General features: G+C 67.9%; 55 protein-coding genes and 4 tRNA genes (1 of these 59 cut by a window edge). 27 read left to right on the forward strand and 32 right to left on the reverse strand.

The genetic code is table 11. The annotated features are described in order from the left end of the window. Positions 1 to 38, reverse strand: the start of a protein-coding gene (efp, locus tag C1933_RS13205; protein ID WP_108750146.1) for an elongation factor P. Its footprint begins 529 nt before the window's first position; 38 of the gene's 567 nt are visible here — the first part of the coding sequence; the start codon lies at positions 36 to 38; the stop codon falls past the left edge of the window. A gap of 98 nt (positions 39 to 136) precedes the next feature. Here efp and epmB point away from each other — a divergent pair, with 98 nt between their 5' ends. Further along, entirely contained in the window at positions 137 to 1,177 is a 1,041-nt protein-coding gene (epmB, locus tag C1933_RS13210) for an EF-P beta-lysylation protein EpmB (protein ID WP_108753638.1), read from the forward strand. A 64-nt stretch (positions 1,178 to 1,241) separates the two neighbouring features. Here epmB and C1933_RS13215 read toward each other — a convergent pair whose 3' ends face one another. The 3 genes from C1933_RS13215 to C1933_RS13225 form a co-directional block, all read right to left on the reverse strand. Next, complete coding sequence (locus C1933_RS13215) at positions 1,242 to 3,368, reverse strand: EAL domain-containing protein (protein ID WP_108753639.1); 2,127 nt, start codon at positions 3,366 to 3,368, stop codon at positions 1,242 to 1,244. Beyond that, on the reverse strand, positions 3,365 to 4,273 hold the full coding sequence (locus C1933_RS13220; RefSeq protein ID WP_108753640.1) for a phosphate/phosphite/phosphonate ABC transporter substrate-binding protein: 909 nt from the start codon (positions 4,271 to 4,273) through the stop codon (positions 3,365 to 3,367). Before C1933_RS13220 ends, C1933_RS13215 begins: the two co-directional genes overlap by 4 nt. A 76-nt stretch (positions 4,274 to 4,349) precedes the next feature. After that, a complete protein-coding gene (locus tag C1933_RS13225) occupies positions 4,350 to 5,120 on the reverse strand; it encodes an RNA methyltransferase (protein WP_108753641.1) in 771 nt (256 codons plus the stop codon). A gap of 120 nt (positions 5,121 to 5,240) precedes the next feature. Between C1933_RS13225 and C1933_RS13230 the strand changes: the two genes are divergently transcribed. After that, a complete protein-coding gene (locus C1933_RS13230) occupies positions 5,241 to 6,068 on the forward strand; it encodes an inositol monophosphatase family protein (RefSeq protein WP_108753642.1) in 828 nt (275 codons plus the stop codon). 428 nt (positions 6,069 to 6,496) lie between these two features. Here C1933_RS13230 and htpX read toward each other — a convergent pair whose 3' ends face one another. Beyond that, entirely contained in the window at positions 6,497 to 7,363 is an 867-nt protein-coding gene (htpX, locus tag C1933_RS13235) for a protease HtpX (RefSeq protein ID WP_108750152.1), read from the reverse strand. Between the two features lie 93 nt (positions 7,364 to 7,456). Here htpX and gluQRS point away from each other — a divergent pair, with 93 nt between their 5' ends. The 3 genes from gluQRS to phaR all read left to right on the forward strand — a co-directional run bounded on the left by gluQRS (position 7,457) and on the right by phaR (position 9,858). Further along, entirely contained in the window at positions 7,457 to 8,377 is a 921-nt protein-coding gene (gene gluQRS / locus C1933_RS13240; RefSeq protein WP_108753643.1) for a tRNA glutamyl-Q(34) synthetase GluQRS, read from the forward strand. Positions 8,378 to 8,394: 17 nt separating this feature from the next. Next, positions 8,395 to 9,135 (forward strand): beta-ketoacyl-ACP reductase, encoded by a 741-nt coding sequence (locus C1933_RS13245; RefSeq protein WP_108753644.1) that lies wholly within the window; start codon positions 8,395 to 8,397, stop codon positions 9,133 to 9,135. Positions 9,136 to 9,318: 183 nt separating this feature from the next. Further along, a complete protein-coding gene (gene phaR / locus C1933_RS13250; protein WP_108754841.1) occupies positions 9,319 to 9,858 on the forward strand; it encodes a polyhydroxyalkanoate synthesis repressor PhaR in 540 nt (179 codons plus the stop codon). 96 nt (positions 9,859 to 9,954) lie between these two features. Here phaR and C1933_RS13255 read toward each other — a convergent pair whose 3' ends face one another. From C1933_RS13255 to C1933_RS13280, 6 genes are all read right to left on the reverse strand, one after another. Then, a complete protein-coding gene (locus C1933_RS13255) occupies positions 9,955 to 10,893 on the reverse strand; it encodes a TraB/GumN family protein (RefSeq protein WP_108753645.1) in 939 nt (312 codons plus the stop codon). 2 nt (positions 10,894 to 10,895) lie between these two features. Next, a complete protein-coding gene (locus C1933_RS13260) occupies positions 10,896 to 11,825 on the reverse strand; it encodes a DUF1684 domain-containing protein (RefSeq protein WP_108753646.1) in 930 nt (309 codons plus the stop codon). A 26-nt stretch (positions 11,826 to 11,851) separates the two neighbouring features. Further along, positions 11,852 to 13,753 (reverse strand): DNA mismatch repair endonuclease MutL, encoded by a 1,902-nt coding sequence (gene mutL / locus C1933_RS13265; RefSeq protein ID WP_108753647.1) that lies wholly within the window; start codon positions 13,751 to 13,753, stop codon positions 11,852 to 11,854. Positions 13,754 to 13,874: 121 nt separating this feature from the next. Further along, positions 13,875 to 15,428, reverse strand: a complete 1,554-nt coding sequence (locus tag C1933_RS13270; RefSeq protein ID WP_108753648.1) for an N-acetylmuramoyl-L-alanine amidase — start codon at positions 15,426 to 15,428, stop codon at positions 13,875 to 13,877. Between the two features lie 82 nt (positions 15,429 to 15,510). Beyond that, the gene (tsaE, locus tag C1933_RS13275; RefSeq protein ID WP_108753649.1) at positions 15,511 to 15,993 is read right to left on the reverse strand and encodes a tRNA (adenosine(37)-N6)-threonylcarbamoyltransferase complex ATPase subunit type 1 TsaE; all 483 of its coding nucleotides are present in this window, start codon (positions 15,991 to 15,993) and stop codon (positions 15,511 to 15,513) included. Next, positions 15,990 to 17,474 carry an NAD(P)H-hydrate dehydratase gene (locus C1933_RS13280; RefSeq protein ID WP_108753650.1) on the reverse strand — a complete coding sequence of 495 codons (1,485 nt, stop codon included), beginning with the start codon at positions 17,472 to 17,474 and terminating at the stop codon, positions 15,990 to 15,992. Before C1933_RS13280 ends, tsaE begins: the two co-directional genes overlap by 4 nt. 23 nt (positions 17,475 to 17,497) lie before the next feature. Here C1933_RS13280 and queG point away from each other — a divergent pair, with 23 nt between their 5' ends. Then, positions 17,498 to 18,574 (forward strand): tRNA epoxyqueuosine(34) reductase QueG, encoded by a 1,077-nt coding sequence (gene queG / locus C1933_RS13285; protein ID WP_108753651.1) that lies wholly within the window; start codon positions 17,498 to 17,500, stop codon positions 18,572 to 18,574. A gap of 44 nt (positions 18,575 to 18,618) precedes the next feature. Continuing rightward, on the forward strand, positions 18,619 to 19,950 hold the full coding sequence (gene xseA, locus C1933_RS13290; protein WP_108753652.1) for an exodeoxyribonuclease VII large subunit: 1,332 nt from the start codon (positions 18,619 to 18,621) through the stop codon (positions 19,948 to 19,950). A 943-nt stretch (positions 19,951 to 20,893) separates the two neighbouring features. On the opposite strand, the gene C1933_RS13295 is transcribed toward xseA, so the two are convergent. Beyond that, positions 20,894 to 21,793 (reverse strand): M48 family metallopeptidase, encoded by a 900-nt coding sequence (locus tag C1933_RS13295; protein ID WP_108753653.1) that lies wholly within the window; start codon positions 21,791 to 21,793, stop codon positions 20,894 to 20,896. A gap of 86 nt (positions 21,794 to 21,879) precedes the next feature. Then, positions 21,880 to 23,763, reverse strand: a complete 1,884-nt coding sequence (locus C1933_RS13300) for a formylglycine-generating enzyme family protein (RefSeq protein ID WP_108753654.1) — start codon at positions 23,761 to 23,763, stop codon at positions 21,880 to 21,882. 84 nt (positions 23,764 to 23,847) lie between these two features. Between C1933_RS13300 and rnd the strand changes: the two genes are divergently transcribed. After that, positions 23,848 to 24,924: a ribonuclease D gene (rnd, locus tag C1933_RS13305; protein ID WP_108753655.1), complete on the forward strand. Its 1,077-nt coding sequence runs from the start codon at positions 23,848 to 23,850 to the stop codon at positions 24,922 to 24,924. A gap of 36 nt (positions 24,925 to 24,960) precedes the next feature. Here the strand turns inward: rnd and C1933_RS13310 are convergent, their stop codons facing one another. Further along, positions 24,961 to 26,097 (reverse strand): hypothetical protein, encoded by a 1,137-nt coding sequence (locus tag C1933_RS13310; protein ID WP_199911371.1) that lies wholly within the window; start codon positions 26,095 to 26,097, stop codon positions 24,961 to 24,963. A gap of 109 nt (positions 26,098 to 26,206) precedes the next feature. On the opposite strand from C1933_RS13310, the gene C1933_RS13315 reads away from it, so the two are divergent. Then, a complete protein-coding gene (locus tag C1933_RS13315; RefSeq protein WP_159094000.1) occupies positions 26,207 to 27,274 on the forward strand; it encodes a hypothetical protein in 1,068 nt (355 codons plus the stop codon). 71 nt (positions 27,275 to 27,345) lie between these two features. Here C1933_RS13315 and C1933_RS13320 read toward each other — a convergent pair whose 3' ends face one another. The 3 genes from C1933_RS13320 to C1933_RS13330 all read right to left on the reverse strand — a co-directional run bounded on the left by C1933_RS13320 (position 27,346) and on the right by C1933_RS13330 (position 32,850). Then, entirely contained in the window at positions 27,346 to 29,640 is a 2,295-nt protein-coding gene (locus C1933_RS13320; RefSeq protein WP_312253308.1) for a TonB-dependent receptor, read from the reverse strand. A gap of 234 nt (positions 29,641 to 29,874) precedes the next feature. Then, positions 29,875 to 32,433 carry a Cache 3/Cache 2 fusion domain-containing protein gene (locus C1933_RS13325; protein ID WP_108753657.1) on the reverse strand — a complete coding sequence of 853 codons (2,559 nt, stop codon included), beginning with the start codon at positions 32,431 to 32,433 and terminating at the stop codon, positions 29,875 to 29,877. 120 nt (positions 32,434 to 32,553) lie between these two features. After that, positions 32,554 to 32,850, reverse strand: a complete 297-nt coding sequence (locus tag C1933_RS13330; protein ID WP_108753658.1) for a Rho-binding antiterminator — start codon at positions 32,848 to 32,850, stop codon at positions 32,554 to 32,556. 97 nt (positions 32,851 to 32,947) lie between these two features. Between C1933_RS13330 and C1933_RS13335 the strand changes: the two genes are divergently transcribed. Both C1933_RS13335 and C1933_RS13340 read left to right on the forward strand, forming a co-directional pair. Continuing rightward, positions 32,948 to 33,023, forward strand: a tRNA-Ala gene (locus C1933_RS13335). Positions 33,024 to 33,142: 119 nt separating this feature from the next. Beyond that, positions 33,143 to 33,703: a hypothetical protein gene (locus C1933_RS13340; RefSeq protein ID WP_108753659.1), complete on the forward strand. Its 561-nt coding sequence runs from the start codon at positions 33,143 to 33,145 to the stop codon at positions 33,701 to 33,703. Between the two features lie 37 nt (positions 33,704 to 33,740). Here C1933_RS13340 and C1933_RS20260 read toward each other — a convergent pair whose 3' ends face one another. Further along, positions 33,741 to 33,917, reverse strand: coding sequence for a hypothetical protein (locus C1933_RS20260; protein ID WP_199911372.1), 177 nt, complete (start codon positions 33,915 to 33,917; stop codon positions 33,741 to 33,743). Between the two features lie 213 nt (positions 33,918 to 34,130). On the opposite strand from C1933_RS20260, the gene C1933_RS13345 reads away from it, so the two are divergent. Together C1933_RS13345 and C1933_RS13350 are read left to right on the forward strand one after the other, a co-directional pair. Further along, positions 34,131 to 34,649: a peroxiredoxin gene (locus tag C1933_RS13345; RefSeq protein ID WP_108751595.1), complete on the forward strand. Its 519-nt coding sequence runs from the start codon at positions 34,131 to 34,133 to the stop codon at positions 34,647 to 34,649. Further along, the gene (locus C1933_RS13350) at positions 34,646 to 35,164 is read left to right on the forward strand and encodes a thioredoxin domain-containing protein (RefSeq protein WP_108753660.1); all 519 of its coding nucleotides are present in this window, start codon (positions 34,646 to 34,648) and stop codon (positions 35,162 to 35,164) included. The genes C1933_RS13345 and C1933_RS13350 overlap by 4 nt, the downstream gene beginning before the upstream one ends. Positions 35,165 to 35,207: 43 nt before the next feature. On the opposite strand, the gene C1933_RS13355 is transcribed toward C1933_RS13350, so the two are convergent. Continuing rightward, positions 35,208 to 35,969 (reverse strand): hypothetical protein, encoded by a 762-nt coding sequence (locus C1933_RS13355; protein ID WP_108753661.1) that lies wholly within the window; start codon positions 35,967 to 35,969, stop codon positions 35,208 to 35,210. A gap of 128 nt (positions 35,970 to 36,097) precedes the next feature. Here C1933_RS13355 and C1933_RS13360 point away from each other — a divergent pair, with 128 nt between their 5' ends. The 9 genes from C1933_RS13360 (at position 36,098) to dxs (ending at position 43,504) form a co-directional block, all read left to right on the forward strand. Beyond that, positions 36,098 to 36,562, forward strand: a complete 465-nt coding sequence (locus tag C1933_RS13360) for a hypothetical protein (RefSeq protein ID WP_108753662.1) — start codon at positions 36,098 to 36,100, stop codon at positions 36,560 to 36,562. After that, the gene (locus C1933_RS13365) at positions 36,559 to 37,026 is read left to right on the forward strand and encodes a hypothetical protein (protein WP_108753663.1); all 468 of its coding nucleotides are present in this window, start codon (positions 36,559 to 36,561) and stop codon (positions 37,024 to 37,026) included. The genes C1933_RS13360 and C1933_RS13365 overlap by 4 nt, the downstream gene beginning before the upstream one ends. 261 nt (positions 37,027 to 37,287) lie before the next feature. Next, positions 37,288 to 37,363, forward strand: a tRNA-Phe gene (locus tag C1933_RS13370). Between the two features lie 46 nt (positions 37,364 to 37,409). Continuing rightward, positions 37,410 to 37,485 (forward strand) — tRNA-Phe (locus tag C1933_RS13375). Positions 37,486 to 37,601: 116 nt separating this feature from the next. Further along, positions 37,602 to 38,156 carry a lipocalin family protein gene (locus C1933_RS13380; RefSeq protein WP_159094001.1) on the forward strand — a complete coding sequence of 185 codons (555 nt, stop codon included), beginning with the start codon at positions 37,602 to 37,604 and terminating at the stop codon, positions 38,154 to 38,156. A gap of 126 nt (positions 38,157 to 38,282) precedes the next feature. Beyond that, the gene (locus C1933_RS13385; protein WP_108753665.1) at positions 38,283 to 38,759 is read left to right on the forward strand and encodes an LEA type 2 family protein; all 477 of its coding nucleotides are present in this window, start codon (positions 38,283 to 38,285) and stop codon (positions 38,757 to 38,759) included. 58 nt (positions 38,760 to 38,817) lie between these two features. Beyond that, the gene (locus C1933_RS13390) at positions 38,818 to 40,608 is read left to right on the forward strand and encodes an acyl-CoA dehydrogenase C-terminal domain-containing protein (protein WP_108753666.1); all 1,791 of its coding nucleotides are present in this window, start codon (positions 38,818 to 38,820) and stop codon (positions 40,606 to 40,608) included. A gap of 217 nt (positions 40,609 to 40,825) precedes the next feature. After that, a complete protein-coding gene (locus C1933_RS13395; protein WP_108750181.1) occupies positions 40,826 to 41,491 on the forward strand; it encodes an HNH endonuclease in 666 nt (221 codons plus the stop codon). Between the two features lie 105 nt (positions 41,492 to 41,596). Continuing rightward, on the forward strand, positions 41,597 to 43,504 hold the full coding sequence (gene dxs / locus C1933_RS13400; protein ID WP_108753667.1) for a 1-deoxy-D-xylulose-5-phosphate synthase: 1,908 nt from the start codon (positions 41,597 to 41,599) through the stop codon (positions 43,502 to 43,504). A gap of 110 nt (positions 43,505 to 43,614) precedes the next feature. Here dxs and C1933_RS13405 read toward each other — a convergent pair whose 3' ends face one another. The 3 genes from C1933_RS13405 to C1933_RS13415 all read right to left on the reverse strand — a co-directional run bounded on the left by C1933_RS13405 (position 43,615) and on the right by C1933_RS13415 (position 44,859). After that, positions 43,615 to 43,818 (reverse strand): hypothetical protein, encoded by a 204-nt coding sequence (locus C1933_RS13405; RefSeq protein ID WP_108750183.1) that lies wholly within the window; start codon positions 43,816 to 43,818, stop codon positions 43,615 to 43,617. 172 nt (positions 43,819 to 43,990) lie between these two features. After that, on the reverse strand, positions 43,991 to 44,521 hold the full coding sequence (locus C1933_RS13410) for a DUF3011 domain-containing protein (RefSeq protein WP_108753668.1): 531 nt from the start codon (positions 44,519 to 44,521) through the stop codon (positions 43,991 to 43,993). A 131-nt stretch (positions 44,522 to 44,652) separates the two neighbouring features. Then, positions 44,653 to 44,859: a hypothetical protein gene (locus C1933_RS13415; protein ID WP_108753669.1), complete on the reverse strand. Its 207-nt coding sequence runs from the start codon at positions 44,857 to 44,859 to the stop codon at positions 44,653 to 44,655. Between the two features lie 401 nt (positions 44,860 to 45,260). Between C1933_RS13415 and C1933_RS13420 the strand changes: the two genes are divergently transcribed. From C1933_RS13420 to C1933_RS13435, 4 genes are all read left to right on the forward strand, one after another. Further along, the gene (locus tag C1933_RS13420) at positions 45,261 to 45,542 is read left to right on the forward strand and encodes a hypothetical protein (protein ID WP_108753670.1); all 282 of its coding nucleotides are present in this window, start codon (positions 45,261 to 45,263) and stop codon (positions 45,540 to 45,542) included. 24 nt (positions 45,543 to 45,566) lie between these two features. Next, positions 45,567 to 45,800 carry a DUF1653 domain-containing protein gene (locus C1933_RS13425; protein ID WP_108753671.1) on the forward strand — a complete coding sequence of 78 codons (234 nt, stop codon included), beginning with the start codon at positions 45,567 to 45,569 and terminating at the stop codon, positions 45,798 to 45,800. Positions 45,801 to 45,875: 75 nt separating this feature from the next. Next, a complete protein-coding gene (locus C1933_RS13430) occupies positions 45,876 to 46,631 on the forward strand; it encodes a transporter (protein ID WP_108753672.1) in 756 nt (251 codons plus the stop codon). Between the two features lie 63 nt (positions 46,632 to 46,694). Continuing rightward, a complete protein-coding gene (locus C1933_RS13435; protein WP_108753673.1) occupies positions 46,695 to 47,291 on the forward strand; it encodes a TetR/AcrR family transcriptional regulator in 597 nt (198 codons plus the stop codon). Here C1933_RS13435 and C1933_RS13440 read toward each other — a convergent pair. Together C1933_RS13440 and C1933_RS13445 are read right to left on the reverse strand one after the other, a co-directional pair. Further along, complete coding sequence (locus C1933_RS13440) at positions 47,288 to 47,461, reverse strand: DUF1328 domain-containing protein (RefSeq protein WP_108750190.1); 174 nt, start codon at positions 47,459 to 47,461, stop codon at positions 47,288 to 47,290. The genes C1933_RS13435 and C1933_RS13440 overlap by 4 nt on opposite strands. 105 nt (positions 47,462 to 47,566) lie before the next feature. Beyond that, on the reverse strand, positions 47,567 to 48,205 hold the full coding sequence (locus C1933_RS13445; protein ID WP_108753674.1) for a LysE family translocator: 639 nt from the start codon (positions 48,203 to 48,205) through the stop codon (positions 47,567 to 47,569). 150 nt (positions 48,206 to 48,355) lie between these two features. Between C1933_RS13445 and C1933_RS13450 the strand changes: the two genes are divergently transcribed. Beyond that, positions 48,356 to 49,057, forward strand: a complete 702-nt coding sequence (locus tag C1933_RS13450) for an aspartate/glutamate racemase family protein (RefSeq protein WP_108753675.1) — start codon at positions 48,356 to 48,358, stop codon at positions 49,055 to 49,057. A gap of 18 nt (positions 49,058 to 49,075) precedes the next feature. On the opposite strand, the gene C1933_RS13455 is transcribed toward C1933_RS13450, so the two are convergent. From C1933_RS13455 to pheS, 8 genes are all read right to left on the reverse strand, one after another. Continuing rightward, positions 49,076 to 49,435 (reverse strand): hypothetical protein, encoded by a 360-nt coding sequence (locus C1933_RS13455; RefSeq protein ID WP_199911373.1) that lies wholly within the window; start codon positions 49,433 to 49,435, stop codon positions 49,076 to 49,078. 185 nt (positions 49,436 to 49,620) lie between these two features. Then, positions 49,621 to 49,965 carry a phosphotyrosine protein phosphatase gene (locus C1933_RS13460; RefSeq protein WP_108753676.1) on the reverse strand — a complete coding sequence of 115 codons (345 nt, stop codon included), beginning with the start codon at positions 49,963 to 49,965 and terminating at the stop codon, positions 49,621 to 49,623. Beyond that, positions 49,962 to 50,162: a hypothetical protein gene (locus tag C1933_RS13465; RefSeq protein ID WP_108753677.1), complete on the reverse strand. Its 201-nt coding sequence runs from the start codon at positions 50,160 to 50,162 to the stop codon at positions 49,962 to 49,964. Before C1933_RS13465 ends, C1933_RS13460 begins: the two co-directional genes overlap by 4 nt. 120 nt (positions 50,163 to 50,282) lie before the next feature. Next, positions 50,283 to 50,359, reverse strand: a tRNA-Pro gene (locus C1933_RS13470). A 68-nt stretch (positions 50,360 to 50,427) separates the two neighbouring features. Further along, on the reverse strand, positions 50,428 to 50,784 hold the full coding sequence (locus C1933_RS13475; protein ID WP_005410431.1) for a MerR family transcriptional regulator: 357 nt from the start codon (positions 50,782 to 50,784) through the stop codon (positions 50,428 to 50,430). After that, positions 50,765 to 51,064 (reverse strand): integration host factor subunit alpha, encoded by a 300-nt coding sequence (locus tag C1933_RS13480; RefSeq protein ID WP_108750195.1) that lies wholly within the window; start codon positions 51,062 to 51,064, stop codon positions 50,765 to 50,767. Before C1933_RS13480 ends, C1933_RS13475 begins: the two co-directional genes overlap by 20 nt. Before the next feature lie 27 nt (positions 51,065 to 51,091). Then, a complete protein-coding gene (gene pheT, locus C1933_RS13485) occupies positions 51,092 to 53,473 on the reverse strand; it encodes a phenylalanine--tRNA ligase subunit beta (RefSeq protein ID WP_108754844.1) in 2,382 nt (793 codons plus the stop codon). Positions 53,474 to 53,573: 100 nt separating this feature from the next. Beyond that, positions 53,574 to 54,569 (reverse strand): phenylalanine--tRNA ligase subunit alpha, encoded by a 996-nt coding sequence (pheS, locus tag C1933_RS13490; RefSeq protein WP_108753678.1) that lies wholly within the window; start codon positions 54,567 to 54,569, stop codon positions 53,574 to 53,576. Between the last annotated feature and the right edge of the window lie 100 nt (positions 54,570 to 54,669).

Here is a 54,669-nt window from a genome sequence, read left to right on the forward strand (position 1 = left end):
ATCCCGTTCTTGACGTCATTCATGCCCACAGTGGCCATGCTCAAGCTCCTCAAATGGCAAAACCGCCGCGGGTGCGGCGAGCCGGATAGAATGGAAAGCCCACCGGAACCCCGGTGGGCAACTGATTTATGCCCCCATGATAACCGCAGGCCCCCTCTCCATGCAGCTTTCCGCCTTCCCCCGGCCCCAGTCTCCGGGCGCGCCCGCACGCTGGCAGCAGCTCTGGCGGCAGGCACTGCGTGACCCGCAGCAGCTGCTGGCCCAGCTGGGCCTGGACCCGGCCGCGCTGGGGGTTTCCGAAGCGGCCATGGCGCAGTTCGCGCTGCGCGTGCCGCAGGGGTTCGTCGCCCGCATGCGCCACGGCGATGCCAGCGACCCGCTGCTGCGCCAGGTGCTGCCGATCGATGCGGAAATGCAGGTGGTCCCCGGGTTCAGCTTCGATGCGGTGGGCGATGGCGCGGCCAAGAAGGCCACCGGGGTCATCCAGAAGTACCGTGGCCGCGCCCTGCTGGTAGCCACCGGCAGCTGCGCGATCAACTGCCGCTACTGCTTCCGCCGGCACTTCGACTACGGCGCGGAAAACGCAGCCAAGGGCGGCTGGCAGGAGGCGGTGCAGGCCATTGCCGACGATGCGGACATCGACGAGGTGATCCTGTCCGGCGGCGACCCGCTGTCGCTGGCCACCCACAAGCTGGTGGAACTGACCGACGCGCTGCGGCAGATTCCCCACGTGCGCCGCCTGCGCATCCACACCCGCCTGCCCATCGTGCTGCCCGAACGCGTGGACGATGAACTGCTGGCCTGGCTGGGCAGCCTGCCCTGGCCGCTGGCGATTGTGGTTCACGCCAACCATGCCAACGAGTTCGATGCCAACGTCGACGGCGCCATGGCGCGCCTGCGCGGCACCGGTGCGCAGCTGCTGAACCAGGCGGTGCTGCTGCGCGGGGTGAACGACAGCGTGCAGGCCCTGCAGGACCTGAGCGAACGCAGCTTCGCCGCCGGCGTGCTGCCGTACTACCTGCACCAGCTGGACCGGGTGGAAGGCGTGGCCCACTTTGAAGTGGACGATGTACAGGCCAAGGCACTGGTGGCCGGCCTGACCGCGCGGCTGTCCGGTTACCTGGTGCCGAAGCTGGTGCGGGAACTGCCGGGCGACCCGAGCAAGCGCCCGGTGTAAGGCGGGGGCCGGGGTCAGAGCCCTTTTCGTGCGAAAAGGGATCTGACCCTTGGACAACGGGTTGTCAAAGCCCCGATTCGATCATCCGCACCACTTCGGTGGCGGTCACCGGGTGGCTCAAGCGGTAGCCCTGGCCCAGGTCGCAGCCGCGCTGGGCCAGCAGCTCGAACTGCGCTTCCTGCTCGATGCCTTCGGCCACCACGGTGATGCCCAGTGCATGGGCCATGGCGATGATGGCCGTGGTCAGGGCCAGGTCATCCGGGTCGCGCTGCATGTCGGCCACGAAGCTCTTGTCGATCTTCACGCCATCCACCGGCACCTGGCGCAGGTGGCTGAGGCCGGAGAAGCCGGTGCCGAAGTCGTCCAGCCACACCTTCACGCCGGTGCGGTGCAGCTTGTCCAGCAGCTGTGCGGCAACCATTTCATCGCCGATCACCGCCGTTTCGGTCAGCTCCAGGTGCAGGCGTGAAGCGGGCAGGCCGGATTCGTGCAGGCACTGCGCCACCAGGGCGGGCAGTTCACCACCGCGCAGCTGCCGCGGCGACACGTTCACCGACACGAACAGCTCATCGCCGGCCGCGCCACGCGGCCACTGCGAGGCCTCCATGCACGCGGCGCGCAGCACCTTCGGCCCGATGATCTCGATCAGCCCGCTCTGCTCGGCCACTTCAATGAACACCGACGGTGGAATGGTGCCCAGCGTGGGGTGCTGCCAGCGCAGCAGCACTTCCACGCCCACCAGGCGGCGGTCGCGCATGCGGAAGATCGGCTGGTAGGCCAGGCGCAGTTCGCCGCGCTCCCAGGCGCCGCGCAGTTCCTGTTCCATGTGCACGCGGCGTTCGACCGCGTGGTCCATGGCCCGGCTGTAGTACCGGAAGCAGTTCTTGCCGGCCATCTTGGCCTGGTACATGGCGATGTCGCCGTTCTTCAGCAGCGTGGTGGCATCGGCGGCATCGTCGGGGAACAGGGTCACGCCGATGGAGGTGCCCAGGAACAGCTCGCGGCCCTGCACCACCAACGGCTTGCCCAGCTCGCGCACCAGTACTTCGGCCAGCAGGCGGGCATTGGCTGCCACATCACCGTCGCCGACCAGGATCACGAACTCGTCGCCACCGAACCGCGCCAGCAAGGCTTCGTCACCGCCGGCTTCGGCCACCGCGCTGGAAATGCGCTGGGCGAACTGCAGCAGCGCCTCGTCACCGGCCTCATGGCCCAGGGTGTCGTTCACCCGCTTGAAGTCATCGATGTCGGCAAACAGCAGCCCCAGGCGATGCCCGGACGCGCGCGCCGCCATCAGGCGGTGGTCCAGCGCTTCGCGGAAGGCCAGGCGGTTGGTCAGCCCGGTCAGCGCATCGGTATAGGCCATGTGCCGCACTTCGCGGTCATGGCGGGCAATGGCATCGCGCATGCGGGCGAAGCCGCGCACCAGCTCACCCACCTCGTCGTCGCGGGTGTTTTCGGCCAGCGGCGCCTGGTAATCACCGGCTTCGATACGGCGCGCGGCCGCCGCCAGCTCGCGGATGGGCGTGACCAGCGTGCGCTGCACGTACATGATCACCACCACCCCGATCACCACCAGCAGGCCCAGCATCAGCAGCAGCCAGCCCAGGTGGCGGCTGCCGACCTGCTGCAGGCGTTGGCCCAGGGTCGCGTTGGCGGCCACTTCGCGCTCATGCACCTCGTCCAGCGCCATGCCCACGCGCACGCCACCGATACGCTGCTTGCCCACGGTGATCGGCATGGCGTTGTCCAGCACGGTGGGCGACTGCTGCACCACCAGGGTCTGTGCCTTCACCGCACCACGGGCCAGCGGGTCGTCCATTTCGCGGCCGAAGCCGGCCACGTCCAGCGAGCCGTCGTGCACCAGGCGCCCGCGCTCGTCGAACACCAGCACATAGCGCACCACCGGCTGCCGCGCCGTACCGCGCACCAGCGCACCGACCTGGTCCAGGTCGTTGTAGTACAGCGGGTTGGCCAGCGAATCAGACAGTTCACGCGCCAGCGCCTCGCCGCGGCTGCGCACGCTGCGATCGAACAGCTCGTGGATCACCCCGCCGCTGAGGCTCTTCACCTCGCTCTGCATCGATGCCTGGCGCCCCAGCAGCACGGCCAGGATCGCGATCACCACCAGCATTGCCCCGCCCATGGCGAGCAGGAATCGGGCCTGCATCCCGGAGCCGAGCCACTTCATTCAACTTCCATCCGCACGCGCGTCAACCCTTGTTTCAATTCGTCCAGCCGCTGCTGCGCATGCGCATCGACGCGGTGGAACCCGGATGTACCAAAAAAACGCTGCAATGCCACCTGCGCACGCGGATCGGACGCCGCCTGCAGCAGCACCTGCTGCAGCCGCTCGCGCACCCGCGGGTCCAGGTCGCCACGCACCACTTCCACCGCGCGCGGGTAAGGCTCGGTGCGCAGCAGCACGCGGAAATCGCGGCGGAACGCTGCCGGCACCCGCGCCTCATCATCCCAGTCCACGCTGCTGACCGCACCGCCGTCGGCCAGCCCCTTGTGCACGAAGGTGGCCACGTTCAGTTCGCTGCGGGCAAACACATAGCCCACCGCGTCCGGGCCGGGCACATCCCAGTTACCGGCCAGGATCTGCGGCGTCACGCCACGCTCAAGCAGGGTCATCACCGGCACCAGGTAGGCGCTGGTGGACGCGGTGTTCTGCAGGGCCAGGCGATGCCCGCGCAGGTCTTCCACACGCTGCAGCGCACTGTCGCGGCGCACGAAGAACACCGTGTGGTACTCGCGCACGCCGCTGCGCTCGGTCAGCAGCAGCGGTTGCGCACCGCTGCGCAGGCCCAGCGCCACCGCGGTCCCGGCCGTTTCCGTGACCCAGTCGACCCGACCGCGGCGCAGATAGCTGGCCATCTGCTGCGGATCGCGCGCCATCAAGATGCGCCCTTCGCGGATGCCCACGTCGTGCATGCGGGCCACCACGTAGTCCAGCAACGGTTGCAGCTGTTCGTAATGCGCCTTCGGGTTGTCGCTGATCCGCCCCAGCACCAGCACCGGGTCGGGCGCCGGCGCAGCATGCGCCATCCCGGCCAGCAGCACCCAGGCCAGGCTCAGCAGTCCCCCCTGCATTGCCTTCCGCAGACCCGACACCACGATTCATCCCCCAGGTAATCGCGACAGACTACCTGAAAAAATGAGAACTTCGTCAGCCCTGCGGATCCTTCGGCTGCGCCAGCCGGGCCATGCGCTGGGCGTCGGCCAGGATGCCGCGCAGCAGGCGCACTTCCTGCTCGCTGGGCTCGGCACGCAGGAACAGGCGGCGCAGCTTGCGCATGGCCGATTCGGGCGCCCGCCCCTTGTGGAAATCGATCTCGTCCAGGGTCTGCCCCAGCTGGCCGAAGAAGCTCTCCAGCTGTTCATGGCTGGCCGCCTGTTCGCGCAGGCCTTCTTCAGGCTGCGCCGCCGGCTGTTCGCCCAGCAGGCGCATGCGCGTTTCATAGGCCAGCACCTGCACCGCCGCGGCCAGGTTGAGCGAACTGAACGCCGGGTCGGACGGAATATGCACGGCGGCGTGGCACAGCTGCAGCTCTTCGTTGGTCAGGCCGGTGCGCTCGCGGCCGAACACCAGCGCCACCTCGGCGCCCTGCCCGGCCTTGTCCACCGCACGGGCGGCGGCATCGACCGGCAGGAACTCTTCCAGCTGCACCCGGCGCGCGCGGGCCGTGCAGCCCAGCACCAGGGTGCAGTCGGCAACGGCCTCGGCCAGGGTGGACACCACGGGCGCGTCACCCAGCACGTCTTCGGCACCGGCCGAGCGGCGGAAGGCCTCCTCGTCCAGCGGCTTTTCGGGGGCGACCAGCACCAGCCGGGCCAGGCCCATGGTCTTCAGGGCGCGCGCGGCGGCCCCCATGTTGCCGGGGTGCTGGGTGCCAACAAGGACGAAACGGATGCGGGTGGCGGCGGGAAACTGGGACATGAACAGGGAAAAGGTCGAGCTGGACGAAGACCAATGGTAAACTGTGCGGCCGGCCACTGCGCCGGACCCGCTCTTTTCCCCCGCCAGCCCTTCTCTTCTGCCTTTCCGGGAGCCCACGCCATGCAGAAACCCGCCGTCACCGTCATGGTCAAGGCCGCCCGCCTCGCCGGCAACGTCCTGTTGCGCAACATCAACAAGCTCGAGGCGCTGAATGTGGTGCAGAAGGGCCGCATGGACTACGCCAGCGAAGTCGATGCCGATGCGGAAAAGGTGATCGTCAAGGAACTCAAGCGCGCCTACCCCGACTACGGCATCTTCGGTGAAGAAGGTGGCGTGCAGGGCGAGCGTCGCCAGATGTGGGTCATCGACCCGCTCGATGGCACCAGCAACTACCTGCGCGGCGTGCCGCACTACTGCGTTTCCATCGCCCTGGTGGAAAACGGCGAACCGACCGACGCGGTGATCTTCGACCCGCTGCGCAATGAACTGTTCACCGCCAGCCGTGGTGCCGGTGCCGTGCTCAACGACCGTCGCATCCGCGTGGCCGACCGCAAGGACCTGGAAGGCACCATGATCCACACCGGCTTCGCGCCGCGTGAGCGCAGCCGCGCCAGCGCACAGCTGAAGGCGCTGGACGCACTGCTGGTGCATGCCGAAGACGTGCGCCGCACCGGTTCGGCCGCGCTGGACCTGGCCTACGTGGCCTGCGGCCGCGCCGATGCCTACTTCGAAGCCGGCGTGAAGGCCTGGGACGTGGCCGCTGGCCTGCTGCTGGTGCGCGAAGCCGGCGGCAAGGTGTGCGACTTCAAGGGCGCCACCCTGGGCCGCATGGACAACCGCGGCCCGGACACCCACCAGATCGTGGCCGGCAACCTGAAGGTAGCCGAAGCCCTGCAGAAGGTGCTGGTGAACACCGCCTACGCCGCCGAGTTCGACGCGAAGTTCTGAGCGTCCACGTAACGCAATTCACTGAAACGGCACCTGCGAGGGTGCCGTTTTCGTTTGTGCACCCGGAGATTGGTTTCCGCGACCGCGGAGGGGTGTCACTTTCTTTGCGCGCAAAGAAAGTAACCAAAGAAACGCTCCGCCGACCGCGAGCCGACGTGCTGCGCACGCCGGTGCCCTGCGCTTCTCGGCGAACCAGGGGACGGCGCCGAACTCGCTGCGCTCAAACATCGGCGCCTCTTCGCCCCTGCTTCACCTGCGATGCTCGGCTCGCTCAAGGCGGACTGGAAGGTCAAGATCAACAGCAACAGCATCCACGCGTGGCGTGGATCTACCGGGTGTAGTTGTGGCATTACCGACGCATGCATCACCGCAAACAAGAACGCCCGGCGCGAGGCCAGGCGTTCCTGCACTACCTTGAAAGCCGAGGCTTACGCCACCGTCGAAGCCCGCAGCGCGGCAATGCGCTCTTCCAGCGGCGGGTGGCTCATGAACAGCTTCTTGGCGGTCGAGCCGGCAATACCGAAGGCGGCGATCTGGCTGGGCAGCGTGCTCTGGCCATGGTTCAGCTGCAGGCGCTCCAGCGCGGCAATCATCTTCTGGCGACCGGCCAGCGATGCACCACCGGCGTCGGCACGAAATTCGCGATGGCGCGAGAACCACATCGAGATCATGGTGGCGAACAGGCCGAACACCATCTCCAGCACGAACACGATGATGTAGTACGCAAAGCCACGGCCGCCGCCTTCGCGGTTACCCGACAGCGCACTGTCGATCACACCACCGACCACGCGGGCCAGCACGATCACGAAGGTGTTCAGCACGCCCTGCAGCAGCGCCATGGTGATCATGTCACCGTTGGCCACGTGGGCGATCTCGTGGCCCAGCACGGCCTCGGCCTCGTCTTCGCTCATGTTGTGCAGCAGGCCGGTGGACACGGCCACCAGCGCGTTGTTGCGGTTGGCGCCGGTGGCGAACGCATTGATTTCCGGGCCGTCATACACGGCCACTTCCGGCATGCCGATGCCGGCGGCCTTGGCCTGGCGTTCAACGGTGGCCAGCAGCCAGCGCTCGGTCGGGTTGCGCGGCTCGGTGATCACCACCGCGCCGGTGGAACGCTTGGCCATCCACTTGGACAGCAGCAGCGAAATGAAGGAGCCGCCGAAGCCGAAGATCGCGGCCATCACCAGCAGGCCGCTCATCTGGCTGGGATTGACCCCCAGCAGCGACATCACGATGCTGGCCAGGATAAGCACGGCAAAGTTCGTGGCTAGAAAGAGTGCGATGCGGGTGAACATGGGAAATTCCGGCTCGGAAGGGGTCGATATCTGCCAATTTGCGGTGCAGTCAGCTTGAATTCAAGCGCCAACCTGACCGACGATTCAGCCAGCATGACCTCCTCCATTCCCTGCGGCCGCTTTGCGCCCTCGCCCACCGGCCTGCTGCACCCCGGTTCCCTGCTTGCCGCCTTCGGCAGTTGGCTGCTCGCGCGCCACGCCGGCGGCCTCTGGCGGCTGCGCATTGAAGACGTGGATCCGCCGCGCACCGTGCCAGGTGCCGCGCAGGCGCAGCTACGCACCCTGGCCGATTTCGGCCTGGCCCACGATGGCCCGGTGCTCTGGCAGAGCGAGCGCAACGCCGTCTACCAGGCCGCGCTGGATGTGCTGCTGGCCAGCGATCTGGCCTTCGTCTGCCACTGCAGCCGCAGCGATCTGACAGCCAGCGGCGGCATCCACCACCGCTGCGTGGCCCGCACGCCGCGACCGGACCCGGCCGTCCGCTTCCGGGTGCCGCCGGGCAGCGTGGTCCGCTTCATCGACGGCCTGCGCGGCCCGCAGCAGCAGGACGTACACGCAGAGGTTGGCGATTTCGTGCTGCGCCGCGCCGACGGCTGCTGGGCCTACCAGCTGGCGGTGGTGGTGGACGATGCCGCACAGGGCGTGACCGAGGTGGTGCGCGGCGCCGACCTGCTCGATTCCACCGCCCGCCAGATCCTGTTGCAGCAGGCCCTGGGCCTGGCCGTGCCGCGCTACTGGCACCTGCCGCTGCTGCTGGATTCACCGGGCCACAAGCTGTCCAAATCGCTGGCGGCCCTGCCGGTGGACAGCGCGCGGCCGCTGCCAGTCCTGCGCCAGCTGTGGGCACTGCTGGGGCAGCCGCCGGCGGCCCTGGACGACTGCGCAGACCTGCACACGCTGCTGCAGGCCGCCCGGCGCGCCTTCGATCCGGCGCGCCTGCCACGGCAGGACATCCTGCTGGCCGACGGCGCACTTTCCGCGCCGATGTTGCAGAATCCCCTTTCCCCCACCTGAAACCCGGACAGCATTCCATGACATCTCGCGTCGCACTGGTCACCGGCGGAACCGGCGGCATCGGTACCGCCATCTGCCAACGCCTGGCCGACCAGGGCCACCGGGTCGCCACCAACTACCGCGACGAAGCCAAGGCCCGCGCCTGGCAGCAGGCCATGACTGCGCGCGGCTACAACGTGTCGATCTTCCCCGGCGATGTCTCCGACCCGGCCAGCGCCGAGGCCATGGTGCGCGCGGTGGAAGCCGAACTGGGCCCGGTCGAGATCCTGGTCAACAACGCCGGCATCACCCGCGATACCACTTTCCATCGCATGCGCGCCGAGCAGTGGCACGATGTGATCAACACCAACCTCAATTCGGTGTTCAACGTCACCCGCCCGGTGATCGAAGGCATGCGCCGCCGCGGCTGGGGCCGGGTCATCCAGATCAGCTCGATCAACGGCCTGAAGGGCCAGTACGGCCAGGCCAACTACGCCGCGGCCAAGGCCGGCATGCACGGCTTCACCATCTCGCTGGCACGCGAGAACGCCGGCTTCGGCATTACCGTCAACACCATTTCGCCGGGCTACGTGGCCACCGACATGGTGATGGCCGTGCCCGAAGAGGTGCGCGCCAAGATCATTGCCGACATTCCCACCGGGCGCCTGGGCAAGCCGGAGGAAATCGCCTATGGCGTGTCGTTCCTGGTGGCCGACGAGGCGGCCTGGATCACCGGCAGCAACCTGGACATCAACGGCGGCCACCACATGGGCTGGTAAGCCGCGCAACCCGGGCGGCCGCGCCGCTCCGGGGCGGTCGCGGCGCGCCCATGCTGCGCAGCACGCAAACCCTTGCTGCGCAACATGATCGGCGTGCAAAGCCAAGCCCGGCGGGGGCTGGGGCGGTTGCCAAGGCTTGTGCACTGCGCCATGCTGCACATCTACTGTGACGAGTACCGCTTCATGGCTGCGACCCGCATCATCAAGAAGTATCCGAATCGTCGTCTGTACGACACCGAGATTTCCAGCTACATCACCATCGAAGACGTGCGCCAGCTGATCCTGGATGGCGAGGATTTCGAGGTCCGCGACGCCAAGAGCGGCGACGACCTGACCCGCTCGGTGCTGCTGCAGATCATTGCCGACCAGGAACAGGACGGCGAACCGATGCTGTCCACCCAGCTGCTGAGCCAGCTGATCCGCTTCTATGGCGATTCGCTGCAGGGCTTCATGGGCAACTACCTGGAACGCAGCATGCAGGTCTTCCTGGACCAGCAGCAGCAGTTCCGCCAGCAGATGGGCAATCTGCTGGGGCAGACCCCGTGGGCGATGATGAACCAGCTGACCGAACGCAACCTGGAGCTGTGGCAGGAATTCCAGCGCAACATGGGCGCCGGCTTCGGCGGCCCGCGCCCGGGCGGCACCGGTACCGGCACTGGCAGCAAGCCGAACGAGGGCGGTGCCAGCACCGGCACCGGCACCGGCGGCAAGACCCGCCGCTGAGCCCGGCCATCGGCTGCAACGAAAACGGCGCGCCCCTGGCGCGCCGTTTTTTTTGTTGCAGCCGTCGTTGCCGCGTCATCCACGCGTGGCGTGGATCTACCGCTTGCACCCCGTGCACACGCGCTCGACCTTGTAGCCCTTGGCCTTCAGCTTTTCCACCACGCCATCGCTGCCCAGCAGGTGCAGCCCGCCCACCACCACCAGGGTGCCACCCTGCCCGGCCTGCAGGTACGGCACCAGCTTGGGCACCCAGGCGTCGTTGCGGCCGGTGTTGATGCGCTGGTAGAGCTGCGGGTACTGCTGGCGCATTTCCATGGCCATCTTGTTCCACAGCAGGCGCTCATCGCCGCGGCGCCAGGCATCGTGCAGCTGGCGTGCCTGCGCATCGCCCTTGGCCACCTCGTCCAGCGACTCGGCCAGCATCTGCCGCTGTTCGGTGGCGCTCATGCCGTCCAGCATGCTGATCTGGGTATCGATGTCTTCCAGGCCCGCGGTCCTGCGCCCGGTCTTCTGCGCGCGCTCCATGAAATGGCGGTCCAGGCCCAGCGCCGGGTCCAGGCCCATCTTCTGCATCTGCCCGACCGAAATGGTCAGGCCCACGAACCAGGCCTTCATGCCCTGCAACTGCGCCAGCGGCAGGTTGTTGCTGGCCGCAAACGCCTGCAGCTTCTGCCAGGTCGCCTCGTCCAGGTCGCGCTTGAGCTCGCTGCCGTCGGTGCGGGTGGCAGCCTGCACCATGCGGCTGGCCAGCTGCGGCGACTGCATGTCTTCCGGTGACAGTTCAAACACCACGCGCTGCGAGGCGTCGAAGGCCTTTTCGACATCGGCCGACAACGGATAGTCCTGCGCGGTGAGCAGGTGGAACGAGCCGAGCAGGTACAGGCGCGCATCACCGGCGCCGGTCACCTTCCACAGCAGCGGTACCGGCGGCTTGCTGGCGCCGCTCTCGGCAGGCGCACCGCGCGCGGCCGCCAGGGGCGCAACGGCACAGGCCAGCAACAGTGCAGCACTTCGCACCAGGGTTCTGATCGACATGGTCAGCCCTCTCCCGGGGGCAGGTGGTAGGCCTTCTCGCCCGCATCCACGCGCAGGTCCATCCGGTTTTCCGGCGGCGACAGCGGACAGGTCGCGAAGGCGGTGAAGGCACAGGGCGGGTTATAAGCGTGGTTGAAGTCCAGGGTCAGGCTGCCGTTCGCGGCCGGCGCGGCGGTGTCCAGGTAGCGGCCGGCCGGATAGCTGCCATGGCCGCTGGTGCGGTCGGCGAAGATCAGGAACAGGGGCTGGCCCGGTTCACCGATGGCTTCAAGGCGCCATTGCCGTCCATCACGCTCGAACTCCACCGCCCCTGCATTGGGCATGTCGGTGGTCAGGCCGGTGATGTCGACGATGGGCAGGGTCTTGCCCGCCGGGTGGGCGATGAACCGCGCCGGCACCTGCCACTGGGTACCGCCCGGCCAGTACTGCAGGCCGGCGAAATCGCGCCGGGCCGCCGCATCGGCGTGCTTCACCCGCAGCGCGTCACGCGGGCCACGGCGGATCAGGCTCAACTGGCCCTTGCCGCCATCGAAGGCCAGCAGCGTGGGCTGCGCGTCCTTGTCGGTGTCCATGCGGATCCGGCCCCGCACCGGCTGCCCCTCGTGGGTCACGTCGGTGCCGGCTTCGGGGGTGAACCACCATTGACTGCCTTCACGACGCAGCAGGCCCAGCTTGGCCGGGCCCACCGCCAGGCGGATGCCACTGGTGGCACCGCTACCGATGAAGTGCGATTTGTTCTGCAGCCAGTGCAGGCCCACCAGCGCGGTCCAGCCATCGGGCCGCACCAGATCCTGGTAGCGCTGCACACGCCACTGCTGCTGTTGCGCGGCGAAGGCCGGATCTTCGGTCTGTGCCGGCACCGGCGCAGGGGCCGGACTGCAGGCTGCCAGCGCCAGGGCGACCAGCAGGCCGCCCGCTCCCCAGTAACGCATGGATGCTCCCCTCCAGGTAGCGCGGCTCAGCGGCCGCGCAGGAACCAGCGGTCGATCTCCGCCAGCGAAAAACGGGCCCAGGTCGGCCGACCGTGGTTGCACTGGCCGGACCGCTCGGTGATCTCCATGTCGCGCAGCAAGGCGTTCATTTCCGGCACGGTCAGGCGACGGTTGGCGCGCACCGCGCCGTGGCAGGCCATGGTCGACAGCAGTTCGTCACGCGCACTGGCAATGCGCCGGCTCTGGCCGTGCTCACGCAGATCGGTCAGCACGTCGCGCAGCAGGCCCTCCGGCTCGGCATTGGCCAGCAGTGCCGGAATGCTGCGCACATGCAGCGCACCCGGGCCGGCACGGGTCACTTCAAACCCCAGCGCGGCCAGCGTTTCCGCTTCGGTCTCAGCGGTATCGGCCTCGCGCTCGCCCACGGCCAGGGTAATCGGCACCAGCAACGGCTGCGACTGCAGGCCGATGCCATCGTGCGCATTCTTCAGCCGTTCGTAGCCGATGCGCTCGTGGGCGGCATGCATGTCCACCACGATCAGGCCTTCGGCGTTCTCGGCCAGGATGTAGATGCCGTGCAGCTGGGCGATGGCGTAACCCAGCGGCGGCACGCCAGCATCGGCGCTGGTTGCCGGCAGGCCGTTCTCGCTGGGCATGGGCGGCAGCGCGCCGCTGCGTTCACCGGCACCGGCGCTGGCATACAGCGCCGCGTAGGCGGCTGGCGCATCGGCCACCTGCAGGCCCAGCGGCTGCTGCGGGCGCCAGCCGGAGAAACCACCACCGCCGCCGCCCGAACCGGGCGCGGGGCCGCGCACCAGGCCAAAGCCCGACGCCCCGGCAGGGGACGGCACCGGCGCACCCGCGGGGTCTACGGGGTGGGCCGCACCGGCACCGATCTCCTGCGCGGACACGCCGGCGCGGGTATCGGCCAGCGCGTCCTTCAGCGTGCGGTAGACGAAATCGTGCACCAGCCGCGAATCACGGAAGCGCACTTCGTGCTTGGCCGGATGCACGTTCACGTCCACCCGGGTCGGGTCCAGTTCCAGGAACAGCACATACGCCGGCTGGCGGCCGTGATACAGCACATCGCCGTAGGCCATCTTCACCGCGTGCGCCACGCTGCGGTCACGCACCGAACGGCCGTTCACGTACAGATACTGCTGGTCGGCGCTGGCCCGCGAATAATGCGGCTGGGCGATCCAGCCGTGCAGGCGCAGGCCGGCACCGCTGTGGTCCACGCGCACCGCCTGGGTGGCGAAATCCTCGCCCAGCGTTTCCGCCAACCGCGTATCGGAGTACAGATCACCCGGTTTGTAGCGCCGCGATGCCTTGCCGTTGTGCGACACGCGCAGCTCGACATCGGGCCGTGCCAGCGCCAGCGAACGCAGCCACTCTTCGATATGACCCAGTTCGGTGCGCTCGGCGCGCAGGAACTTGCGCCGTGCCGGCACGTTGTAGAACAGCTCGCGCACTTCCACCGTGGTGCCCGGCGCATGCGCGCGCGGGGTCACTTCACCGATCTTGCCGCCTTCGATCTGCAGCGCCGAACCGTGTTCGTCATGCGCGCGGCGCGAGGCCAGGGTGAAGCGGCTGACCGAGGCGATGGACGGCAGTGCTTCGCCGCGGAAGCCCAGCGTGGCCACCGATTCCAGATCGTCCAGATCGGCGATCTTGCTGGTGGCGTGCCGCGATACCGCCAGCGGCAACTGTTCCGGCGCGATGCCGCTGCCGTTGTCGCGGATGCGGATCAGGCGCACGCCGCCCTCTTCCAGATCGATGTCGACGCGGCTGGCGCCGGCATCGATGGCGTTCTCGACAAGTTCCTTCACGACCGACGCAGGGCGTTCGACCACTTCGCCGGCGGCGATCTGGTTGATCAGGATTTCCGGCAACGGCCGGATCGGGCGCGGATGAGCATCAGACTTCATCCAGCGATGATAACGGAGCCGCCATGGGTAGAGTCGAGCCATGCTCGACTGACGGGTTGCCGGTAAGGTCCAGTCGAGCGCGGCTCGACTCTACAGAAAGCAGAAACCCGCCTTCGGCGGGTTACTTGCTGCCGCCGGCCATGGTGGCGGCGGCGTCGATCTCGGCCTGGGCGCGGGCGGCGTACAGCGTGCCCGGCGGCGGCTGGCGGCTGAAGAAGGTGTGCACGCCATCCAGCACAGCGCCGGCAACCTTGCGCTGGTACGCCGGGTCGGTCAGGCGGCGCTCTTCGTCCGGGTTGGAGATGAACGCCGTTTCCACCAGCATGGCCGGCATGTCCGAGGTGCGCAGCACCGCGAAGTTGGCCCGCTCGATGTTCGGCTTGTGGTTGTTGCCGATCCGCTTAAGGCCGCCCAGCACGTGCCCGGCCGCGTCTTCGGATGCCTTCATGTAGCCACTCTGGGCCAGGTCCAGCAGCACGTTGGCCAGGGTGCCTTCGGTCTGCTGCAGGCGCACGCCGCCGACCAGGTCGGCCGCGTTTTCCTTGTCCGCCAGCCAGCGCGCACGTTGCGAGGACGCGCCCTTGGTGGACAGCACGTAGACCGACGAACCGGTGGCCGAGCGGTTCTCCGCCGCGTCGGCGTGGATCGAGATGAAAATGTCGGCCTTGTTCGCACGCGCCTTCTGCGCACGCATCGGCAGCGGGATGAAGACGTCGCTGTCGCGGGTCAGGAAGGCCTTCAGGCCCGGCGTTGCGTTGACCTGGCGCGCCAGTTCACGCGCAACCGCCAGGGTCACGTCCTTTTCGCGCTTGCCGGTCGGGCCGATCGCGCCCGGATCCTGGCCACCGTGCCCCGGGTCGATCGCCACCACCAGATGGCGCATACCGGGCTGCATGCGGATACGCGAGGCATCGCTGGGCATGGCCGGGCGCGGCGCCTCGGTGGGGGCTGCGGGCGTCGGCGCCGGTGCGGCCGGCGTACTGACCACGGCGCGGGTCGGCTGCCCGGCCAGAATGGCGGCCGGGGAACCGGCAGGCGGTGTACTGGCGGCCACGGTGCCCGCTGCAGCTACCTGTGCCGGAGTGGTCGTGGGTGCGGGCGCCGGTGCCACCGGAGCCGCCGCGCTGGCGCTGGCCTGCTGCTGCACCTGCGCGGTCAGCAGCGCGGTAGCGCGGGCGGCATCACCGCGGGTCTGCGCGCTCTGCGCCGCCGGCGTGGGCGCGGGCGCCGGGCTGGCAACGGGGGGCTGCGCGGCCGGCGCACTGGCAAGCGGTGCCGCGCCGTCACCGGGCCACTCGATCACCAGCTTGGATTCATTGCCTTCGCGCTGCATCTGCGGGCGGAACGGCGCGACCGATTCGGCCAGGTCGAAGACGACGCGGAAGGTGCCGGGCACCGGCTGGCCGGTACGCACAGCCGTAACCACGCCCTGCGCCGCCGGCATCTTCAGGTTGCGCACCGCGCTGGAGTCGGGGAAATCGACCACCAGCCGGTTCGGCGAGGACAGCGACAGGGTCTTGTAGCCGCCACTGCCAACCAGCGCGATCTCGGCGCGGGTGCCGGTCGAACCGGTGTTCAGCACCACCTGGCGAACCTCGCCCGCCCACGCAGCCGCGCTCGTCAGACCCAGTCCGACGGCGGCACAGATGGCGATGAGACGGTTCCCCAGGCGCATGGCTCAGGATTCAATCACCGCGCTGAACGGAATGCAACACCTTTTTCCTTAATAATCCGTAACCTGCCGATGTTTGTTCTCGTCAGGCGACAGAAATGGCCTGCAAGTCGCCCCCATCGGGAAGCCGATCCAGCCATTCCCGGCCTGCGTCGCTGGCGCCAGTGAGACGGACGCGCCGGCCATGGCCTTCGATGTCCAGCGCCACCACCAGGTCGGTGGGCGGCAGCGCACCAGCGCCGCGCTCGGGCCATTCCACCAGCCACAGCACCGCACTGCCCTCGTCCAATCCCAGGAAATCCAGCTCGCCGGCCTGGCCGATGCGATACAGGTCCAGGTGCCAGGCCTCGCCACCGCTGGCCAGCGGATAGCGCTCGACCAGGGTGTAGGTCGGGCTGCGGATGGCCCCCTGCACGCCCAGTGCACGCAGCAGCGCGCGCGCGGTGGTGGATTTGCCCGCCCCCAGGTCGCCACGCAGTTCAACCACCGCCTGCGGCGGACGGGTCGCGGCCAGCCACTGGCCCAGCAGGTCGGTGGCCTCGGGATCGGCCAGGAAGAATTCAGTCATCGGGGGTGTTCCGGGTTGGCCAGCCGCCGCAGGGGCGCCAGCAGATCAGTAGGAAGCAGGCCGCGCGCACCATCGGCCGCCGCGGCATCGCCGGCCAGGGCGTGCAGGAGCGCGCCAGCGGCCGCCGCGTCGAAGGCGGACAGGCCCTGCGCGCGCAGGCTGGCAATGATGCCGGTCAGCAGGTCGCCCATGCCACCCACGGCCATGCCGGGGTTGCCCGCGGCGATCAGGCGCGGCGTCTGCCCCGGCGCAGCAACAATGCTGCCGGCGCCCTTCAGCACCACCACGGCGTGATAACGCTGCGCCAGTGCCTGCGCACTGCCGGCACGGTCGGCCTGGATGGCCGCGGTAGTGGTTTCCAGCAGGCGGGCTGCTTCGCCGGGGTGCGGGGTCAGGATGGCGTCGGCAATGCCGTGCGGGTCCTGGGCCAGCAGGTTCAGGGCATCAGCGTCGATCACCAGCGGCTTGCCGCAGACCGTTACCCGCGCAAACAGCGCGCGCGCCCAATCGTCCTGGCCCAGGCCCGGACCGATCGCCACCACGCCGGCCCGGCCCAGCAGCGCCGGCAGCGCGTCACCGTCTTCCAGCGCATGGGCCATGGCTTCGGGCAGACGGGCCAGCAACGGGCCCACGTGATCACGACGCGTGCCGATGCTCAACAAGCCCGCACCCGCGCGCAGGGCGGCTTCGGCGGCCAGGGCGATGGCGCCGCCACTGCCGTGATTACCGCCCACGCACAGGACGTGGCCCGATTCCCCCTTGTGCGTGTTGGCCCGTCGGGGCGGCAGCAGTGCCGCCAGGCGATCACCCGTCCAACATTCAGCGGCCGCTTCCACGCCCTGCCATGCCGCCTTGGGCAACTGCAGCGCCGCCAGGGCGTGTTCGCCCACATGCTCCAGTGCGCTGCCGGTATACAGACCGCGATGCGGCACGATGAACTGCAGCGTCAACGTGGCATGTACCGCGACACCGGGCACGCTGCCGCGTTCGGCGTCCACGCCGCTGGGCACATCCAGCGCCAGCACCGGTGAGCCCTGCGCGTTCAGTGCATCGATCAGCGCCTTGGCCACGCCTTCCGGCGCGCGGTCGAAGCCCAGGCCGAACAGGGCATCCACCCAGACATCGGCGTCGGGCAGCGTTCCGTCGAACTCGGTCAGCGCGCCCCCGACGGACTTGAAATCCGACGCGGCGCGGCGGGCCAGCGGGGTGCCCGGCGGTCTGCCCGGCTGGGTCAGCACGCTCACCCGGCGCCCGGCCAGCTGCGCGTGGCGGGCCAGCACCAGGCCATCGCCGCCATTGTTGCCACTGCCCACCACCACGCCCACGTGCAGCGCCTGCGGCCAGTGCCGCAACAGGCGCTGCCACGCGGCCAGCCCGGCCTGGGCCATCAGCTCCCAGCCGCCATCGCCGGCGAGCGCCGACGCCTGCGCATCGAGCGCACGCGCGGCAGCGGAATCGAACAGATCGGCAAGGTTGGCCATGCGGAGATTTTATACTGGTGCGCATGTCCCCTGCCCCTGCCCCTGCCCCCCTCGATCCGGCCCTGGCCGTGCAGCGCATCCGCGATCTGGCGCGCGCGCACGGCTTCCAGCGCTGCGGCATCGCCGGCATCGAGCTGGGCGAGGATGAAGCGCACCTGGCCGATTGGCTGGGCCAGGGCCTGTACGGCACCATGGACTGGATGGCCCGCCACGGCACGCTGCGCGCCCGCCCCGCTGAACTGCTGCCCGGCACCGTGCGGGTGATTTCGGTGGGCATGGATTACAGCCACAAGGACGACACCGAAGCCTGGGCGACCCTGGCCGATCCCGGCCGCGCCTACGTGGCGCGCTACGCGCTGGGCCGCGATTACCACAAGCTGATGCGCAACCGGCTGCAGAAGCTGGCCACACAGATCAACGACGAAGTCGCCCCGCTGGGCTACCGCGTCTTCGTCGATTCCGCACCGGTGCTGGAACGTGCGCTGGCACGCAACGCCGGGCTGGGCTGGATCGGCAAGCACACCTGTCTGATCGATCGCCATGGCGGCTCGTGGTTCTTCATCGGCGAAATCTACATCGACATTCCGCTGCCGATCGATGCAGCGGCCACCGCGCACTGCGGCACCTGCACGCGCTGTATCGATGTGTGCCCCACCCAGGCCATCACCGCGCCGCATCGACTGGATGCACGCCGCTGCATTTCCTACCTGACCATCGAGCACGACGGCGCGATTCCCGAAGACATGCGGCCGCTGATCGGCAACCGCATCTATGGTTGCGATGACTGCCAGCTGGTCTGCCCCTGGAACAAGTTCGCCAAGCGCACCGACGAGGCCGATTTCCGCGCGCGCAACAACCTGGATACCGCGCGCCTGGACCAGCTGTTCGCGTGGGACGAAGCGGAGTTCCTGCGCCGTACCGAGGGCAGCCCGATCCGCCGCAGCGGCCATGAACGCTGGCTGCGCAATATTGCCGTGGCGCTGGGCAATGCGCCGGCATCGGCCGAGGCACTGGCCGCGCTGCATACCCGCGCCAACGATCCCTCGCCCGTGGTGCGCGAGCACGTGCAGTGGGCCCTGGCCCAGCACGGCGCAGCCTGACGTGCGATCCTGAGCCCCCGTTCCACCCGCCACGCGCCGCATCCATGCAATCTCGCAACAACGACATCCTCACCCCCAGCCAGCTCAACACGCTGGCCCGCGACCTGCTGGAAGGCAGTTTCCCGGCCATCTGGGTGGAAGCAGAACTGGGCAGCGTGGCCCGCCCCGCCTCCGGGCACCTGTACTTCACCCTGAGGGATGCACGCGCGCAGCTGCGTGCCGCCATGTTCCGGATGAAGGCGCAGTACCTGAAGTTCGTGCCACGCGAGGGCATGCGCGTGCTGGTGCGCGGCAAGGTGACACTGTATGACGCGCGTGGTGAGTACCAGATGGTGCTCGACCATATGGAAGAGGCGGGAGAAGGCGCCCTGCGCCGCGCGTTCGAGGAACTGAAGGCACGGCTGCAGGCCGAGGGGCTGTTCAACCCCGCGCGCAAGCGGCCCATGCCTGCGCACGTGCAACGCCTGGCGGTGATCACCTCACCCACCGGTGCCGCCGTGCGCGACGTGCTGAGTGTGCTGGCGCGGCGCTTCCCGCTGCTGGAAGTGGATCTGCTGCCGACCCTGGTACAGGGCAGCAGTGCTGCCGCGCAGATCACCCGATTGCTGCAGGCCGCCGATGCCAGCGGCCGCTACGACGTGATCCTGCTCACCCGTGGTGGTGGTTCACTGGAAGACCTGTGGGCCTTCAACGACGAGGCGCTGGCCCGCGCGATCGCTGCCAGCGGCACGCCAGTGGTCTCGGCCGTCGGCCACGAAACCGACTTCAGCCTCAGCGATTTCGCTGCCGACCTGCGCGCACCCACACCGTCGGTGGCCGCCGAACTGCTGGTGCCGGACCAGCGCGAACTGGCCCTGCGCCTGCGCCGCAGCGCGGCGCGCATGGTGCAGCTGCAGCGGCATACGATGCAGCAGGCGATGCAGCGCGCCGACCGTGCGTTGCTGCGCCTGAACGCGCAGAGCCCGCAGGCGCGACTGGACCTGCTGCGCCGCCGCCAGGCGGATCTGGGCCGACGCCTGCATGCCGCGTTCAACCAACAGCAGGAGCGTCGTGCGGCGCGCCTGCGCCATGCCGCGGCCGTGCTGCGCGCGCACCACCCGCAGCGCCAGCTCGACGAGATTCGACGGCGCCTGCTCGTGTTGCGCGGGCGTCCGCAGGCCGCATTGCAGCGGCTGCTGGAACGCGATGCCCTGCGCCTGCGCGGGCTGGCGCGATCACTGGAGGCGGTCAGTCCGCTGGCCACCGTGGCGCGCGGCTACAGCATCCTGACCCGTGCCGACGATGGCGCACTGGTGCGGCACATCGACCAGGTGCAGCCGGGCGATACCCTGCAGGCCCGCGTGGGTGACGGCGTGATCGACGTACAGGTCAAGTGAGGGGTTGTTCGGCAGGGCTGCGCCCTGCACCCCTGTAGAGTCGAGCCATGCTCGACTGAAGCAACGTCAACGTCAACGTCAACGTCAACGTCAAGAGCCTGCATTCCGTGGGATGGCGGGGCGGGGTCGGATCCCGTTGCATAGCAACGGGCTCTGACCCCGCATTCTTTTCGGTGTCTGACAACTTCATCCACGCATGGCGTAGCTCTACTGTGTCGACCAAGGTCGACACCTACCAGAGCAGAACGCCGTGTCGAAGGCGGCTGTGGGTAGGTGTCGACCTTGGTCGACACGTCTGTCAGATGTCGAATGAATCATCCACGCATCGTGTGGATCTACTGTGTCGACCAAGGTCGACACCTACCAGAGCAGAACACCGTGTCGAAGGCGGCTGTGGGTAGGTGTCGACCTTGGTCGACACGCCTGTCAGATGTCGAATGAATCATCCACGCATCGTGTGGATCTATTGTGTCGACCAAGGTCGACACCTACCAGAGCAGAACGCCGTGTCGAAGACGGCTGTGGGTAGGTGTCGACCTTGGTCGACACGTCTGTCAGATGTCGAATGAATCATCCACGCATCGCGTGGATCTACTGTGTCGACCAAGGTCGACACCTACCAGAGCAGAATGCCGTTCCGACAGACCGCGGCGATCTGTCAGAGGTGGGGCGGTGTCGGAGTGCGGGGTGTCAGCCGCATGGATGCGGCTGCCAAGCCTACAGGGGTGAGGGCGCTTTGTTTGCGAAGCACTGCTTCGCAAGCGCCCGAACGCACAGCCGCCAGCGGCTGGGCCGGGCCCCGGAGGGGGACTTGCGGCGCCCCCGCAATCCGACACCGCCCCGCCATCCCCGGGAAACCCGCCTTTGACGTTGCCTTTGACGTTGCCGTTGCCGTTGCCGTTGATCCAAGCAGGTGCAGGCTGCAAGCCCTGCCGACCACCCCCTACCGCGCCTGCTCGCAGAATTTCTGCCGGTACTCGAGGGCCTTGGGCATCAGCGCCTGCAGGTTCTGGATGCGGGTGCCGGGATTGGGATGGGTCGACGAAAACTCCGGCGGCGACTGGCCACCACTGGCCTGCCCCATGCGCTGCCACAGGGGAATCGCCTCGCGCGGGTCGAAACACGCCGCCGCCGCCAACATCAGACCCACTTCATCGGCCTGCGTCTCGTGGCTGCGCGCGTACGGCAACAGATAGCCGTAACCCATCGCCGACATCATCATCTGTTGCTGCTGCGCATCCATGCCGCTGGCCGCACCAGCCATCTGCCCGATCTGGGTCAGCTTCTGCTGGGCCATGCGCTGCGCACCATGGCGCAGCAGCGCATGGGCGATCTCGTGCCCCATCACCACCGCCATGGCATCGGTCGTGCGCGCCACCGGCACCAGCCCGGTGTACACGGCCATCTTGCCGCCGGGCAGACAGAAGGCGTTGGCCTGGTCACTGGGAATCACGTTCACTTCCCACTCGAAATCGCGCGAGAAGTGCCCCGGCTGCAGCCCATGTTCCTGCGCCAGCGCGGTTTCCACCACATCCACCTTGGCGATCAGGCGCTGGGCGATGGCGCGCACATCGCGTGAGATCTGCGCGTTGGGGTCCAGTGGCCGTTCCTGCGCCAGGATCTGCTGGTAGGCCTGCAAGCCCAACGCACGTTCTTCGCTGGCATCCAGGCTGCTGTCGATCAGCACCTTCTCGCCGGTGTACGGGTCCACCGTTCGGTTGGAAAACCAGTAGTACGCTGCATAGCCGGCGGCCAGCAGCAGTACCCACCAGCGGATGTTGCCGAACAGACCGCGCCGTGGCGAACCCTGTTGCGGCGAGCGGGAAAAGGGATCGTTGCGCATCGGCAGGTCTTCCGGCGGACCCCGCCGGCCGGCGGGCACGCTGCAATCTTAGTGCGACGCCGCCTGCGCGGGGTGAAACAGGCGCATCAGATGCCGCGCACCAGGCGGAAGCCGATGCGGGCGTTGGTGGTGTCTGAATCCTGGGATTGCCGCCACGCCGCACGGGTCTGCTCGGGCGCGTTGGCCCAGTTGCCGCCACGGATCACCCGCGAACGGCAGCCCGGGTTGTACCAGGCCACGCCATCGGACGGGGCGCGGCGGTAGCTGGAATGCCAGCAATCGGCCACCCATTCGCTCAGGTTGCCGCCCATGTCGTGCAGGCCGAAGGCATTGGCCTGGAAGCTGCCCACCAGCGCCGGCCCCCACCAGCCATCGCCATAGCCCACGAAGGCGTTGTGCCAGTGCCGGCCCGACGGGGAAACATCCTGGCTGCCGGTGTAGTTGCCGCTGCCCGCAGGCGGCAGACCGGCATCCCCCCAGGGGTAGCGGCCACTGCCGCCGGCCCGCAGGGCGTACTCGAACTCGGCTTCGCTGGGCAGGCGGTAGGCGCGGCCGGTCTGCTCGGACAGCCAGGTGGCGTAGTTTTCCGCATCGCGCACGCTCACGTGCATCACCGGCGAATTGCCCATCGCGCGACTGCCATCGTAGTCCGAGCGCCAGTCCACGCCGCTGCGGCGGATGAAGTTGCCGCTGCGCTCGTCATACACCACCGAGTGGCCGCGACGGGTCGCACGCGGGCGCGCGCTGGTGGCCTTCACGAAACGCTCGAAATCGGCGACGGTCACTTCAGTGATCGCCATGGCAAAGCCACGTTCAAACCGCACGTAGTGTGACGGTCGCTCCGCGTCGCTGGCGCCCGGTTCGGTGTCACCGGCGCCCATCTGGAAGCCGCCATGCGGCACCACGATCATCTGCGGCCCGCGCCCGCCATCGCGCAGGGGGTCGCTGAACACCTGCCCTGGGCGGAAACTGCCGTAGTGGGTGGCCAGGTCGATGCATTCGCGCAATTGCGCCACCACGGCATCGCCCGGCAAGGCGATGCGCAAGGCCTCGGCCAGCTTTTCACGGGCCGACTTCAGTCCCTGCGGCGTTTCCAGGTCGCGCAGCCCGCCGTCACGCAACTGCACCAGGGTCGCTGCACGGATCTGCTCGATGCGTTCGAACGCGTCGGCGATGGTCGGCGACGAATCCCGCACCTTGCTGGCTTCGGCCAGCCAGGCCCCGGCGGAAGCAAAATCGCGGCTGCGTGCGGCGTCTTCGGCGCGCCGGATCAGCGCGCTTTCGGCGGCGGCCAGGCCCTGCCGGGCACGGCGGTTGTTGGCATCCAGTGCCAGCGCCTCACGGAACGCCGGAATGGCCCCGTCACCGTCCTCGCCCACCCGACCGGCGCGCAGATCCTCCTCGCCCGAGCGGTTGTAGGCCACCACGCGCTGGGCGGTCTCCACCCGGCTCTGCAGCGCGCGCACCTTCGGCTCGTTGGGTGCCAGGGTCAGCAGCACCAGCGCCTGCCGCCCTGCCTCGGTCAGTGCCTCGCGCTGCTGCAGCGGCCGCGCCAGCAGGGCGTCGGCCTGCTGCTGCAGGCGCTGCCGGGCACGCTGCAGACCGGCGCGGGCCGCGCGGTCGTCCGGGGCTTCTTCCTGCACCGCCAGCCACAGCGGAATGGCCGCCTCGGCGTCCTCGTACAGCCGCCCGTCGCTGAACGCCTGTTCGGCGGCACGGCGCAGCTGCGCCAGCGTCCGCCCCTGCCGATCCACCCGTGCCGGGGTCCAGCGCTGCACGTCCTCGCTGGCATCCTCGCCGGCAATGGTCACCGTGCCCGTCGCCGCCGCAGCAGCAGCAGCCGTGTCGTCCACCTTGGGCCGCGGCCGTTCCGGTTCGCCGGCCGACGGGCTTGCAGGCGGCGACGGCGTGCACGCGGCCAGGGCCAGGCCCAGGGCGGTACACAGCGCAATCGGCAGGGCAAAACGCAAACGGAGGCTCCTTCGGTACGGGTGCGCACCGACGTTAGGCTATTCTCCCCTGCCTGAGCAAACCCGAGTAGCAGGCCCCCACCCGTGGCAATCTGGATCACCACCCCCGCCGAGCTGGACGCCTACCGCCAGCAGCGCCCGGCCCGTATCGGCCTGGACACCGAATTCATCCGCGAACGCACCTTCTGGCCGCAGCTGGCCCTGGTGCAGATGGCCGTGGGCAACGACATCCTGTTGATCGATCCGCTGATTCCCGGCATGCCCGAAGCGCTGGCACCGTGGCTGACCGATGAATCGATCATCAAGGTCATGCACAGCGCCAGCGAAGACCTGGTGGCCTTCAAGTGGACCTGCGGCGTGCTGCCCCGGCCCTTGTTCGACACCCAGATCGGCGCGGCGCTGGCCGGTATCGGCGGTGGCATGGGCTACCAGAAACTGGTGCAGGAAATTACCGGGGTAACGCTGGCCAAGGGCGAAACGCGCTCGGACTGGATGCGCCGTCCGCTGTCTGAATCGCAGTTGCAGTACGCCGCCGACGACGTCGAGCATCTGTTTGCCCTGCACGATGCGATCGAAGCCAAGCTGCAGGCGCTGGGCCGCCGCCAGTGGCTGCAGGACGATGCCGAACGTCTGCTGGCCAACGTTGCCAACGATGAAGACCGTTGGCCGCACCTGGGCATGCGCGCGGCACAGTTCCTCGACGCGGCCGCCCAGCGCCGCCTGCTGCGCCTGCTGCGCTGGCGCGACGGCCAGGCCCGCAGCAGCGACCGCCCGCGCAGCTGGATCCTGGACAACGAACTGGCCGCCACCCTGGCACGCACCCCGCCGGCCGACCTGGCCGCGCTGGGCAAGCTGTTCGAGCAGTTCCCGAAAGCCCCGCGCAAGCTCACCGCCGCCGTGTGGCAGGCGCTGGAAACGCCGCTGCCCGATGAGGCCGAAGCACCGCTGGCCGTGCAGGCCACCGACGCCGACAAGAAGACCATCAAGAAGCTGCAGGATGCGGTGGCCGAGCGCAGCCGCGAGCTGGGCCTGGCCGACGGCGTACTGGCCTCGCGCAAGCACCTGGAAAGCTATCTGGAACGCCGCCAGTGGCCGGCCGCGCTGGCCGGCTGGCGCCAGCAGGAACTGGAAGCACGCCTGCAGGCCTTGCTGCCAGCATGACAGGCCGCCGCGCCTGACCGGCGCGGCACTCCCCTATCACACGTAGCCGGCCGCCTTCAGGCGCGCCCAGCGCTGCGCACCGATCGCCTTGCGCATCGCCGGCAGCGGGTCCACCGCGCCGGTGTTGTCGGCCACCGCCACCACGAAGTCCTCGGTGGTGTGCAGGTGGGCGCGCTGTTCCGGCGCATCCAGCCACGCCGCCACCCGCGTGAGCAGGCGCATCGCCGACGTGGTACTGCCGCGCATCTCCATCAACCGGCCATGGCGCTTGCACGCGTCCAGCAGGGCCGGATCGTCGAACCAGCACTCATCGTCGTCGCGCTGGCCGGCACGCATCTCGTCCGGCGCCCACAGGTAGTAGGCAACGTCCTCACCGCGTTCAAGCACCGCCTGCCGGTAGGACTGGCGCCCCCAGGTGATGAACGGTGGCCAGGCCGAACTGAAATCGCCATCGGTGAAGCACAGCAGCAGGCAATACAGCGGCTCGTCGCGAGGAATCAGCGGCAACTGCGTGGCGATGGCCTGCATCAGCCGGCGCTCCACATCGGCAGCGGCGGCAGCCAGGGTTTCGCCGCGGCGCGGGCGCTGGTACTGCAGGCGCTGGCTGCCGGTGGGTGTGCCGTCTTCATGCAGATACTGCAGTTCGATACGGTCCAGGGCGCCGGCCTCATCGTAGCTGTAGACATCCTGGCACCACCAGCTCGGGCGCTCGTCCCCCCAGTTGCGCACCACCACGCGCAGCAGCACTTCGCCGTCCCAGTGATAGATGCTGTCATGACCGCGATGGCCAACAGTCAGCTCACTGCGCTGCAGCCGCCCGCGGTGTTCGTGCCAGGCGCGGGCCGAGGCAATGCGTCCACCGCGGTAGAAGCTCAGGCTGTGCCTCTGCTCGGTGCCGTGCAGCCACACCGTGGTCCTGGCCCCGTTGTCAGCCACGGCAAGCACGATGCGCTCCTGCGCGTCGAAACCATGGTGCACATGCGCATCCGGGTCCGCCTTGGCATCGTCCAGCCAGCGACTGCGGCGCACGCCATACTTTTCGGCCATGAACGGCGCGTCATGCGCCATGTCGCCGCTGGCCCAACGCCAGCGCACCACCTGCGCCCGGCATTGTTCAATCAGGGTCTCGGCGGCGCGAGCATCGGCATACTGCTGGTACAGCGTCTGGATCATGGTCGAAGTCCGTTCAACACAGCGCGGCAGCCTAGCATGCAAGGCCGCCCTGCACCGCCGTGCCGCAGGCGCCGTGCTAGGGTTGCGCCGTGCAGACAAGGAGACGTCAATGAATCCCCTTAAGATCGCAGCAGCGTGTGCCCTGCTGCTGGCAGCGCCCGCCATGGCCAGCAGCGCGACGCGGCCAACCTACGGGCAGGAAAAGGAAAACAGGGCCAAGCTGGTGGACATCATTGATGGCGCCACCCGCGACGGTCTGGTTGCCGTCCTGGTGCCGGCCCCGTATGTCGTGCACACCGGCGGACCCGGTGTCGGCTCTCCCATCACCGGCTTCCATCTGGGCCGCCGCTCGACCGACCTGCCCGGCTTCTCCGCGCGCGTGTCCTGGCAGCACAAGGACGTTCCCTCGCAGGGCTATGTGCAGCTGTTCAATACCAACGAACTGGAAACCGGCCCGCAGCGCACGGTGCTGATGGACGTGTTCGAAGTCCATCTGATCCCGCCGGGCACCTACCTGCTCAATGGCGCGGAAAACTATCGACTGAACACCCGGGTGGCCAAGCTGAAGCCATTGGGCGACAAGGACGAGGTCTCCAAGGACATCGGCGCTACCCGCCTGGCCGACGTGGACTATCGCTTCTATTCGTGGAAGAAGGTCTGGGTGCCGCCCTACACGGCAACCGACCAGCACTCCCGGCAGGTGTGTACCTCCGTGCACGTCGCGTCGGGCAACTGCATGTCCTGGGGCACGCAGAACTACCAGACCTCGGAAGCCAGGGAAGGGTTCTGGGAAGACCGGATCGTTCCCGATACCATCCCGGCCGTGCGCATCCAGGCGGTCATCGCCAAGGCCCATGCGCCGCTGGCCTTCACCGCGCGCGAAGGGCAGATCCTGCTGAGCCCGTTCATCGTTGCCGGCGATGGTGATGTCGATTTCAACGGGAGCGACTGCGCGCCCGTCCAGAACGTAACCGGCTGCGCCCTGCGACGTTTTACCGTGCACTACCAGCCAGCCCCGCTGGACGCCGCACGCAAGCACATCGCGATCACCTCGCAGGGGCTCAACGCGAAGCAACGCAAAGTGTTGGAACGGATGGAAGCGATGCAACTGCAGGTGCTCGGGCCCAGCGCGCCTGCCGATCCGGCCCTGGGACTGGGCGTCAGCGCCACGCCCTGAACTCCCCCCAAGGTACGCAACAAAAACGGCGCTCCGAAGAGCGCCGTTTTCGTTACCCGATCAAGCAGGCCTTACCAGTTCATGTTCAACGAAACACCCACGGTGCGCGGTTCGTTGTAGACCGCGGCCATGTAGTTTTCGATCACACCCTTCAGGTTCTTTTCGTTTGTGATGTTGCGCGCGAACAGCGCCACTTCGTAGGCACCGTAGTTGCCGGAGTAACCCAGCTTCAGGCCACCTTCGAAATCACCCTTGGAATTGAACTCCTGGCTGTCATACAGCACGAAGCTGGTGTAGCCCTGCTTGTTCCAGTCGGTGGACACGAACATCGTGCCCGCGTCGCTGACCGGCATGTCGTAACGCGCGGCGAAGTTGATGTTGTACTTCGGCGCGTTGGGCAGCGGGTTGCCATCGATCTGGGCAAAGGTGTTGGCGCCGACCTTGATGGTCGGGTCGTTCACCGTGCACACCACCTGGCCGTTCAGGCCGCAGACCTGCGCATACACGCGCTTGTCCTGGATCTCGCTGTGCAGCAGGCTGACACCGGCGCTCAGGGTCAGGTTCGGAACCGGGCGCAGTTCCATGTCTGCTTCGAAGCCGTAGGCCTTGGCCTTGTCGGCGTTGAACAGCACGCCGTTGCCGTCCGAATCGTTGCCGTTGAGCTGGATGTCGTTGACCGTGTAGGTGAACGCGGTGGCATTCAGGCGCAGGCGGTTGTCCCACAGGCTGCTCTTCACACCGGCTTCCCAGGACAGGATGGTCTCCGAGTCGGCGGTGGTGAAATCAGCGTTGAACACGGCCGAACGGCCCTGGATGGTCGGGCCGCGGAAGCCACGTGCAACCTTGGCGTAGACGCTCACGTTCGGGTTGAACTGGTACATCGCGCTGACGTCCCAGCTCGGGGTGGTATCGGACATCTTCACGTCCGTACGGCCCTTGTAGGTCACCACGCCGGCGGCGGTGTCGGCGGTCTTCAGCAGGCGCGTGTGCTTCTCGTCGCGGGTCTGGCGCAGACCAGCGGTCACGCTGAACTTGTCGGTGAAGGCGTAGCTGAGCTGGCCAAAACCGGCCCACGAGGTGTTCTTGTTGCGCAGGCGCACCCAGTTGTTCGGGTTGCGCGCCGCGCCCTGCAGGAACCAGCCGCGCTGGTAGAAATCGGTGGTATCGCTGCCGTTGAAGTAGAACGCACCGGCCTGCCACTGCAGGGCGCTGTCATCGTGGCTGGCCAGGCGGAATTCCTGGGTCCACTGGTCCAGGTCACGGATCTGCCCCATCGACTGACCGTAGCCGTTGGCCACGCCATTGAACGGGAAGTCTGCCGCCGCGCCGCCGTCGGTGTCGCCACGGCTGTAGCCGGAGGTGGTTTCGTAGGCGGTGATGGAGGTGAAATCGACCGCGCCGAAATCGTAGATCGCCTTCACCGAACCGCCGTAGGTCTTGTAGGCCTGCGGGTTGTTGTCGGCTTCGTCGTAGGCCACCTTGTCGCGCGGCACGTCGGTCTGGTTCGAGCCCTTGGTCAGCGCACCGCGCAGGAACAGGGTCGAGGTGCCGTCGTAATCGCGGGCGTGGGCCGAAGCCAGGATCGAGAACTGGTCGCTGGGCTTGAGCAGCAGTTGCGCACGCACGTTGCGGTCATCGAAGCCGCCCATGGCGTTCTTCTTCGGGCTGACCGTGCCGTCGGCGCTGGGGCCACGGTAGGTGTTGTCCACGTAGTCATCGCGGTGCTGGTACAGCGCCGACACGCGGAACGAGGCGATGTCGTTGATCGGGCCACCGAAGCCGCCATCGACCGACACGCTGTTGTAGGTGGCGTAGCTGGCGCTGACCCGGCCGGTGTACTCATCGGTCGGCTTCAGGGTGTCGAACTTGACGATGCCGGCGGTGGTGTTGCGGCCGAACAGCGAGCCCTGCGGGCCGCGCAGCACTTCCACCTGGTCCACGTCGTAGACCGGGTTGGACTTCAGCACCACGTGTTCCAGCACCACGTCGTCCTGGATGATCGACACCGGCTGCGAGGCACCCAGGTAGAAATCGATGTTGCCCAGGCCGCGGATGTAGAAGCGCGGGAAGATGCGACCGGTGGTGGTTTCCGCATACAGGCTCGGCACGCGGCCGGACAGCGCCAGCAGGGTGTCATCGCCGCCGGCGGTGAAATCGCGCATGCGCTCGCCCTGCACCACGCCCACCGACACCGGCACTTCCTGCAGGTTCTGCTCACGGTGTTCGGCGGTCACGGTGATCGTGTCCAGGCCGGTCGGGGTCGGTGCGCTGTCCTGCGCGGCGGCGCCGAAGCTGGCGGCCAGGGCCAGGCCGGCACAGGCCAGGGCCAGCGGATGGCGGCGGAAGGAAAGCGAGGAAGACGACATGCCCGTCGAACGACGGGAAGCGATATGGGAAGGCATCGAAAGCTCTTGGGAGACGTCCGGGCGGCCTGCGCAAGCCGGGCGGTAGAGGGGGAACCACTGCGCAAGCGCCCATTATCGCCCGAATTGTTACGATTTCGTTGCGCATCCCGTCGCAGTCCGCGTCCCGCCCGCTGCGGCAAAGTCCGCCGGTGGAAGGCGGTAGCCGGCACCACTGCCTCCCAACCCCGGCTGCCCTTACGCCGGGGCCAATGCCGGGCGCCGCTGCAGCACGAAGCGGCCGGCAGCGTCCTGCAACGCGTGCGCCTGTTCGCTCATGGAGCGGGCCGAAGCGGACGCCTCTTCCACCAGCGCGGCGTTCTGCTGGGTCACGCCATCCATCTGCACGATGCTCTGGTTGACCAGTTCGATGCCCGCCGCCTGTTCCTGGCAGGCATGGGCGATCTCGCCCACCAGCCCGCCCAGTTCGGTCACCGAGGCGACCACGTCCTGGATGGTGCGCCCGGCATCGCCGGCCAGCACGTTGCCTTCGGCCACGCGGGCCACCGATTCTTCGATCAGCCCCTTGATCTCCGCCGCCGCCAGCGTCGAGCGCTGTGCCAGTGCGCGCACCTCGCTGGCGACCACCGCGAAGCCGCGGCCGTCCTCACCGGCGCGTGCCGCTTCGACGGCGGCATTCAGGGCCAGGATGTTGGTCTGGAAGGCGATGCCATCAATCACCGTGATGATCTCGGCGATGCGCCGCGAGGCGGCATCGATCTGGCCCATCGTCGCTTCCATCGCGGCCATGGCCGCGCCCCCGCGCCCGGCCACCTGCGCCGCCTCGCTCGCCAGGCGGTCTGCGCGGCGTGCGTGGTCGGCGTTCTGCCGCACGGCCGAGGTCATTTCCTCGATCGAGGCAGCAGACTCTTCTAGGTTGGCAGCCTGCTGTTCGGTACGGCGGGACAGATCATCGTTGCCGGCAGCGATTTCCGCAGCGGCCGTGCTGACCGCAGCGGCGGCCAGCTGGATGCGGCCAACGATGCCGGCCAGGGCGCCCACCGTTGCATTGGCATCCTCGCGCATGCGCGCGAACACCCCCTGCGCCTGGCCGTCGATACGGTGCCGCAGGTCACCTTCGGCCAGGTTGCGCAGCAGGCCCGACAGCGCCAGCAGGTTGTCATCGGCAGTAGCCATCACGCTGTTCAGGCCCTGCACCATCTGCTGGAAGTCATTGGCGAAGGCCTGCGCATCGCCGCGCACGCTGAAATCACCGCTCGCCGCCGCCGCAACCAGGCGCTTGATCTCGCCGTTGATGCCCTGCAGCTTGCCGCGCACGCCGTTCAGCGCCTGCGTGATCGCTACCTGTTCGCCAGGCAGCACGTCCATGGTCTGCTGCAGATCGCCTTCAGCGTAGCGTTGAACCAGGGCCACCATGCGCTGCTGGGTCTGCAGGTGCGCCGCCACCAGCGCGTTGGTGCCGGCCACCATGGCGCGGAACTCCCCCTCGAAGGCCAGCTCGTCGATCCGGTGGCTGACCGCGCCCGCCGCATGGCGTTCGCTCATGCTGGCCTGCGCCTGCAGGATCTCGCGCAGCTTGGCGCGCATCTGCTGCAACGACCCCAGCAGACGGCCGACCTCGTCATCGCGGCCCGTATCGATTTCGCGGTCCAGGCGCCCGCTGGCCACATCGCGGGCGACCTGCGCCGCTGCGGCCAGCGGACGACCCAGCAAGCGCCGCACCACCAGCACGATCAGCACGACCACGGTGGTCAGCGCCAGCACGGAAATCAGCGCGATGCGCAGCATCAGGCCGTTCAGCACCTCTGCCAGCACCGATTCCGGTTCCAGGCCGATCACCAGCCATTGCCAGGCGCCGTAGCGCTGCGCCGCCGCGAACCAGGCCTGCTCGGCGCCACCATCGGCCGGGCGCAGATGCAGACGCGCCTGCGTGCTGCGGCCATCCAGCAGCGCCTGCAATGCCGGCAGATCGGCTGCGGCCACGCGTTCCTGCAGCAGGCCACCTTCGCCATCGGCGGCGGCCAGCACCCGGCCGTGGTCCTTGCCCTGGCGCGTGTCGACCACGATGAAGCGGCCCTCGCGGCCCAGCGTCGCCTCGCGCAGGCGCGTCTTCAGCGCGGCCAGGCCCTGCGAGTAGTCCTGCCCCACGAACGCGATGCCAGCCACGCTGCCATCGGCCGCCGGGATCGGCATGTAGTGGGTCATGTAATCGGTGCCGAACAGGTGGGCCGGCCCCGTGTAGCCCTGCCCCGCGCGCACCCGCGCATAGGCCGGGTTGGCGTGGTCCAGCACGGTGCCCAGCACGCGTTCGCCCTGTGCGTTGCGCAACGAAGTCGCCACGCGGACGAAGTCTTCGCCGTCACGCACGAACACGGTGGCAACGCCGCCGGTCGCCTCGGCGAAGCGATCAACCTCGGTCGATGCCGGGCCGATCACCTGCGTGCCCAGGCGCAGGGTCGGCGCACTGCGGCCGGCCACGTCGATGGGCGCGGTGGCATCGGCCAGCGCCTCACCCTGCGGCAGCATCGCGCGGAAGGTGCCGGCGATGCGCTGGGTGCTTTCGCCCAGGCTGCGGTCATACAGCTGCACCGAATCGCGCATCAGCACCGTGGTGGTATCCAGGCCGGCAACCACGCGCTGCTGGTAGCTGTCGGCGGTATCGCGGTAGATCAGGATCGCCAGTGCGGCGAAGGCCACGGTGGTGATCGCCACCATCAGCAGCGCCAGGCGGGTTGCGATGGTCAGGGTCCGCTTCGGCGGCGAGGCGGAAAATCGGGAGGCAGCCGGGGTCATCATCAGGGGGAATGTCCGTGGAAGGGAGCGCGCGAGGCGCCCCCTCTTAACGGCACCGTTCTGGTCCTCTTTACGCCACCCGGCCTAGCCGCTTCAGGTTATTGACAGCGCCAAGCCCTTGATTCATAAACCTTGTTCAGTTTCACCAGGGCCAGGCACGGCCAGCACGGTACGCGGTCCGGGCAGACCGTCTGCGCCCAGCGTGGTCACCGCCAGCAGATGGTCCAGGCGGATGCGCTGCTCGCCCTCATCGGCGTCCAGCAGCAGGAATTCCTCTTTGCCAGGCGTGCTAAGCGTGGTCCGCGCGCGGGCCACGAAGGTGCGGCCATCGATCAGTTCCACCTGCAGCAGGGCGCGGTGCAGGCAGGCGATTTCCAGTACGTCGTGCAGGTCGCACGCGATGGGACGGTAGTCGGTCATGGAGCGTCTTCCGGCACTCAAGGCGCCCAGCCTGCCACGACTGCCGCACATGCGGCTTGGCAAGCCCCGGGCGGCGGCGCTACACTGGCTTCGCCGTGGGGCCATAGCTCAGCTGGGAGAGCGCGTCGTTCGCAATGACGAGGTCAGGAGTTCGATCCTCCTTGGCTCCACCATTTTCAGAGAAGCCCGTAGATCCCAGTGATCTGCGGGCTTTTTCTTTGGGCACGGACCGCCCGGACCGATAGGATGAGGGTACCCGCGGCGCGGAGCGCCACATCCAGGAAGGGGTCCCATGGACCATGCCTCGATAACGGATCCACATCTGATCCCGCTTTCAACCCTCATTCCCGGCTGGAAGGGTCGGTACATTCCCAGCTACGTCGCTGACGTCGCCCATGGGCTTGGTCTTGAACAGGCGCGGTTGCAGGGAAGTCAGTTGCTCGTCGTCCTGCGCCTACGCGAACTGTCTTACGACGGCATCCGGGAGAAGATCAGGATCGTGTCCGGGCATCGGGAGCTGGAAGACGCAGCGCGCGTGGCCAAGGAGGCTGCAATCCGATGGCTTGCACAGCGCCGGAGCGAGGTGCGCCCTTACGGTCGCTGGCGCGCGATGCAAGATCGGCAATCATGGCCATCAGCAGCACCGCTGTGGGAGGGCGCTCCCCTCTCCTCCTATCTGGCAGGCCTCTGGGACGGTACGGGGTACTGCGCGATCGAGGTGGCGGCCGCCATCCTGCCGACCGCACCCGCCGATCCCATCAATCCTGCGCTGATCCAGCAGATCGACATGCACGAACTCGCGGACTGGTTCGCCGACGTGGGCCGCGCGGCGCAGACGCCGCCGTCTGCATGACCTTGGCCGACTGAGACTCGACCTGTCCATCACCGGCTCAACCCGGCTCCTGGCTCCCATCCTTGCGTTGCGGTCGCCGCGTGTTCTCGTCATGCACCTTCTGATCGTTCTGGCCAGGGCGGCGCTTGGCCACGTCGTCCTGGTGCTGGTCCTGGCGGCTTTCCTGGGTACCGGCATCCTTTTCGGCGGGCGAAGGCGTGCGGGGAGTAGTCATGGCGGGCTCCGCACCGGCACCGTGCCGGGCTTGCACGACCACGCTAGCGGCGCGGCCGTGAGTCCGTGGTCGCGCTGCCGCGAGCGGCGCGTGCATACCCTGGTATGAGCGGCGGAAACCAAGGCGCAATGGGCAGCCCGGCGCTACCGGCCGACGATGGCGCTGCCGATGCAGAACCCACCGCGCGCCATCCCATCCCGCCAGGAGCCCGCCATGTCCTCCCTGCCCCGCCCCGAACCTGCGCACGCCCCGCTGCCGCCGGGAACGCCCGCCCCCGACTTCCGCCTGCCCGCCACGCCCGACCAGACCGTCACCCTGGCAGAGCTGCGTGGCCGCCCGGTCATCCTTGCCTTCTATCCCGCTGACTGGAGCCCGGTCTGCGGCGACCAGATGGCCCTGTACAACCAGTTGCTGCCCGAGTTCCAGCGACAGGGCGCGCAGTTGATCGGCATCTCCGTCGATGGCGTCTGGTGCCACGCCGCGTTCGCCGAACAGCGCCACCTGCATTTTCCGCTGCTGGCTGATTTCGAACCCAAGGGCGCCGTCGCCCGGCAGTTCGGTGCCTATCGCGAACACGATGGGGTCTGCGAACGCGCGCTGTTCGTGATCGATGCGCAGGGCATCGTGCGCTGGAGCTACCTGTCGCCACTGGGCATCAATCCCGGTGCCGATGGCATTCTGGATGCCTTGTCACGCCTGCCGCGCACGGCGGCAGCGGAGGTGACCCCATGAGCCGCCTGCACGTTCCCGTCAGCGCCAGCGACCATGCCAGTGGCCCGGCCGATGCGGCGGTCACCCTGGTCGAATATGGCGACTACCAGTGCCCGTACTGCGGCCAGGCCTATCCCATCGTGAAGGCCCTGCAGCAGGCATTGGGCGATTCGCTGCGCCTGGTGTTCCGCAACTTCCCGCTCAGCGAAATGCACCCGGATGCCCTGAATGCCGCGCGCCTGGCCGAAGCCGCGGCCGACGCCGGACACTTCTGGAGCGCCCATGACCTGCTGTACGAACGCCAGGGTGCGCTGGCACCGCATGACCTGCAGCGCTATGGCGAACTGCTGCAGTTGCCGCCGGAACGCGTGCGCGCCGCATTGGCCGGCGCGCACGATGCACGCATCGAGGCCGACTTCATGGGCGGCGTGCGCAGCGGTGTGAATGGCACGCCCTGTTTCTTCATCAACGGCGTGCGCCACGATGACAGCTGGGACTACGACACCCTGCTGCTGGCGCTGCAGCGCGCGATGTAATTCTGCAACAACTGCCCAACCGCCGCGTGCAGGCGCCTACGGCTCAGGCCTGCACGCACTCGCGCACCGCGAAGGGGTGTCCGCAGGCACTGCATTCGGAATGACCGAAGGCCAGTTCCAGCAGCTGCCCGGCGCGGATATCGCCATCGCCGCGCACCTGCTGCATCAGCCACTCCTCGGCCACGCCGACCGGTTCACCGGGCAGCAGCGCAGACGTCGCCGACGGGGCACCGAATACCGGATCCTCATGGCAGACATACGGGGCTTCAACATCCAGCGTGCAGTACAGGTCGGCCGAGCAAGCCACGCACTCTCCCACGATCTCGCCCTCGGCAAGCCGGTCCAGGTGCTGCGACCAGGCTTTTTCACCACTCAGCCCCAGCCACGCCTGGCGCAGCCAGCCACGCGGGCCATGCCCATCCTCGGACAGCGGCACTGCCTCCCGGCCACTGCCCTGCAGGCGCTTGAGCACCTTGCTGCGCAGCGCCTGGATGACATCGCCGTGCGGCGCCAGGCCCGGGTCGCCCACGTCCGAGCCGGCGACGATCGCACCGGCCAGCAGCAGCGCATCATCACCGTCGCTGCGCCCGGTCTGCCGCGCGATTGACAGCAGCACCGGCAGCGCGGCGTGGCTGGCAGGGTAGACCGTGCCTTGGTGGCATAGATGCGACCAGATGTCGTTCCAGTCCTGCTGGTGCTGCGGGTCCATCAGCGCGGCCAGCAGTGCCCCCGCTTCAGAGGCGTCGCCATAGGCACACTGCAGCGTGCCCCAATCGATGGCATGAACGTCGGCGGTCCTCGGCATGTCCTTCCCTGGTCGATGTGGTACGCGGCCCAGCATGCCCCATCGTCGGGCCGATTGGACAGCGCGCTTGTAGCTGCAACCTACGCGCGGCCACAATCGGCACGTCCACCGACGCACAAGGAAGCGCCATGAATCGCCCCGCCCTGTTGGCCTCACTGCTGGTCCCACTGGTGCTGGCGACCGGCTGCGCCCATCGCCTGGCTGCCGCGCCGCCGCCGGTGCCCGGCTACATCGGCAACTACGAAGCTGTGCGTGCCGCGCAGGACGATCCAGCGCGCGGCATTTCTGGCACCTTCGCCATGAGCGTGCAGGCCGTCGGCAGCGACGATGGCCGCATCTACCTCAACAGCGAACGCGACTACCGGCACCCGCTGAACATCACCCTCAGCATGGATGCCGCGCTGCGCCCCGCACTGGAAGAAGCGCTGGGCCTGAAGCTGGACTACCTGCAGAACCGCCGCCTGCTGGTGGGCGGCACCGCGCGCCGGGTCCGCATCGACTTCATCAATGCCAACGGCCAGCCCAGCGGCAAGTACTACTACCAGACGCAGATCAGCGTCAGCGATCCACGACAGGTGCGTTTCGCACCGTGAGTACGCATGGCAGCGCACTTCGGGCGCTTGATTTCGACGCCGCCGACGGCAGCATCGGCCTGGGTGAGCTGCCGCTGAGGATCGGGCCGACGCTCACGCTGGCACAGGCATGCGCGGGTTTTGCCGCGCTGCTGCAGCATAGCCGCGACCTCGGCAACGGCTACCAGTGGCTGCACCTGCACGCCCTTCAGCTGCAGGGCGTGCCGGCGGCAATCGCCCTGTGCTTCCACGGGCAGGCGCTGTCGATGCTGTCCATCGGCGTGCAGCTGCCCGGCGCGCCGATGGAAGACGGCTGGCCCACCCAGGCCGCCATCGATGCCGAAGTCGCGTTCATGCGCCGCGCCTTGGCCAAAGCACTGGGACGCCCGCTCAACGCCGGTCGCGCACGTTTCGACTGGGGCGAGGCCTGGGCGGTGTTCGACCCGAAGGGCTTCATGGCCAGCAGTGGGTTGTCCTACCGCTAGTGCACCGCCCTGCCCGGCCGAATCGCCTTGGCAGGCTCAATCAAGCTTCACCACCCGCTTGCCGAAGCTGCGCCCCTGCAGCAGGCGGAAGCCCGCATCCCCCGCCCACCGGCGGCCTGCATTCCGCCGCGCACGCAGGATCAAGCACTTGCGCGCGCGCAGACGGCAATGTGAAGGTTTTTTGCCAAAACGCTTGCCGAATGCGGTCTACCTCCGTAACATGCGCGTCCTCGGCAGCGACCTCGCTGCAACGAAACAAGTGGCCGAGTAGCTCAGTTGGTAGAGCAGGGGATTGAAAATCCCCGTGTCGGCGGTTCGATTCCGTCCTCGGCCACCACTTTCGAAGGCCTGCAGAAATGCAGGTCTTTTTTTTCCAGATACAGGGCCGAGTAGCTCAGTTGGTAGAGCAGGGGATTGAAAATCCCCGTGTCGGCGGTTCGATTCCGTCCTCGGCCACCATGTATGAAGACCTGCAGAAATGCAGGTCTTTTTTTTGCCCGCGCGCGGTTGACGAAACATTTACACCGCCGTGCATCGCGCCGCCTACGCTCAGGGTTCCCTGCCGGAGCCCGCCGATGCACCTGCGCCCCGCCCTGCTTGCCTGCCTGCTGCTTATTACTACGCCCGCTGCCCTTGCGGCCGAACCGGTGCGCGCGGTCGATGCGCTGGATATCGATCGCTATGCCGGCCAGTGGCACGAAATCGCCCACCTGCCGGTGTCGTTCCAGAAGAAGTGCGTGGCCGACATCACCGCCACCTACGGCTTGCGCCAGGACGGGCGCATCAGCGTGCGCAACCGCTGCCGCACCGGCGAAGGCGACTACCTGCAGGCCGATGGCATTGCACGCCCGGTGGCCGGCCAGCCCGGGCAACTGGAAGTGCGTTTCGCCCCGGACTGGTTGAGCTGGGTGCCGCTGGTCTGGGCCGATTACTGGGTGATCGCCCTGGACCCGGAGTATCAGTGGGCCGTGGTCGGTGAACCGGACCGCAAGTACCTGTGGATCCTGTCGCGCGAACCGCGCATGGACCGCGCCCTGTTCCAGCAGTTGAAGGCGCGGGCCGAGCAGATGGGCTATGACCTGGCGCCGCTGCGGATGATGGCGCCCCTGGTTGAGACCGCATCGCCCTGAGCGTGGCGGTGACCGCAGCGCGCCATCTTCACACGCTACCCTTGTGAAGGTCGCCAGCGGCGATCCATTCAACCATACGCCGTAGTATGCTTACTCCACGCACTGCTCTCCAGAGGACCTGCGCCCATGCTCCACCGCTTCCGTATCGCCTTGATCATCCTGTGCACCCTGGCCCTGGCTGCTTGCAGCGATGGCATCGTCAAGCGTGTTTCGGAACCGGCGGCCAGCCTGCAGCAGTTGACCGTGCGCGCCGACGGCGGCTGGACCGTGGCCCTGCGCCTGCAGAACTTCAGCTCCATGCCCATGACCTTCGATGACGTGGCCCTGGCCCTGACCGTCGGCGACACCGAGGCGGGCACCCTGCAGGCCCGCCCCGCCATTTCCATCGGCGGGGTGTCGGCCGATGTGGTCAACCTTGAATTCACCCCCAGCGCCGCCGCGCGCCTGGTGGTGGCCGACGCGCTGGCCGGCAACCGCACCCTGGCCTACAGCCTGAAGGGCACGGTCGCGGCCACGCCCGAAGACAAGAAGCAGCGCAGTTTCGATATTTCCGGCCGCAGCACCCTGAACCAGGCGCCCGGCCTGCCCGGCGTGCTGCGCTGAGTCCTTCCCTGCCGCGGCGCCCGTCGCCGCTCCCCGTTCCCTGATCGAGACGTACCCGATGAGCAGCTATACCGCACCGCTTTCCGACCTCCGTTTCGCCCTGCACGACGTGCTCAAGGTGGAACCGCTGTTCGCCCGCCTGGGCTTCACCGACGCCACCGCCGACGTGGTCGATGCCGTGCTGGAAGAAGCCGGCCGTTTCAGTGCCAGCGTGCTGGCGCCGCTGAACAGCGTGGGCGATGAAATCGGCTGCGTGCTCGACCAGGCCAGCGGCGAAGTGACCACCCCGCCCGGCTTCAAGCAGGCTTACGACCAGTTCGTGGACGGCGGCTGGACCGGCCTGACCGCATCGCCGGAACTGGGCGGCCAGGGCCTGCCGCACACCCTGGGCGTGCCGCTGAATGAAATGATCAACGCCGCCAACCTGGCCTGGGGCAACTTCCCGCTGCTCTCGCATGGCGCCATCGAAGCGCTGAAGCAGCACGGCGAAGCGTGGCAGCACGACGCCTTCCTGAAGCCGCTGATCGAAGGCCGCTGGACCGGCACCATGTGCCTGACCGAACCGCACTGCGGCACCGACCTGGGCCTGCTGAAGACCAAGGCCGAGCCGAACGCCGACGGCAGCTATGCGATCACCGGCACCAAGATCTTCATCACCGCCGGCGAACATGACTTGACCGAAAACATCGTGCATCTGGTGCTGGCCAAGCTGCCCGACGCACCGGCCGGCGCCAAGGGCATCTCGCTGTTCGTCACCCCCAAGTTCAAGGTCGACCGCGACGGCAATGTCGGCGAGCGCAACGCACTGCGCTGCGGCTCGATCGAGCACAAGATGGGCATCAAGGGTTCGGTCACCTGCGTGATGAACTTCGATGGTGCACAGGGCTACCTGGTCGGCCAACCGCACAAGGGCCTGCAGGCCATGTTCACCATGATGAACACTGCGCGCCTGGGCGTTGGCCTGCAGGGCATCGGCCTGTCCGAGCGCGCCTACCAGAACGCGCTGAAGTACAGCCGCGAGCGCCTGCAGTCGCGCGCCCTGAGCGGGCCGAAATTCCCGGAAAAGGCCGCCGATCCGATCCTGGTGCACCCGGACGTGCGGCGCATGCTGCTGACCATCAAGTCGCTGGTGGAAGGCAGCCGCCTGCTGGCCCTGCATGCAGCCACCCTGATCGACGTGGCACACAGCGCCGACGATGCGGCCGAGCGCGAGCGCGCCGACACCCTGGTCAGCTTCCTCACCCCGATCTCGAAGGCCTGCCAGACCGAATGGGGCATCGAGAACACCTACAACGCGCTGCAGTGCTTCGGTGGCCACGGCTACATCCGCGAACACGGCATGGAGCAGCTGGCGCGCGACGCCCGCATCACCACGCTGTATGAAGGCACCACCGGCATCCAGGCGCTGGACCTGATCGGCCGCAAGACCGCCTCCAGCCAGGGCGCCGGCCTGAAGCTGATGCTGGCCGAGATCGAAGCCTTCGCCAAGGAACACGAAGGCAACGAGGCCCTGGCCGAGTTCATCGGCCCGCTGCGCGCCAAGGCCGCCGAATGGGGCAAGCTGACGATGGACGTACTGCAGCGCGCGGCCGGCAACCCGGACGAACTGGGCGCGGCCAGCTACGACTACCTGTTCTATTCCGGCTACGTGGTGCTGGCCTACTGGTGGGCACGCAGCGTGGCCGCCGCCGATGCCAGCGCACACGGCGCCGCCTTTGCCCAGGGCAAGCGTGAGACCGCGCGCTTCTACTTCGCCCGCGTGCTGCCGCGCACCCTCAGCCACGCCGCCGCCATCCAGGCCGGCGCCGCCCCGCTGATGGCCATGGACGACGAACGCTTCGGCGCCTGAGCCCTTGGGGTCAGAGCCCTTTCCTGCGGAAAGGGATCCGACCCCCACCCGGCAGCCCCCGACCCTCTGTCTGGAGAAAAGCCCCCTTTTGTTAAAGGGGGCGCGCCGACAGGCGCGGGGAATAGGAGGAATGCGCGGACCTGGATGTTGACAATTTGTGTAACGCCCAACGGGCGATACACAAATTGTCAACATTCAGGTATAAGCTGTTTTCCCGATGGAGACAGACACTACACGCTTGGGTCTGATCGAAACCGGAGCCTCGTTTTCTGCTCCGGGCGCCGAAGCATCGCCCAACGCAGGTACCCTGCACCGCCCCGGAACGGTCCGGCTGCTGTCCCTGGACGCCCACGGCCGTGTACTGGACTGGATCACCTGGCAGGACGCAGCCTGTCTCTACGCCCGCGACGCCGTGGCCTGGACCCTGGGCGATCCCTGCCTGCATATCCACGGTGGCACCAACCGGCTCAGCGGCACGCAGAGCGGCATGGACCTGCACCCGATCATCGCCGCACGTGGCCACGCCCGTTCGCGCGCCATCGACCCCACGCCGAACCTGACCAACCCGGCCCTGTTCGCCCGCGACGCACACCTGTGCCTGTACTGCGGCCAGCAGTTCAACCGTCCCACGCTTACCCGCGACCACGTCATTCCGCTGTCCAAGGGCGGCCTGGACTGCTGGGAAAACGTAGTCACCGCCTGCTTCCACTGCAATTCGCGCAAGAGCGACCGCACCCCGCAACAGGCCGGCATGCCCTTGCTGGCAGTACCGTACCGGCCCAGCTGGATCGAGCACCTGATCCTGTCCAACCGCAACATCCTGGCCGACCAGATGGCCTTCCTGAAAGCACAGTTGCCCAAGCGTTCCAAGCTCAGCACCTGAACACCGCCACCGGCAGCCGTCACTGTCCTGTCACGGATAGCGGCGTTTGCTTGCCCCACCCCCGATTGAGGGCGAAAATGGCCGTTCAGAACAAGTGCGAACACGATGATCGACTCTGCCCGCTATCCCCGCCTCGCGCGCATCCGCACCCCGGATGACCTGCGCACGTTCGACGAATCCGAGATGCGCGCGGTCGCCGATGAACTGCGCGCCTACCTGATCGAATCGGTGGGCAAGAGCGGTGGCCATTTCGCCGCCGGCCTGGGCGTGATCGAACTCACCGTGGCGCTGCATTACCTGTACAAGACCCCGCACGACCAGCTGGTCTGGGACGTGGGCCACCAGACCTACCCGCACAAGATCCTCACCGGCCGCCGCGACGAGATCCACACCGTCAAGCAGAAGGACGGCGTCGCGCCGTTCCCCAAGCGCGAGGAAAGCGAGTACGACACCTTCGGGGTCGGCCATTCGTCCACCTCCATTTCCGCGGCGCTGGGCATGGCCATCGCGCGCCAGGCCGCCGGCGATGAACGCCAGGTGGTGGCGGTGATCGGCGATGGCGCCATGACCGCCGGCATGGCCTTCGAAGCGCTGATGCACGCCGGTGGCATGGACCCCGAACCGAACCTGCTGGTGATCCTCAACGACAACAACATGTCGATTTCCGAGGCTGTCGGCGGGCTGACCAAGATGCTCGGCCGCGCCACCGGCAGCCGCACGCTGAACGCACTGCGCGAAGGCGGCAAGAAGATCCTGGGCGACAAGAAGAACAATCCCGCGCGCTTCGTCAAGCGCTGGGAAGAACACTGGAAGGGCATGTTCGTGCCCTCCACGATGTTCGAGGAAATGGGCTTCCACTACACCGGCCCGATCGACGGCCACGACATGCCGGCCCTGCTGTCCACGCTGAAGACGCTGCGCGCCTCCAAGGGGCCGAAGCTGCTGCACGTGATGACCACCAAGGGCAAGGGCTACGAGCCCGCCGAAGGCGACCAGATCGGCTATCACGCCGTGGGGCCGTTCGATCCGGACAAGGGCCTGGTGGCCAAGGCCGGCGCCAAGAAGCCCACCTACACCGATGTGTTCAGCGACTGGCTTTGTGATGCGGCCGCCGCCGAGCCGCGCCTGTACGGCATCACCCCGGCCATGCGCGAGGGCTCGGGCCTGGTGCGCTTCAGCAAGGAATACCCGCAGCGCTACTTCGACGTGGCCATCGCCGAGCAGCACGCGGTCACCCTGGCCGCTGGCATGGCCACCCAGGGCGGCAAGCCGGTCGTGGCGATCTATTCCACGTTCCTGCAGCGCGCCTACGACCAGCTGGTGCACGACGTGGCCATCCAGGACCTGGACGTGCTGTTCGCCGTCGACCGCGCCGGCGTGGTCGGCCCGGACGGTGCCACCCATGCCGGCAACCTGGACCTGAGCTTCCTGCGCTGCGTGCCGAACATGGTGGTGATGGCCCCGTCTGACGAGGCCGAATGCCGGCAGATGCTCAGCACCGGCCTGCAGCACCCGGGCCCGGCCGCGGTGCGCTACCCGCGCGGCAGCGGCACCGGCGTTGCCGCCGGCACCGATCTGTCCACCTTGCCGATCGGCAAGGGCGAGCTGCGCGTGCAGGGCAGCCGTATCGCCCTGCTCGCCTTCGGCAGCACGGTTCCGGCCGCCGAGCAGGTGGGCCGCGAACTGGGCCTGAGCGTGGTCAACATGCGCTTCATCAAGCCGCTGGACCGCGAGCTGGTGCTGGCCATGGCCGCCCAGCACGAGGGCCTGGTGACCATCGAAGACAATGTCGTGGCCGGCGGCGCTGGCTCGGCCGTGGGCGAGCTGCTGAATGCAGAAGACGTGCTGCGCCCGATCCTGCACCTGGGCCTGCCCGATGCCTTCCAGCACCATGCCAGCCGCGAAGACCTGCTGGCCGAGGCCGGGATCGACGCGGCCGGCATTCGCGCGGCGGTACTCAAGCGCTGGCCGCAGTTGGCCAATGGCGCGGCGCCGTTGAGCGCGGCCAGCTGAGTAGATCCACGCCATGCGTGGATAAAGGGTCGGATTCCTTTCCGCAGGAAAGGGCTCTGACCCCCACCTCGACGCCCCGGTAGACCGACGCCATGCGTGGATGGCCGCCCTCAGCCGTAGCTGATCGCCTCGACAAATGCGCCGCTGGCTTCCACGCGCACGGCGGCGCGCTGGCCGGTGTCGGTGAAATGCAGGCGGGCCAGGGTTTCGGCGAAATCAAAGGCGCGTACGCCATCGCGGAACCCGATTGGTTCGGGCCTGTCCGGGTGCAGCACGCGCCACTGGCGCTGCTCGCATTGCAGTCGGATCAACATGCGTTGCTCACTCCTTGGAACAGCGTATGAAACCGCGACGGAGGCGGGCCCTTCCTGGGCCGGGCAGCGACGCGGACCGGGGCGTCCATGACGCCCCGGTTGCCGACAATACGATGAAAAAACTGTGATCGCTATCAGATTTTTCTGATTCGCTCGCGAGCCGGCACGCGCGTCAGTTCACCTGGAACTGCGCCCGGCAGCCATCGCTCACCCAGACCCCGCGACGGTCCCAGCCCCAGCTGCGGCCTTCAATGCAGGCACTGCGCGATTCCTGCCGCACCAGGCGTACGCCGCGGCGCACCCGCGCATCGCAGTACTGCTGGCGATGATCGTTGGAATGGCAGGCAATCACCTGGCCGCCGCCGTTACCACTGCCCCAGCCATGGCCGCCGCCCCATCCACCGCGGGATTCACCGACGAACTCGGCACGGCAGCCGCGGGTCACCCACACGCCCGACCGCGACTGGCCCCAGGTATCACCTTCCACGCAGGGCGAGCCGGACAGCTGGCGGATCAAGCGCGCCCGCCCGTCCAGACGGCATTCGTTGCTGCGCCCCTTCACCGACTCGCAGCGCACGATGCCACTGCTGCCGCGATCGTCGTAACGCTCGTCGTAGCCATAGCGCTGGGCCTGCGCCGTGCCGGCCAGCGCCAGCAGGGGCAGCAGAGCGCCCAGCGTCCAACCACGCAGTTCCTTGCCCATCCACCTTTCTCCACCTGAATACGATGGAGCCAAGCATCGGGGATTCGGCCCGGCGCGCACAGAGGGGGAAGCGGCAGCGGTTCCTGATGCGTTCAAACAACCGAACGCGACCTGACCGCCCGCTGGCCCGCTCAGTGCCCGAAGCGCAGGGCATCCACGGCATTGCCCAGCGCGGCCACCCGGACCGTGCTGCTCTGCCCGGTCCGGTGGTGGTGCTCGCTGGCGTGGGCGGCGGCCGTGTCGAAGGCGACCGCGCCGCTGTCGAAGGCCTGCACTTCCTGCGAGCGGGGATCGATGAACAACCAGCGCTGGGCGTGGCATTGGACGGTGATGACCATCTCGAGCTCCTGCAGTTGGAAAATCCAGGTCGGAGAAGCCCGACCGATGCTATGGGGGATACGGTAGCCAGCGGTTCCGGGGACGCCTATCAGATTTGTCCGAAAAATCCGTACGCAAAGCGCGGGACGGCGGCCTCGTCACATCCCTGAGGACGTTTAGTGAAGAAAATTCGTGACCCTTGTCACGAAGTCGCAGTCGTTTCACACTATCCTCACCAACGGGGGCCCCTTCCACATGCGCACCTTGCTTTCCACCCAGCGTTCCACGCTGCTGAAGTTCTATTTCGTTGCCTGCTACGTCGTGCTGATTGAAGAAGTGCTGCGCGCTTCGTTGACGTAAGCGCTTGCCGATTGGCTTGAAAGCGCCCGAAAATGACGCTTTCAAGCCAAGGGCCATCACCATGCGTCTCGCCTTGCTGATGCCAGCGCTATGCGCGCTGCTGGTGGCCTGTGCGCCGCCATCGACCACCCCGGCCGAGGGCGCCGCGTCGCCGCCGGCGCCCGCGCAGGTAGGTGGCGATCGCGACGAACACGGTTGCATCGGCTCGGCCGGCTACCAGTGGTGCGCGCGCAGCCAGCGCTGCGAACGGCCCTGGGAACTGGCCCAGGCACAGGGTCTGGCCAATACGGCCGAGGCCATCGGTGCCTGGTGTGCCGCGCCGCCGCGCCCGGCCCGCCCCTGACAGCAGACCCCCACGAGATTCCCGATGACCGAGTTGTCCCCCCTGCCCGCCTTGGCCCCGGGCCGCTACCGCCACTTCAAGGGCGGCCTGTACCAGGTCGTGGAAATCGTGCGCAGCAGCGAAACCCTGGAACCGTTGGTGCTGTACCGCGCGTTGTACGGCGAAGGCGGGCTGTGGGTGCGGCCCTACCCGATGTTCGTCGAGCAGGTGCCCGGCGCCGACGGCCCGCAGCCGCGCTTCGCCCGCATCGGCGACTGATCGCCCCGACCTCACGCGCTGCGCACGGGCGCGCCGCGCATGCTGCGGGCGACTTCCTGCCGGATCGCCCTGCCCATGCGCCGCCTCCTGATTCCGTGCCTGTGGCTGCTGGCCACGCCGGCCCTGGCCGACGAACTGCCGGCCTTTGATCGTCCCGGCCTCGGCTTCGGCACCGATACGGTGCCGCGCGGCGCGCTGGCACTGGAAGTCGGCCTGCCCACCTGGCAACGCGACCGTGACCGCGACGGCGTGCGCACCCGCTCGCTGGCGGGCGACGTACTGTTGCGCACCGGGCTTTCAGAGCAACTGGAACTGCAGGTGTCGACCACCCCATGGCAGCGCCAGAGCGTGCGCAGCGCAGACCTGCCGACCCAGCGCCAGCACGGCAGCGGCGATACCCAGCTCGCGCTGAAGTGGGCCGGCCCAGGCAGCACCGAGCGCACCGCGTGGGCGTTGTTGGCCAGTGCCGTGGTGGCGCGTGGCGATGCCGATTTCAGCGAGGGGCGCCAGTACGCGCTCGCGCTCAGCGTGGAACAGGCGCTGGGCGAGCGCTGGAGCGCCGCACTGTATGCCAGCCACCAGCGCGGCGACGGCCAGCGCAGCACGACGTGGTCACCCAGCCTGTCGCTGGCGGCCAGCGAGCGCCTGAGCCTGTTCGTCGAAGCCGGCATGACCCACAGCCGCGGCGCGCCGGACCAGCGCGTGGCCGGTGCGGGGATCACCTGGATGCTGCGACCGCGTGTGCAGCTGGACGCCTCCTTCGACGCCGGCCTGGATGCCGACAGCCCGGACCTGCAGGTGGGCACCGGTCTGGCGATCTACTTCGACTGACGCGCACAGCGGCGCGGCAACGCCGCGCGGTATCATGCATACCGTCCAGTCGGTTTCTTCCGTATGTCCGCCCCTTCTCCCCGTATCCGCCGCAACGCGCCGGACAGCGTGCGCCAGGCGCTGCTGCTGTGCACCGCCCGCCTGATCGCCCAGCACAGCTTGGCTGCGCTGACCGTGCAGGACGTGGCCGATGCGGCGGGTGTCAGCAAGGGCGCGCTGTTCCACCACTTCGCCAACAAGCAGGCCTTGATCGACGCTGCCCTGGCCGCACTCACCGACGATTTCGAAGTGCACGTGCGATTCCTCCTCGAGCAGGATGAGGTCGCCTACGGCCGCTTCAGCCGCGCCTATGTGCGCGCCTGCTTCGACCACCTGCTGCAGCAGGAACAGGCCAACGATATCGGCCTGAGCCTGGCCCATCTGCTTGAACCAGCCCTGCTGGCGCACTGGCGTGGATGGATGCGGCGCCTGTTGGCCGAGTTCCCCGCCGAGGCGTGCGACGCACGTCTGTACGCCGCACGCTGCGTGGCCGATGGCTACTGGGCCACGGCCTACGGGCAACCGCTCGGCGAGGAAGAGCGCCGCAACGCCCTGGCCATGGCGCAGGAAGCACTGAAGCTGTGCCGCTCGCCGTCGGAGACCGTGCCCGCGGCAGCCTAGGCGACCTTCTTGGCCACCTTCATGCCCAGCACGAACAGGATGACGGCGATGATGATGCCGGCCCAGAACAGGAACTTGGCAATGCCCACGGCAGCGCCGGCGATGCCGCCAAAGCCCAGCACGCCGGCGATCAGGCCGATGATGGCGAAAATGATGGCCCACTTGATCATGTCAAACCTTTCCCCTGCGGGGCGTTCATTGGTGTGATCAGGCTAGGCAAACGCCGATGCCAGGTACGTGAACAGGCCGCACCTGCAGCGTGAAATCGCGTTCTCTCAGCGCGGCCGGAAACGCAGCAGGGCCACGGCGAACGCCAGGAACACCGTGCCTACCAGGCGCTCGAACCAGCGCTGCGCGAACGGCTTGGCCAGCCAGCGCCGCAAACCATGGCCACCGGCGGCGTACATCACATACCAGAACAGTTCGCAGCCGGCGAAAGTGGCCACCAGCACCGCGTACTGCATGCCCTGCGCACGTGCCGGATCGATGAACTGCGGCAGGAATGCTGCGGCGAACAGCAGCAGCTTGGGATTGCTCAGGCCCACCAGCAGGCCGCCGCGGAACACCGCGGCGTGGCCGTGCACGGGCGCCGGCAGCGGTGCGTCGCCGGTGCTTTCGGCATTCACGTGCCGGCTGTCACGCCAGGCCTTGATGCCCAGCCAGGCCAGGTAGGCCACGCCCAGGTAACGCAGCACGTCGAACACCAGCGGCGATGAGCGCAGCACCGCACTCAGACCCGCTGCCGACGCAGCCAGCACCAGCAGCATGGCCAACAGGCAACCGGCCATGGCCGGCACGCTGCGGCGGAAGCCCAGCCCGACACTGCGGCCGAGGATATGCAGCATGTTCGGTCCGGGGGTGCCACACAGCACGAACACGGTGGCCAGGAACCACCACCAGGTTTGCAGGGCCATTGCTGTTCTCGACGCGGGAAGCCCACCAGCTTAAGGGTTGGCGACGCGCGGCAGTACGTACAGCCCGGAGCCTGATCGACGGTTACAGAAGGCAGCCGACATGCGAGGGCCGGTCTGTGCTGCAATGCGGCTTCCAGCACGGAGACACGCATGAAGACCTTGGGCCTGATTGGCGGCATGAGCTGGGAAAGCTCGGCGCAGTACTACCGCCTCATCAACGAGGATGTCCGCCAGCGGCTGGGCGGCGCGCACTCGGCACAGCTGCTGCTGTGGTCGGTGGATTTTGCCCGCATCAAACAGCTGCAGCACGACGGCGACTGGGACGCGCTGGGCGCAGAGATGATCGATGCCGCCCGCCGGCTGCAGGCAGGGGGCGCCGACCTGCTGGTGGTCTGCACCAACACCATGCACAAGCTGGCCCCACAACTGGAAGCGGCCTGCCCGCTGCCGCTGCTGCATATCGCCGATCCGACCGCCAACGCCATCCTACGCGCCGACCTGCGCACGGTCGGCCTGCTCGGCACCGCCTTCACCATGGAAGAAGACTTCTACCGCAAGCGCCTGAGCGAGCGCTTCGGGCTGCAGGTACTGGTGCCTGACGCCGACGACCGCCGCGACGTGCACGACATCATCTACCGCGAGCTGATTGCCGGCGTGGTGAGTGAAGCCTCGCGGCAGCGCTATGTGGACGTGATCGCACGCCTGGTGGCGCGCGGCGCCGAAGCCATCATCCTGGGATGCACCGAGATCATGTTGCTGGTACGGGAACAGGACAGCCCGGTACCGCTGTTCGATACCACCACCCTGCACGCCCGAGCCGCGGTGGACGCCGCGCTGGCCGACGCTTTGTAGCGTCGAGCGAGCTCGACGCTACGGCGCCTGGATTTCCAGCGCCGTTTCCAGCCACTCCACCACGGCGGGCGAATCGCACAGGAAGAACAGCGCATCGCCGCTGCGCGCTTCGGTCAACAAGCGGTACACGCTGATGGCCACGCCGGACTGGCTGGCAATGAACACTTCGCCACTGCGCGGGCCTTCCACCTGCCGCGACAGGTGCTGCAGTGCCCGGCGCGCGGCCACGGTGTCGGCCGGCTCTGCCTCGCGGCTCAGCTCGACGCCGCGCAGGCCCCAGGACACGAACACGCGTTTGCCCTTGAACGTGGTGTCCAGGACCTGCACGCCGGCCGTGCCTTCGCCGGCCGAGCGATGAATGACGATACTGCTGATCAACGCAACCCCCTGTGGTCGTCGTGGTCCGCACACCGCCTGCACGCCACTACGCCGCAACCCGGGGCTGGAAGCTCCAGCCCGCTGGCGCGGCGAAGAACGCGAAGGAAGACCGATGCGATCGGATCTGCGGATGATGATACGGGAAGTACCCGGGCGTATGGGTCTGCACGCTGAACGGCAGGCGGTTACGCGCGTTGGCCTGCCCGCTGGGCCAGGCACGCGCCCACGCGCGTTTCCAGCAGCGCCATCAACGCCGGGTCCATGCAGGCGTAATCGTCGGGAATATCCAGGCAGTGCAGCGGCGTGTGCAGCAGCAGACGCGCGAACTGCGCCTGCAGGCGATGCTGGTGCTTGGCTTCCATCACGAAGATCACATCGGCCCAGCGCAGATCCTGCACGCTGATGGGCCGCCGTGCATGCGGGCTGGTGCCGGCCGAGCGCGCATTGAAGCCCGGCCGCCGTCGCCAGATGGCTTCGGCGGTGGGGCTGCGCAACTGGTTGCGGCTGCAGACGAAGAGCAGGTTGATCATGGCTGCTCCAGCTGCTGGCGCACGCTCTGGATGGGATAGACGAAGCCCAGTTGCCGTGCACGCGCCAGCTTTGCGCTGCGCAGGTACATCAGCTTCCAGTTCTTTTCGGGCTTGATCAGCGCCACGCGCGTTGCGCGATCGCCGCCATGCAGGCGCGCCGTGGCACGACGCCAGGCGCGGTTTCGGTGGTGGTACATGCAGTGTTCTCGTAAGGACCGGGGTCAGCAGCCGCGGTGATACGAGTGGCGCGCAGCATACACCGGCGCAACAAAAAAGCCCACGCTGTGATGCGCGGGCTTTTCGGTTCATTGCAGTAATGGTCGGGACGGCCGGATTCGAACCGACGACCCTCTGCCCCCCAGGCAGATGCGCTACCAGGCTGCGCTACGCCCCGACTGATGCTGCAATGTGCCCGCCTGTGTGGCGGGCCGTGAAGTATAGCGGATTACTTGGAAAAAAGGTTCAGCGTCGCAGCAGTTGCAGCACTTCTTCCAGTTCCATCCGCACCTGCTTGATGATCTGGTTGCTCAGCGCCGATTCCTCGCGCGCATCCGGACCGTCCAGGCGCAGGCGCGCGCCGCCGATGGTGTAGCCCTGTTCGTACAGCAGGCTGCGGATCTGCCGCACCATCAGCACGTCATGGCGCTGGTAGTAGCGGCGGTTGCCACGGCGCTTGGCCGGCTCAAGGCTGGGAAATTCGGTTTCCCAGTAGCGCAGCACGTGCGGCTTGACGTCGCACAGCTCGCTTACTTCACCAATGGTGAAGTAGCGCTTGGCCGGGATCGGCGGAAGTTCGCGGTTACTGCCCGGATCCAGCATAAGCTTCCACCCTCTCCTTGAGCTTCTGGCCCGGACGGAAGGTGACCACCGTACGGGCGGAAATGGGAATTTCCTCGCCGGTCTTGGGGTTGCGACCTGGGCGCTGGCTCTTGCGCCGCAGATCGAAATTACCGAAGCCCGACAGCTTCACCTGACGTCCCTGTTCCAATGCTTCACGCAGCACATCGAAAAACGCGTCGACGAATTCCTTGGCTTCCCGCTTGTTCAGACCGACTTCGTCGAACAGCTTTTCCGCCATCTCCGCCTTGGTCAATGCCATTGCCTGCTACCCCCGAGTGCTGCCCGCTCAGCCGCGGATCCGGGCGTGATGTTCACGCTCGATGGCAGTGACCGCCTCGGCCACCACCGCTTCCACGTCGCGGTCCGTCAGAGTGCGCGACTTGTCCTGCAAAATCAAGCCCATAGCGAGACTCTTGAACCCCGGCTCGACCCCCTGCCCGACGTAACGGTCGAACAGGTTCAGCTCGCGCAGCAGCGGCCCGGCGGCCTGGCGGATGGTGGCGGCCAGGTCGCTCCAGGCCACCTGTTCAGGCACCAGGAACGCCAGGTCGCGACGCACTGCCGGGAAGCGCGACAGCTCGCCGGCACGCGGCAGTGCACGGACACTGAGCGGCTCCAGGTCCAGCTCGAACGCATAGACATCCACTTCGATGTCCATGGCCTTGGCCAGGCGCGGGTGGATCTGGCCGATCCAGCCGATCGCCACGCCGTCGCGATGGATCTCGGCCGAACGGGCCGGATGGCCGAACGGGCGCTGCGACGGGCGGAATTCGAGCACCGCGCCGCTGGCGGCCGCCAGCGATTCCAGGTCGCCCTTCAGATCATGGAAGTCGACCTTGCGGGTCGGCAGGCCCCACTGCACGGCCTGCGCATCGCCGCACACGGCGCCGGCCACGCGCGGGGTTTCCAGCGGTGCCGGCCGGCCTTCGCCGTCCTGCTGGGCGAACACCCGGCCGACCTCGAACAGGCGCACGCGCGCCAGCTGACGGGCAGCATTGCGGCCCAGGGTGGCGACCAGGCCCGGCAGCAGCGCCGGGCGCATCACCGCCAGCTCGGCCGACAGCGGATTGGCCAGCGGCACCAGGTGGTCGCGCAGCTGCCATTGGGTCAGCAGGGCATCGTCGACGAAGGCGAAATTCAGGGTTTCCTGCAGGTCGCGGGCGATCAGCTGGCGGCGCACGCTCAGCACGTCCAGCTGGGTCTCGGTCGGCATCGCCACGCGTGCCGCACCGCCCGGCAGGGTGGTCGGAATCTGCTCGTAACCGTGGATACGGGCCAGTTCCTCGATCAGGTCTTCTTCGATGGCGATGTCGAAGCGGCGGCTCGGCGCGGTCACCTGCCAGCCGTCGCCGGCCGCGGTCACGCCCATGCCCAGCGCGCGCAGGATGCGCTCGACTTCGGCGTCTTCAATGGTGATGCCCAGCACGCGGGTAATGCGCGCGCGGCGCAGGGTGATCGTTGCCGCCTGCGGCAGGTCCGCCTGATTGACCGCCTCGGTGACCGGTGCCGGGGTACCGCCGGCCAGATCCAGCACCAGACGGGTGGCGTACTCGATGGCGGTGCGCGGCAGTGCCGGGTCCACGCCGCGTTCGAAACGGTGGCCGGCATCGGTGTGCAGGCCCAGCTTGCGGCCGCGGCCCATGATGGCGGCCGGGGCGAAGTGCGCGGCCTCCAGGAACACGGCCGTGGTGTCGTCGGTCACGCGGGTGTCGAAGCCGCCCATCAGCCCGGCCAGGCCGACCGCGCGGTCGGCATCGGTCACCACCAGGAAGCTGTCGTCCAGCACCGCGTCGCGGCCGTCGAGCAGCTTGATGGTTTCATTGGCGCGCGAACGGCGCACGCCGATGCTGCCCTGCAGGGTGCCCAGGTCGTAGGCGTGCATCGGCTGGCCCAGTTCCAGCATCACGTACTGGGTGATGTCGACCAGCAGCGACACCGGGCGCACGCCGCTGCGGCGCAGGCGCTCGGCCATCCACAGCGGGGTCTTGGCGGCGGCATTCACGCCTTCGATCACGCGGCCCAGGTAGCGCGGCGCTTCGGCGCCGGCATCAAGGGTGATGGCAAGTTCGCGGCTGCCAACCGGGGCAATCGCCTCGGCGGCGAACGCCAGCACTTCGCTGCGGGTGGCGGCGGCCACGTCGTAGGCGATGCCGCGCACGCTGAAGCAGTCGGCGCGGTTGGGGGTCAGCTTGATCTCGATGCTGGCGTCGGGCAGACCCAGGTACTCGACCAGGGCCTGGCCGATCGGCGCGTCATCGGGCAGTTCCAGCAGGCCCGAGGCATCGTTGTCCAGGCCCAGTTCCTTGGCCGAGCACAGCATGCCGTTGGATTCCACGCCGCGCAGCTTGGCCGGCTTGATCTTCAGGTCACCGATCTGCGCGCCGACCATGGCCAACGGCGCGACCAGGCCCGGGCGCGCGTTGGGCGCACCGCAGACGATCTGCAGCAGCTCGCCCTGCCCCGCATCGACCTTGCACACCTGCAGGCGATCGGCTTCGGGATGGCGCACGGCCTCGACGATGCGTGCCACGACCACGTGCTGCAGGCCGTTGCCGAGCGCGTTCACCTCTTCCACTTCCAGACCGATGGCGGTCAGCACCGCGCTCAGTTCATCGCGCGAGGCGGAGGTCGGGACGTGGCTGCGCAGCCAGTTTTCGGAGAATTTCATGGTGTCACCCTGGTGGGCCCGGCGCATGCGCCTGGGCCTGCGAATTTAGGAGCAGTCGATTCAGGAACAGTCGAGCAAGCTCGACTCTACGGGTCGGCGCTTACGCGAACTGTTTCAGGAACCGCACGTCGTTTTCGAAGAACGCGCGCAGGTCGTTCACGCCATAGCGCAGCATCGCAAAGCGCTCCACGCCCAGGCCGAAGGCGAAGCCGGTGTAGCGTTCCGGATCGATGCCCACGTTGCGCAGCACGTTCGGGTGCACCATGCCGCAGCCCAGCACTTCCAGCCAGCGGGTGCTGCCGTCGGGCTGCTGCCAGGCGATGTCCACTTCCGCGCCCGGTTCCACGAACGGGAAGTAGCTGGGGCGGAAGCGCATTTCGAAATCGCGCTCGAAGAACGCGCGCACGAACTCGGCCAGGGTGCCCTTCAGGTCGGCGAAGTTCGAATGCTCGTCCACCAGCAGGCCTTCCACCTGGTGGAACATCGGCGAATGGGTCTGGTCGCTGTCGCTGCGGTACACCTTGCCGGCGGCGATCATGCGCAGCGGCGGCTGGTGCTGGCCCATGTAGCGCACCTGCACACCGGAGGTATGCGTGCGCAGCAGGCGGCCATCACCGAAGTAGAAGGTGTCGTGCATGGCGCGCGCCGGATGGTGCGGCGGGAAGTTCAGCGCTTCGAAGTTGTGCCAGTCGTCCTCGATTTCCGGCCCTTCGGACAGCTCGTAGCCCAGCCGGCCGAAAATGCCGGTGATGCGTTCCAAGGTGCGGGTGATCGGGTGCAGGCCGGCACGGTCGCCGTTGCGGCCCGGCAGGGTGATGTCGATGGCTTCGGCGGCCAGGCGCGCATCCAGTGCGGCGTTTTCCAGCACGGCCTTGCGCTCGCCCAGCGCGCTGGACAGCGCGTCACGGGCCTGGTTGATGGCTTCACCGGCGGCCTTGCGCTCGTCGGCCGGCAGGGTGCCCAGCTGCTTCAGCTGCGCGGTGATGCTGCCGCTCTTGCCGAGCAGGGCCACGCGCAGCTGTTCCAGCACGTCGGGGCTCTGTGCGGCGGCCACGTCGGCCAGCGCCTGGGTGGTGAGGGATTGGATGTCGCTCATGGGGGGCCGGAACTCCAGTCGGTCTGCCATCGCGATGCGCGAAGGGCCGACCCCTGTCGCCACCGCCGGTCCCCGCAACGCGCGCCTGCGGCATTGCCGG

Source organism: Stenotrophomonas sp. ZAC14D2_NAIMI4_6, assembly GCF_003086875.1.
In the GTDB taxonomy this organism is placed as follows: Bacteria; Pseudomonadota; Gammaproteobacteria; order Xanthomonadales; family Xanthomonadaceae; genus Stenotrophomonas.

Bases quoted from the DNA above. Each gene is read 5' to 3' on its own strand.
- epmB (WP_108753638.1), top strand. From the start codon at position 137: ATGATAACCGCAGGCCCCCTCTCCATGCAGCTTTCCGCCTTCCCCCGG.
- C1933_RS13215 (WP_108753639.1), bottom strand. From the start codon at position 3,368: ATGAAGTGGCTCGGCTCCGGGATGCAGGCCCGATTCCTGCTCGCCATG.
- C1933_RS13220 (WP_108753640.1), bottom strand. From the start codon at position 4,273: ATGCAGGGGGGACTGCTGAGCCTGGCCTGGGTGCTGCTGGCCGGGATG.
- C1933_RS13225 (WP_108753641.1), bottom strand. From the start codon at position 5,120: ATGTCCCAGTTTCCCGCCGCCACCCGCATCCGTTTCGTCCTTGTTGGC.
- C1933_RS13230 (WP_108753642.1), top strand. From the start codon at position 5,241: ATGCAGAAACCCGCCGTCACCGTCATGGTCAAGGCCGCCCGCCTCGCC.
- htpX (WP_108750152.1), bottom strand. From the start codon at position 7,363: ATGTTCACCCGCATCGCACTCTTTCTAGCCACGAACTTTGCCGTGCTT.
- gluQRS (WP_108753643.1), top strand. From the start codon at position 7,457: ATGACCTCCTCCATTCCCTGCGGCCGCTTTGCGCCCTCGCCCACCGGC.
- C1933_RS13245 (WP_108753644.1), top strand. From the start codon at position 8,395: ATGACATCTCGCGTCGCACTGGTCACCGGCGGAACCGGCGGCATCGGT.
- phaR (WP_108754841.1), top strand. From the start codon at position 9,319: ATGGCTGCGACCCGCATCATCAAGAAGTATCCGAATCGTCGTCTGTAC.
- C1933_RS13255 (WP_108753645.1), bottom strand. From the start codon at position 10,893: ATGTCGATCAGAACCCTGGTGCGAAGTGCTGCACTGTTGCTGGCCTGT.
- C1933_RS13260 (WP_108753646.1), bottom strand. From the start codon at position 11,825: ATGCGTTACTGGGGAGCGGGCGGCCTGCTGGTCGCCCTGGCGCTGGCA.
- mutL (WP_108753647.1), bottom strand. From the start codon at position 13,753: ATGAAGTCTGATGCTCATCCGCGCCCGATCCGGCCGTTGCCGGAAATC.
- C1933_RS13270 (WP_108753648.1), bottom strand. From the start codon at position 15,428: ATGCGCCTGGGGAACCGTCTCATCGCCATCTGTGCCGCCGTCGGACTG.
- tsaE (WP_108753649.1), bottom strand. From the start codon at position 15,993: ATGACTGAATTCTTCCTGGCCGATCCCGAGGCCACCGACCTGCTGGGC.
- C1933_RS13280 (WP_108753650.1), bottom strand. From the start codon at position 17,474: ATGGCCAACCTTGCCGATCTGTTCGATTCCGCTGCCGCGCGTGCGCTC.
- queG (WP_108753651.1), top strand. From the start codon at position 17,498: ATGTCCCCTGCCCCTGCCCCTGCCCCCCTCGATCCGGCCCTGGCCGTG.
- xseA (WP_108753652.1), top strand. From the start codon at position 18,619: ATGCAATCTCGCAACAACGACATCCTCACCCCCAGCCAGCTCAACACG.
- C1933_RS13295 (WP_108753653.1), bottom strand. From the start codon at position 21,793: ATGCGCAACGATCCCTTTTCCCGCTCGCCGCAACAGGGTTCGCCACGG.
- C1933_RS13310 (WP_199911371.1), bottom strand. From the start codon at position 26,097: ATGATCCAGACGCTGTACCAGCAGTATGCCGATGCTCGCGCCGCCGAG.
- C1933_RS13315 (WP_159094000.1), top strand. From the start codon at position 26,207: ATGAATCCCCTTAAGATCGCAGCAGCGTGTGCCCTGCTGCTGGCAGCG.
- C1933_RS13320 (WP_312253308.1), bottom strand. From the start codon at position 29,640: ATGTCGTCTTCCTCGCTTTCCTTCCGCCGCCATCCGCTGGCCCTGGCC.
- C1933_RS13325 (WP_108753657.1), bottom strand. From the start codon at position 32,433: ATGATGACCCCGGCTGCCTCCCGATTTTCCGCCTCGCCGCCGAAGCGG.
- C1933_RS13330 (WP_108753658.1), bottom strand. From the start codon at position 32,850: ATGACCGACTACCGTCCCATCGCGTGCGACCTGCACGACGTACTGGAA.
- C1933_RS13340 (WP_108753659.1), top strand. From the start codon at position 33,143: ATGGACCATGCCTCGATAACGGATCCACATCTGATCCCGCTTTCAACC.
- C1933_RS20260 (WP_199911372.1), bottom strand. From the start codon at position 33,917: ATGACTACTCCCCGCACGCCTTCGCCCGCCGAAAAGGATGCCGGTACC.
- C1933_RS13345 (WP_108751595.1), top strand. From the start codon at position 34,131: ATGTCCTCCCTGCCCCGCCCCGAACCTGCGCACGCCCCGCTGCCGCCG.
- C1933_RS13350 (WP_108753660.1), top strand. From the start codon at position 34,646: ATGAGCCGCCTGCACGTTCCCGTCAGCGCCAGCGACCATGCCAGTGGC.
- C1933_RS13355 (WP_108753661.1), bottom strand. From the start codon at position 35,969: ATGCCGAGGACCGCCGACGTTCATGCCATCGATTGGGGCACGCTGCAG.
- C1933_RS13360 (WP_108753662.1), top strand. From the start codon at position 36,098: ATGAATCGCCCCGCCCTGTTGGCCTCACTGCTGGTCCCACTGGTGCTG.
- C1933_RS13380 (WP_159094001.1), top strand. From the start codon at position 37,602: ATGCACCTGCGCCCCGCCCTGCTTGCCTGCCTGCTGCTTATTACTACG.
- C1933_RS13385 (WP_108753665.1), top strand. From the start codon at position 38,283: ATGCTCCACCGCTTCCGTATCGCCTTGATCATCCTGTGCACCCTGGCC.
- C1933_RS13390 (WP_108753666.1), top strand. From the start codon at position 38,818: ATGAGCAGCTATACCGCACCGCTTTCCGACCTCCGTTTCGCCCTGCAC.
- C1933_RS13395 (WP_108750181.1), top strand. From the start codon at position 40,826: ATGGAGACAGACACTACACGCTTGGGTCTGATCGAAACCGGAGCCTCG.
- dxs (WP_108753667.1), top strand. From the start codon at position 41,597: ATGATCGACTCTGCCCGCTATCCCCGCCTCGCGCGCATCCGCACCCCG.
- C1933_RS13405 (WP_108750183.1), bottom strand. From the start codon at position 43,818: ATGTTGATCCGACTGCAATGCGAGCAGCGCCAGTGGCGCGTGCTGCAC.
- C1933_RS13410 (WP_108753668.1), bottom strand. From the start codon at position 44,521: ATGGGCAAGGAACTGCGTGGTTGGACGCTGGGCGCTCTGCTGCCCCTG.
- C1933_RS13415 (WP_108753669.1), bottom strand. From the start codon at position 44,859: ATGGTCATCACCGTCCAATGCCACGCCCAGCGCTGGTTGTTCATCGAT.
- C1933_RS13420 (WP_108753670.1), top strand. From the start codon at position 45,261: ATGCGTCTCGCCTTGCTGATGCCAGCGCTATGCGCGCTGCTGGTGGCC.
- C1933_RS13425 (WP_108753671.1), top strand. From the start codon at position 45,567: ATGACCGAGTTGTCCCCCCTGCCCGCCTTGGCCCCGGGCCGCTACCGC.
- C1933_RS13430 (WP_108753672.1), top strand. From the start codon at position 45,876: ATGCGCCGCCTCCTGATTCCGTGCCTGTGGCTGCTGGCCACGCCGGCC.
- C1933_RS13435 (WP_108753673.1), top strand. From the start codon at position 46,695: ATGTCCGCCCCTTCTCCCCGTATCCGCCGCAACGCGCCGGACAGCGTG.
- C1933_RS13440 (WP_108750190.1), bottom strand. From the start codon at position 47,461: ATGATCAAGTGGGCCATCATTTTCGCCATCATCGGCCTGATCGCCGGC.
- C1933_RS13445 (WP_108753674.1), bottom strand. From the start codon at position 48,205: ATGGCCCTGCAAACCTGGTGGTGGTTCCTGGCCACCGTGTTCGTGCTG.
- C1933_RS13450 (WP_108753675.1), top strand. From the start codon at position 48,356: ATGAAGACCTTGGGCCTGATTGGCGGCATGAGCTGGGAAAGCTCGGCG.
- C1933_RS13460 (WP_108753676.1), bottom strand. From the start codon at position 49,965: ATGATCAACCTGCTCTTCGTCTGCAGCCGCAACCAGTTGCGCAGCCCC.
- C1933_RS13465 (WP_108753677.1), bottom strand. From the start codon at position 50,162: ATGTACCACCACCGAAACCGCGCCTGGCGTCGTGCCACGGCGCGCCTG.
- C1933_RS13475 (WP_005410431.1), bottom strand. From the start codon at position 50,784: ATGCTGGATCCGGGCAGTAACCGCGAACTTCCGCCGATCCCGGCCAAG.
- C1933_RS13480 (WP_108750195.1), bottom strand. From the start codon at position 51,064: ATGGCATTGACCAAGGCGGAGATGGCGGAAAAGCTGTTCGACGAAGTC.
- pheT (WP_108754844.1), bottom strand. From the start codon at position 53,473: ATGAAATTCTCCGAAAACTGGCTGCGCAGCCACGTCCCGACCTCCGCC.
- pheS (WP_108753678.1), bottom strand. From the start codon at position 54,569: ATGAGCGACATCCAATCCCTCACCACCCAGGCGCTGGCCGACGTGGCC.